44 protein-coding genes and 12 pseudogenes (2 of these 56 running past the window's edge) are annotated in these 57,671 nt (G+C 67.9%); 29 read left to right on the top strand and 27 right to left on the bottom strand.

The features are described 5' to 3' along the window. Together OG568_RS50315 and cyaB are read left to right on the top strand one after the other, a co-directional pair. Positions 1-354 carry the 3' portion of an XRE family transcriptional regulator gene (locus OG568_RS50315; protein ID WP_329536833.1) on the top strand. 252 nt of this gene lie to the left of the window's left edge, so only the last 354 of its 606 coding nucleotides appear in the window; the start codon falls outside the window, past its left edge; its stop codon occupies positions 352-354. Positions 355-373: 19 nt separating this feature from the next. Then, a complete protein-coding gene (cyaB, locus tag OG568_RS50310; RefSeq protein WP_329536832.1) occupies positions 374-928 on the top strand; it encodes a class IV adenylate cyclase in 555 nt (184 codons plus the stop codon). Between the two features lie 56 nt (positions 929-984). Here cyaB and OG568_RS50305 read toward each other — a convergent pair whose 3' ends face one another. Next, a complete protein-coding gene (locus OG568_RS50305) occupies positions 985-1,794 on the bottom strand; it encodes an NUDIX hydrolase (RefSeq protein WP_329536831.1) in 810 nt (269 codons plus the stop codon). A gap of 1,446 nt (positions 1,795-3,240) precedes the next feature. Between OG568_RS50305 and OG568_RS50300 the strand changes: the two genes are divergently transcribed. Further along, entirely contained in the window at positions 3,241-3,801 is a 561-nt protein-coding gene (locus OG568_RS50300; protein WP_329536830.1) for a hypothetical protein, read from the top strand. Between the two features lie 437 nt (positions 3,802-4,238). On the opposite strand, the gene OG568_RS50295 is transcribed toward OG568_RS50300, so the two are convergent. Continuing rightward, on the bottom strand, positions 4,239-8,480 hold the full coding sequence (locus OG568_RS50295) for a CHAT domain-containing tetratricopeptide repeat protein (RefSeq protein WP_329536829.1): 4,242 nt from the start codon (positions 8,478-8,480) through the stop codon (positions 4,239-4,241). Positions 8,481-8,844: 364 nt separating this feature from the next. Here OG568_RS50295 and OG568_RS50290 point away from each other — a divergent pair, with 364 nt between their 5' ends. From OG568_RS50290 to OG568_RS50260, 7 genes and pseudogenes are all read left to right on the top strand, one after another. Then, positions 8,845-9,801 carry a hypothetical protein gene (locus OG568_RS50290; RefSeq protein ID WP_329536828.1) on the top strand — a complete coding sequence of 319 codons (957 nt, stop codon included), beginning with the start codon at positions 8,845-8,847 and terminating at the stop codon, positions 9,799-9,801. Positions 9,802-10,228: 427 nt separating this feature from the next. After that, positions 10,229-10,570 (top strand): annotated as a pseudogene (locus OG568_RS50285) (transposase); the annotation flags it as partial. Positions 10,571-11,170: 600 nt separating this feature from the next. Continuing rightward, a pseudogene (ltrA, locus tag OG568_RS50280) lies at positions 11,171-12,607 on the top strand (group II intron reverse transcriptase/maturase). A 135-nt stretch (positions 12,608-12,742) separates the two neighbouring features. Beyond that, positions 12,743-13,396 (top strand): annotated as a pseudogene (locus tag OG568_RS50275) (IS3 family transposase); the annotation flags it as partial. Further along, a pseudogene (locus OG568_RS50270) lies at positions 13,395-13,847 on the top strand (IS30 family transposase); the annotation flags it as partial. The pseudogenes OG568_RS50275 and OG568_RS50270, both read left to right, overlap by 2 nt. Positions 13,848-14,110: 263 nt before the next feature. Continuing rightward, the gene (locus OG568_RS50265; protein ID WP_443077922.1) at positions 14,111-15,253 is read left to right on the top strand and encodes an IS701 family transposase; all 1,143 of its coding nucleotides are present in this window, start codon (positions 14,111-14,113) and stop codon (positions 15,251-15,253) included. A gap of 454 nt (positions 15,254-15,707) precedes the next feature. Continuing rightward, entirely contained in the window at positions 15,708-17,000 is a 1,293-nt protein-coding gene (locus OG568_RS50260; protein ID WP_329536827.1) for an MFS transporter, read from the top strand. Between the two features lie 76 nt (positions 17,001-17,076). Here OG568_RS50260 and OG568_RS61775 read toward each other — a convergent pair whose 3' ends face one another. From OG568_RS61775 to OG568_RS50230, 8 genes and pseudogenes are all read right to left on the bottom strand, one after another. Further along, positions 17,077-17,694, bottom strand: coding sequence for a TniQ family protein (locus tag OG568_RS61775; RefSeq protein WP_443077921.1), 618 nt, complete (start codon positions 17,692-17,694; stop codon positions 17,077-17,079). Positions 17,695-17,704: 10 nt separating this feature from the next. Further along, a complete protein-coding gene (locus tag OG568_RS50255; protein ID WP_329536825.1) occupies positions 17,705-18,715 on the bottom strand; it encodes an ATP-binding protein in 1,011 nt (336 codons plus the stop codon). Further along, positions 18,712-20,772, bottom strand: a complete 2,061-nt coding sequence (locus tag OG568_RS50250; protein ID WP_443077967.1) for an integrase — start codon at positions 20,770-20,772, stop codon at positions 18,712-18,714. Before OG568_RS50250 ends, OG568_RS50255 begins: the two co-directional genes overlap by 4 nt. A gap of 114 nt (positions 20,773-20,886) precedes the next feature. Further along, positions 20,887-21,363, bottom strand: a pseudogene (locus OG568_RS61770) (TnsA-like heteromeric transposase endonuclease subunit); the annotation flags it as partial. A 172-nt stretch (positions 21,364-21,535) separates the two neighbouring features. Further along, positions 21,536-22,699, bottom strand: coding sequence for an epoxide hydrolase family protein (locus OG568_RS50245; RefSeq protein WP_329536824.1), 1,164 nt, complete (start codon positions 22,697-22,699; stop codon positions 21,536-21,538). Then, positions 22,696-23,133 (bottom strand): hypothetical protein, encoded by a 438-nt coding sequence (locus tag OG568_RS50240; RefSeq protein WP_329536823.1) that lies wholly within the window; start codon positions 23,131-23,133, stop codon positions 22,696-22,698. Before OG568_RS50240 ends, OG568_RS50245 begins: the two co-directional genes overlap by 4 nt. 70 nt (positions 23,134-23,203) lie before the next feature. Further along, positions 23,204-25,603 (bottom strand): site-specific integrase, encoded by a 2,400-nt coding sequence (locus OG568_RS50235; protein ID WP_329536822.1) that lies wholly within the window; start codon positions 25,601-25,603, stop codon positions 23,204-23,206. Continuing rightward, positions 25,600-26,817, bottom strand: a complete 1,218-nt coding sequence (locus tag OG568_RS50230; protein ID WP_329536821.1) for a tyrosine-type recombinase/integrase — start codon at positions 26,815-26,817, stop codon at positions 25,600-25,602. The genes OG568_RS50235 and OG568_RS50230 overlap by 4 nt, the downstream gene beginning before the upstream one ends. A gap of 972 nt (positions 26,818-27,789) precedes the next feature. Here OG568_RS50230 and OG568_RS50220 point away from each other — a divergent pair. The 4 genes from OG568_RS50220 (at position 27,790) to OG568_RS50205 (ending at position 32,874) form a co-directional block, all read left to right on the top strand. After that, complete coding sequence (locus tag OG568_RS50220; protein ID WP_329536820.1) at positions 27,790-28,182, top strand: hypothetical protein; 393 nt, start codon at positions 27,790-27,792, stop codon at positions 28,180-28,182. Next, entirely contained in the window at positions 28,154-31,381 is a 3,228-nt protein-coding gene (locus OG568_RS50215) for a tetratricopeptide repeat protein (RefSeq protein ID WP_329536819.1), read from the top strand. Before OG568_RS50220 ends, OG568_RS50215 begins: the two co-directional genes overlap by 29 nt. A 432-nt stretch (positions 31,382-31,813) precedes the next feature. After that, positions 31,814-32,470 (top strand): DUF6000 family protein, encoded by a 657-nt coding sequence (locus OG568_RS50210; protein WP_329536818.1) that lies wholly within the window; start codon positions 31,814-31,816, stop codon positions 32,468-32,470. Positions 32,471-32,472: 2 nt separating this feature from the next. Then, entirely contained in the window at positions 32,473-32,874 is a 402-nt protein-coding gene (locus OG568_RS50205) for a DUF5958 family protein (RefSeq protein ID WP_329536817.1), read from the top strand. A gap of 55 nt (positions 32,875-32,929) precedes the next feature. On the opposite strand, the gene OG568_RS50200 is transcribed toward OG568_RS50205, so the two are convergent. From OG568_RS50200 to OG568_RS50190, 3 genes are read right to left on the bottom strand one after another with little or no spacing between them, the layout of a single operon-like run. Next, entirely contained in the window at positions 32,930-33,391 is a 462-nt protein-coding gene (locus OG568_RS50200) for a hypothetical protein (RefSeq protein ID WP_329536815.1), read from the bottom strand. Then, positions 33,378-33,950 carry an integrase gene (locus OG568_RS50195; RefSeq protein WP_329536814.1) on the bottom strand — a complete coding sequence of 191 codons (573 nt, stop codon included), beginning with the start codon at positions 33,948-33,950 and terminating at the stop codon, positions 33,378-33,380. Before OG568_RS50195 ends, OG568_RS50200 begins: the two co-directional genes overlap by 14 nt. Then, positions 33,856-35,004 (bottom strand): hypothetical protein, encoded by a 1,149-nt coding sequence (locus tag OG568_RS50190; protein WP_329536813.1) that lies wholly within the window; start codon positions 35,002-35,004, stop codon positions 33,856-33,858. Before OG568_RS50190 ends, OG568_RS50195 begins: the two co-directional genes overlap by 95 nt. A 25-nt stretch (positions 35,005-35,029) precedes the next feature. On the opposite strand from OG568_RS50190, the pseudogene OG568_RS50185 reads away from it, so the two are divergent. From OG568_RS50185 to OG568_RS50175, 3 genes and pseudogenes are all read left to right on the top strand, one after another. Continuing rightward, positions 35,030-35,161: pseudogene (locus OG568_RS50185) on the top strand (excisionase family DNA-binding protein); the annotation flags it as partial. 2 nt (positions 35,162-35,163) lie between these two features. Beyond that, positions 35,164-36,180: a tyrosine-type recombinase/integrase gene (locus OG568_RS50180; RefSeq protein WP_329536812.1), complete on the top strand. Its 1,017-nt coding sequence runs from the start codon at positions 35,164-35,166 to the stop codon at positions 36,178-36,180. A gap of 387 nt (positions 36,181-36,567) precedes the next feature. Further along, a protein-coding gene (locus tag OG568_RS50175; protein ID WP_266421100.1) for an IS3 family transposase occupies positions 36,568-37,742 on the top strand; the annotation gives its coding sequence in 2 pieces (ribosomal slippage) (positions 36,568-36,835 and positions 36,835-37,742; 1,176 coding nt in all). Here the strand turns inward: OG568_RS50175 and OG568_RS50170 are convergent. The 6 genes from OG568_RS50170 to OG568_RS50145 all read right to left on the bottom strand — a co-directional run bounded on the left by OG568_RS50170 (position 37,703) and on the right by OG568_RS50145 (position 43,147). Further along, positions 37,703-38,386 carry a hypothetical protein gene (locus OG568_RS50170; RefSeq protein WP_329536811.1) on the bottom strand — a complete coding sequence of 228 codons (684 nt, stop codon included), beginning with the start codon at positions 38,384-38,386 and terminating at the stop codon, positions 37,703-37,705. The two genes, OG568_RS50175 and OG568_RS50170, sit on opposite strands and share 40 nt — an antisense overlap. Before the next feature lie 208 nt (positions 38,387-38,594). Continuing rightward, entirely contained in the window at positions 38,595-38,771 is a 177-nt protein-coding gene (locus tag OG568_RS50165) for a hypothetical protein (RefSeq protein ID WP_329536810.1), read from the bottom strand. 167 nt (positions 38,772-38,938) lie between these two features. Further along, positions 38,939-40,048, bottom strand: coding sequence for a hypothetical protein (locus tag OG568_RS50160; protein ID WP_329538242.1), 1,110 nt, complete (start codon positions 40,046-40,048; stop codon positions 38,939-38,941). A gap of 828 nt (positions 40,049-40,876) precedes the next feature. Further along, a protein-coding gene (locus OG568_RS50155; protein ID WP_266421100.1) for an IS3 family transposase occupies positions 40,877-42,051 on the bottom strand; the annotation gives its coding sequence in 2 pieces (ribosomal slippage) (positions 40,877-41,784 and positions 41,784-42,051; 1,176 coding nt in all). A gap of 236 nt (positions 42,052-42,287) precedes the next feature. Then, complete coding sequence (locus OG568_RS50150; protein ID WP_329536809.1) at positions 42,288-42,542, bottom strand: hypothetical protein; 255 nt, start codon at positions 42,540-42,542, stop codon at positions 42,288-42,290. Between the two features lie 227 nt (positions 42,543-42,769). Next, positions 42,770-43,147, bottom strand: coding sequence for a hypothetical protein (locus OG568_RS50145; RefSeq protein ID WP_329536808.1), 378 nt, complete (start codon positions 43,145-43,147; stop codon positions 42,770-42,772). A 418-nt stretch (positions 43,148-43,565) separates the two neighbouring features. Here OG568_RS50145 and OG568_RS50140 point away from each other — a divergent pair, with 418 nt between their 5' ends. Both OG568_RS50140 and OG568_RS50135 read left to right on the top strand, forming a co-directional pair. Next, entirely contained in the window at positions 43,566-44,966 is a 1,401-nt protein-coding gene (locus OG568_RS50140) for a DUF2637 domain-containing protein (protein WP_329536807.1), read from the top strand. Then, a complete protein-coding gene (locus OG568_RS50135) occupies positions 44,963-45,409 on the top strand; it encodes a hypothetical protein (protein WP_329536806.1) in 447 nt (148 codons plus the stop codon). The genes OG568_RS50140 and OG568_RS50135 overlap by 4 nt, the downstream gene beginning before the upstream one ends. A 195-nt stretch (positions 45,410-45,604) precedes the next feature. Here the strand turns inward: OG568_RS50135 and OG568_RS50130 are convergent, their stop codons facing one another. Beyond that, positions 45,605-46,579: a hypothetical protein gene (locus OG568_RS50130; protein ID WP_329536805.1), complete on the bottom strand. Its 975-nt coding sequence runs from the start codon at positions 46,577-46,579 to the stop codon at positions 45,605-45,607. A gap of 59 nt (positions 46,580-46,638) precedes the next feature. Here OG568_RS50130 and OG568_RS50125 point away from each other — a divergent pair, with 59 nt between their 5' ends. From OG568_RS50125 to OG568_RS50110, 4 genes and pseudogenes are all read left to right on the top strand, one after another. After that, positions 46,639-47,310: a TetR/AcrR family transcriptional regulator gene (locus OG568_RS50125; RefSeq protein WP_329536804.1), complete on the top strand. Its 672-nt coding sequence runs from the start codon at positions 46,639-46,641 to the stop codon at positions 47,308-47,310. Between the two features lie 535 nt (positions 47,311-47,845). Further along, positions 47,846-48,163 (top strand): annotated as a pseudogene (locus OG568_RS61765) (helix-turn-helix domain-containing protein); the annotation flags it as partial. Between the two features lie 2 nt (positions 48,164-48,165). Then, a pseudogene (locus OG568_RS50115) lies at positions 48,166-48,318 on the top strand (IS110 family transposase); the annotation flags it as partial. 17 nt (positions 48,319-48,335) lie between these two features. Further along, a pseudogene (locus OG568_RS50110) lies at positions 48,336-48,606 on the top strand (transposase); the annotation flags it as partial. 56 nt (positions 48,607-48,662) lie between these two features. Here the strand turns inward: OG568_RS50110 and OG568_RS50105 are convergent. Together OG568_RS50105 and OG568_RS50100 are read right to left on the bottom strand one after the other, a co-directional pair. Beyond that, positions 48,663-49,256: a short chain dehydrogenase gene (locus OG568_RS50105; RefSeq protein WP_329536801.1), complete on the bottom strand. Its 594-nt coding sequence runs from the start codon at positions 49,254-49,256 to the stop codon at positions 48,663-48,665. A gap of 14 nt (positions 49,257-49,270) precedes the next feature. Next, a complete protein-coding gene (locus tag OG568_RS50100; RefSeq protein ID WP_329536799.1) occupies positions 49,271-49,714 on the bottom strand; it encodes a nuclear transport factor 2 family protein in 444 nt (147 codons plus the stop codon). A gap of 106 nt (positions 49,715-49,820) precedes the next feature. Here OG568_RS50100 and OG568_RS50095 point away from each other — a divergent pair, with 106 nt between their 5' ends. Both OG568_RS50095 and OG568_RS50090 read left to right on the top strand, forming a co-directional pair. Beyond that, complete coding sequence (locus OG568_RS50095) at positions 49,821-50,735, top strand: LysR family transcriptional regulator (protein ID WP_329536796.1); 915 nt, start codon at positions 49,821-49,823, stop codon at positions 50,733-50,735. A 270-nt stretch (positions 50,736-51,005) separates the two neighbouring features. After that, positions 51,006-52,217: an IS110 family transposase gene (locus tag OG568_RS50090; protein ID WP_329536795.1), complete on the top strand. Its 1,212-nt coding sequence runs from the start codon at positions 51,006-51,008 to the stop codon at positions 52,215-52,217. Positions 52,218-52,290: 73 nt separating this feature from the next. Here the strand turns inward: OG568_RS50090 and OG568_RS50085 are convergent, their stop codons facing one another. Together OG568_RS50085 and OG568_RS50080 are read right to left on the bottom strand one after the other, a co-directional pair. Continuing rightward, the gene (locus OG568_RS50085) at positions 52,291-52,485 is read right to left on the bottom strand and encodes a hypothetical protein (RefSeq protein ID WP_329536794.1); all 195 of its coding nucleotides are present in this window, start codon (positions 52,483-52,485) and stop codon (positions 52,291-52,293) included. A 55-nt stretch (positions 52,486-52,540) separates the two neighbouring features. Continuing rightward, on the bottom strand, positions 52,541-53,203 hold the full coding sequence (locus tag OG568_RS50080) for an FkbM family methyltransferase (protein ID WP_329536793.1): 663 nt from the start codon (positions 53,201-53,203) through the stop codon (positions 52,541-52,543). A gap of 105 nt (positions 53,204-53,308) precedes the next feature. Here OG568_RS50080 and OG568_RS50075 point away from each other — a divergent pair, with 105 nt between their 5' ends. The 3 genes and pseudogenes from OG568_RS50075 to OG568_RS50065 form a co-directional block, all read left to right on the top strand. After that, positions 53,309-53,836, top strand: coding sequence for an AAA family ATPase (locus tag OG568_RS50075; RefSeq protein WP_329536772.1), 528 nt, complete (start codon positions 53,309-53,311; stop codon positions 53,834-53,836). 166 nt (positions 53,837-54,002) lie between these two features. Beyond that, positions 54,003-54,447 (top strand): annotated as a pseudogene (locus OG568_RS50070) (ISAzo13 family transposase); the annotation flags it as partial. A 13-nt stretch (positions 54,448-54,460) separates the two neighbouring features. Further along, positions 54,461-54,919: pseudogene (locus tag OG568_RS50065) on the top strand (transposase); the annotation flags it as partial. Between the two features lie 48 nt (positions 54,920-54,967). Here the strand turns inward: OG568_RS50065 and OG568_RS50060 are convergent. Continuing rightward, positions 54,968-56,065 carry a WD40 repeat domain-containing protein gene (locus OG568_RS50060; RefSeq protein ID WP_329536790.1) on the bottom strand — a complete coding sequence of 366 codons (1,098 nt, stop codon included), beginning with the start codon at positions 56,063-56,065 and terminating at the stop codon, positions 54,968-54,970. Between the two features lie 366 nt (positions 56,066-56,431). Between OG568_RS50060 and OG568_RS50055 the strand changes: the two genes are divergently transcribed. Further along, positions 56,432-56,719: a hypothetical protein gene (locus tag OG568_RS50055; protein ID WP_329536789.1), complete on the top strand. Its 288-nt coding sequence runs from the start codon at positions 56,432-56,434 to the stop codon at positions 56,717-56,719. Between the two features lie 167 nt (positions 56,720-56,886). Here OG568_RS50055 and OG568_RS50050 read toward each other — a convergent pair. Both OG568_RS50050 and OG568_RS50045 read right to left on the bottom strand, forming a co-directional pair. Continuing rightward, positions 56,887-57,204 (bottom strand): annotated as a pseudogene (locus OG568_RS50050) (transposase); the annotation flags it as partial. 111 nt (positions 57,205-57,315) lie between these two features. Beyond that, on the bottom strand, positions 57,316-57,671 hold the 3' portion of the coding sequence (locus OG568_RS50045; RefSeq protein ID WP_329536788.1) for a hypothetical protein. 442 nt of this gene lie beyond the right edge of the window; the window shows 356 of its 798 coding nt (coding positions 443-798); the start codon falls outside the window, past its right edge; it ends in the stop codon at positions 57,316-57,318.

Raw genomic sequence — 57,671 nt, 5'->3', positions numbered from 1 at the left:
AAGGGGCTCCGCATCCGCGTCCTGCTGCTCGACCCGGACTCCGACGTCCTGGACCGTCGCGCAGCCGAGATCGGGGAGTCTGCCGAATCCCTCGCCAGCGGTGTGCGCCTGGCCGAGGCGCGGCTGCGGGAACTGGCCGACTCCTCCGAGATCAAGGTGTACCGATATCGCATGCTGCCCACTTGGCGGCTCATCCGCACGGACTCCACCATGTTCGTCAGCGCCTTCGACGCGGGGTGGGAAGGCCACGAGAGCGCCACGTACAAGGTTATGGAGACACCGCACGGGCCCCTCTTCCGGGGGTTCCGCCGGATGTTCGATGCGATCGTGGACGGCGCGCAGCGGACAGTGTGAACTGAGAGGGGAACCGCACGTGATTGAGGCGGAGTTGAAGGCCCGGGTCCACTCGCCCGAGGCGGTCATGCGGCAGCTCGACGAGCGCACCGAGGCCCGCGTCGAGGTGTACCAGGACACCTACTACGACCGGCCGGACGGCTCGTTGGAGAAGCAGGACCAGGAGCTGCGGGTGCGCACCGTCCGCGGCCCGAGCAGTCCCCGGACTGCCCTTACTTTCAAGGGCGCAACGGTCGACGAGGCCTCCGGTTCGAAGCCCGAGCACGAGACGCGCGTCGAGGACTCCGAGGCCGCGCACGCCATCCTGCAGGGGCTCGGGTACGTCCCGTCGATCGCCTTCGAGAAGTGGTGCCGTAACTACGACTTCGAGGCCCGCGGCCGGCAGATGCTCGCCACCCTGGTGCGGGTGCCGGAGATCGACGGGACGTTCCTCGAGGTCGAGACGATTGTCGTCGAGGAGGACGTTACGGCCGCGCTGGACGACATCCGTGCCGTGCTCGCCGACCTCGGCATCGGCCCCGAGGACCTGACACGGGAGCTGTACACGGACGCGGTCGCCGCCCGCCGTCGCTGACCCCGGACATGAATGCCCCCTGTACGGTCACGAGGGCCAAGCAGGGGGCTTTTGGGCTACCGGCCGTCGAGGTAGGCCTGCACGGGCGGGAACAGTCCGCGCGGCACGTACCGGTGGATCTCGCCGGGTGCGGCCCAGGCGATGGCGGATACCTCGCGCGACGATGCGGCGCGCGCCCTGCCCCCGCGAACCGTGCACGCCACGTAGGCGATGAGCCGGCCGGTGTCGGGATGCACGCGTTCGCCGAGCAGCCTGACCGCCTCCACACCGAGGCCGGTCTCCTCGAGCGTCTCCCGGACGGCCGCCTGCTCGGCCGTTTCGCCCGGCTCGACGGTGCCACCAGGCAGTGCCCAGACGAGATCGGCCTCGGGGGCGGCGCGACAGATCAGCAGGAGCCGGCCGTGGTCAACAACTACGCTCATCGCCAAGACTGGTTGCTCGCCCACCGGTCGCCCCTCCACGTGCTCACGAGAGTTCCGCGCGTCCTCGCGGCCTACCCAATTTCTAACCCCTCCATGGAGAGCTCGCGGTGGCAGGGTTCTCGGCGTCGCCGAGGGAGTCGCCTGCCAACTGCCCACGTGGACCCGCTCCACCGAGCGCATCGGCCGTCCACGCCGGGTGGGGTGCGCCTTCGAGACCGGCAGGATGCGCCGCACGTGGTAAAGCGCCCACGGGCAGGTGAGCTCCTCCTCGAAGGCGGCGAGCACGGGCCGGTCCTCGCCGCGGCCGGGGTCGAACTGGTCCAGCAGGCTTCGGCGGCCGAACAGCTTCGCCTGCGGGTTGAGGCTGACCGACGTGTACTCCAGGCGCAGCACCCGTCCGGCGATGTCCGGGTGGGCTCGCATCCGGTCCAGGTGTGCGTCCATGGCGCCCATCGAGACAGGGAAACGGCAAGTTATTGAGAATTGAGACAGGGGTGTGACCTTTCTGGGGGCAGGAGGTTGCCGAGGTGCAGGTGGTGGCGCCGCAGCGCTCGGGGCGTTGTCACAGCCGGGTGGTATCTATGCCGCTGCACAGAACCGCAGGTGGTCCTCGACGGCCCGCCCGTACGCGTCGACCGTGTTGGGTGCTCGCCCGATGTTGGCTGTGAACTGCAGCCACCGGTGCGCTTGTTGATGCTCTGCGACAGTGGGGAACTTGCCCCACGGGATAGGGGCCATTTCCGCAGGTTAGCGCTGTGACTCCCAAGATGGTCGGCTTGGGCAGGTCAGTCATCACTGCAAAATTTGAACGTGTTCAATATACTGTGGAGCAAGCGACGGGCCCTGGCTCTGGTCGCAGCCCGGGTGCCTGGCGAGAGGGGTGCGTGTGGGGCGAAGAACGGGGCGTTGGGCTGCTTTGGTAGCTGCGACGACAGTGCTGACCGTGTCCTGCGGCTTGGCGCCAGCGGTCTATGCGGCGGACATCTCCGTGAATAAGTTGGCGGGCCGATGGACGAGCGAGGCGGGTACATCCCTGACATTTCAAAAGGACCACACCTTCACCAGCGAGCACTTCACTGCGTCAGACTGTGGCGACCTCAGGACGCCGGAATCCGGTACCTGGGCGTTCTATGCGCCTACCGGGAACGATGGGTTCGATGCTCCTGATGAAGCAGCTACACGTGGTTCCGTTCTGTCCCTGGAGTCGGTTGCCAGCAAGTGCACGGTGACCGTCTACCTGTTCGGCGATCAAGATGACCCTGTCATGTGTCCAACGGGCGACGCGGATGCTGGCTGCCCCTCCGGCGAGTATCTCCGCCGCTCAGACTGATCCGTCGGGTCGATGAGATCGCCCACTGGAATCACTCGATTCCACATAAAGCAGAAGCTGCAGTAGCTCTTCTCCCACCGCACGCCGAACCGCTCGACAGAGACGCTTCGCACCGCTCTCGCCGCACGGGGACCATCTGGATGTCGAGGCGCTGGACGGCCTGGACCCCCAGGTCGGGACGGGCGGCTGCCCGTGGATCGGGGATCGTGGTGCGGTGGCCTCGTCTGCGGTACAGGCCGGCGAGTCCGGCCTGCCGCATCAGCCGGGCCCGGCATGCCCGCGGCGACCTTCGAGCGTCTCACCTGCGCACCTGCCAGTGCTATGAACGCGGTTGCAGTTGGCACCGCCCCCACCACGGGTGCGCCGGACCCATCCGCCTGCTCCTGGCCTGCGAACGCGGTGGCCGCATCTGGCGCCTCGCCGACACCTGTGGTGCCTGTGCCGCGGCAACTGCGCAGGCCGCCATCGTGCCCGACACCGTGCTGGCCGCACCGCTCCATCCGCCTTCCGCGAGGCCGCGCCGCAGCCGGCGCTCCAGAGGCCCAGGAGAGCGCGTCCGGGTGGGCGAGATCCTCGGCTACCTGGCCGTGGCCCTGCCCAAGGACATTTCTGCCAGGGCGAGGCTTCTCGCCCTGCAGTGCGCGCTGCGCATGAACGCATCCATGCAGGTCGAGCTTCCCGCGGGTCTGCTGCGCGGTCTTCGCATCAAGGCGGTGGAGGCCTGCCGCGAGCTTGAGCGGGCACGGTGGCTGACCACGGCGGACAGTCCCCGAGCGGACGGAATCACCGCACAGCTTCGCGATGCCACGCTGTTGGCACAGTCACCTGCCCGCCCCGACCGGCGGCGCGCTGCCGACTGGGCACTGCACACCGGATGCCCCGCGCGGATAGGGGCGACAGAGCCTCGACTGCGGCTGCCGGGCCTCTATCTCGCGGCGCACAGCGATCCGTCCTCGGGAGAGGGGCGGAGCGAATGCGACCGGATCATCCGTGACTGCCGCATGCATCATCAGGGGTTCCACGGTGCGCTCAGCCACCTGATGGCGACCGGCATTCTGGAGGGGTGGCGGATCTGCCCTGGCTCAGGGGACGTGCACTGGACGCTTGCGCCAGGACGATGACGGGCGTCCCGACGGGCCGGCGCGGAACGAGGCCGTGAAAGATCACAGGGCGTGCTCGGGGTGATGGCGCTATTCGAGAACGGCTCTGGCCGCAGTTCGGAATCCCCATCAGCGGTTCGGAGTACCTCAGCGACGGCCGCCGGCCGGCTCCTGCCGGCTCCATCGACCTACCACCGACGCCGCCGACAAGCCTCGCTCGGCCGGCTGGCCCCCATCGAATTCGAGACTGTCATGACCACAGCGGCCCTCCAGGCCGCGTGATCGAACCTGACCTGTCACCCGATCCTGCAGCAGACCCATTCGCTTCTGAGCGGACCGCGATGGCGAGACCTTCTCCACCTCGTGCAGTGCCTTGCTCCCGTCGGAGGGTTACCGCACTCGATGAGACGCCGGGTAACTGACCGGCCGTGGCTGTCGCCAGGAGATGGCTCGGCAGGTCACGCACCCGCGTGGACGTGCGCGGCCCAGAGCGACGGGGTGTGGGGATACGCGTCGCGCTCGGCGAGGATGGACGCACGCAGCGCGGTTGCGGAGCGGCTGCAGTCCAGGCCGCCGATCTCTGTCAGGGACGCGTAGAACGTTTTCGCGATCCGGGCGGAGATCACGTCGTCGGCCTCCCACAGTGTGCCCACCACATGTCGGAATCCGGCCAGTTGGAACGCACTCGTCAGATGGATGGCCTCGTCCCGCAGGTCGGTCGCGGCGGTGTATGTCGTCCGGCAAGCAGAGAGGTACGCCAGTTCAGCCCTGTCGAGGGTCACTGAGGCAACACCCGCGACGGTCAACGGGCTTGTTGCGTGGTCCCACAGCACCAGTCGGCTGTGCGAGGGGTCGACGGAGTCTGTGACCGCGTGGCAGGCCAGGTGGATCACGTGCGCCTCGGTTAGCTGAGCCAGAACCGCCTCTCTGGTCGGCACGGAAGCATTTACAGGCGGGGTGCTTCCAACTGGCCCGGCGAGCACCGTCGGGCAGGGGAGCGCGGCCGCCACGACCTCCGCTTCCGCGGAGGCACCGGCAAGTGGTGGGGCCCCCGGGGTGAACGGCATGGCGACGACGAGCGACCGCTCCGCCCTGCCAGCGTCGACTCGTGGGCGCCGGGCGTACTGCAGCGCGCGGATCGTGGGCGTGTATGAGGGGGCGACACGGTCGAGGACCGTACGGTCGCCGCCCTGCTCGACGGACTCAGCATGGTGACCGGCGGCGTGCAGCGGGAGAGCACCCAGCAGACCTCCGGGCGACCACCACACCCGAGGCGGCTCGCTGTCGTGGCCGGTGCCCGAGCCGATGCCCAGTGCCAGGAGGACGGGTTCGGCGGCCACGTCCCAGAGCCAGCCCAGGATGCCGTTCAGCGTCCGCTGCGCCTCACGCTGGGCGCGGAAGTCGGTGTGCGGATCGGCGACAACGGCGAGCGCACGGTGGAACAGGTCAGCCTGCCGGGTCACCTCCTCGTGTGTCAGGCCGGGCAGCGGCACGTGGCGTACGCCGCGCTGTGTGACCAGCAGAGCGTCGCAGCGCGTCCGGTCGCAGTTGAACACCACGATCGGCCCCACTGCCGCGGCGGCGATGATGGTCTCCAGCTCCGGTGGACGGGCGAACGAGGCGAAACCCTCCTGGTCGCGGATCTCGTCGATGGTGGCGGTGAGTTCGGCGGCGACCCGGGGGCGATCCTGGGAGCCGGTGTCCTTGGTGGCGTGTTCGGGTCCTGCGGTGTCGTCCGCCGTGGCGGCCGTCTCGCTGTCGAGCAGGCTCCGTAGGTGTATGAAACGCTCGGCAAGCTCGGGGTGGTGTCGGCGCAACTCCGAGATGTCACCGCGAGTGTCCATCATCTGGCTGTGGAGAACTGCCCGACCCTGCTCCAGTGCCTGCAGTGCACTGAGCGCGGCATCCGGAAGAAGAGGCATACCCGGGATGTGCGGGTGCGGCTCGGCACCCGCGGTCAGGGTGACGGCTGCGCTCAGGGTGACCAGGTCGGAGACGGGTTTCAGTGCGTGCTGCTGATCGGCCCGGTTGATGCGGCGCGGGGTGAGGAGGGGGATGATGCCGACGGCGTACTCCAGCAGGTACTGAGCCCAGAGCGCGTCCATCGGGGCGACCATGACGGCTGCCGCCCAGGCGGAACGGATCCGCTGGGAGGCCGCGACAGTCTCACTGCGGGCCGCCTCGGTGAGGCCGTCGACTGCCTGCATCACTGTGCCAGGAATCATGGTCTTGTCAGTCAACGTGGCAAACGCCTGCAAAAGCGGGTCCGGTCCGAGCGCGTCCGCCTGTTCCTTCCAGGCAATCCCCAGGTTGTGGCGGAACACCCCAAGAGCAGCATGATCGGGTGGAGCAAGATCGACGACATGCTGGCACAGGGCCACGAGCTCCTCCACGTCCACCCGCTCGGGATTCCTGCGCCGCAAGTCAAGCAGTGCGCCGGTCAAAGCGGTGAAAGCGTGCAACGATCCGGGATCACCCTCCGGGACCGCGTCGACGGCACGCTGTGCGGTCACCAAGGCCTCGTCAAGATCTGCTCGATCGTTACTCGCATTGTAGCGGCGCAGTAGAGCGCCACTGAGCCCAGACAGGACGACCGCCACCTCGTCGTTGCATGCTTCCGCCGCCTGCCGCAACAAGGTGATTGCCTCATCAAGTCCGGTCAGCTCACTCGTCCGCTCGGCCCTTCTCACGAGTGCGATGCCGAGTCCGTACATGTCTTGGCCTTCCGCATGCGTGCGGCAGGCGTGCAGACGTCGCAGTATCCGGACGGCGGCGTTCAGGTCGCCGAGGCTGCTGGTACGCTCGCCCCGTTCGGCCAGAGCAGTGCCCAGCAAATACAGAGGATGCACTCCGCGATAGTCGTCGAGGGCTCCCCCGCCGATGGCCTGGACGGCCTCGCGGCCACGGTCGATCGCTTCGTCCAGCGCGGCAAGCTCTCCCGTGTGATTGAAGAGGTAAATCAGCGACACACCGAGCTCTCCGAGCACAGCGGCGAGTCCGGGATGGTCCGGCGGAGTCTTCTCGATCGCGTTGCGAGCGACGGCTACCGACTCGTGCAGCGCGTCGAGGCCGAGGCCGGCCCGGTACCGGGAGCGGTGCACTTGGGTGGCGAGGCAGCCGAATATCACCGCGCCGTCGGGCGAGGAAGTCTCCTGGACAGCGGCCGAGTGCAACAACTCGGCTGTCTCGGCTAGGTCCTCGGCCCGGTGCTCGAGCACATACCGATGCCATAGCGCCCGGACCAGTGTCCGGGTGAGGACCGCGCGGATGCGAACGGGAGCCTGGTTGCCGCGCGCGCTGCCAAGTCCGATACGGGTCACCGTGATCACCCGCTCCACATCCCCTGGATCGTCTGCACCGAAAGGCTCGCCCGCGGGCCGACCTCGCTCGATGCGCTCGATGCGGGCGATGGCAAGCTTGCGCAGGACGTCCCAACGAATCGAAGTGTCGTCGTGCGGCACGCGGTCCAAAGCCTGCTCGTAGGTGTCGACGACTGCGTCCAAGTCTTCCAACCGCTTCGCATGCTGGTAGCGCAGCCAGTAAGCGTGAGCCAACCTGGTTAGTTCGTTGCTGAGTTGAAGATCAGTAAGTTCGTTGCCGTGTTCACCTACAAGCGAGGTCCGCAGCCGGATCGCCTCGTCCAGGTCAACGAGGTCCGATCCGCCGCCCTGGAAGCGTCGTTGCAATGCCTCCGCCACGAGGTCCTGAGCGAAGGCGAACAGCTCTGGGCACTCCATGGCTGCTCGGCCCGCATCGACCGCCTCGCTCCACTGGTGCTCCTCCAACGCACGGGACATCAGGTCGCCGAGCAGGGAAGCGAGCGTCCTAACCAGGCCGTCACGCTGCACATCGGGCAAGGAGAGGCGCAGCACGACGGTAGATGCCTCAAAGGCGGTGCGCAGATCGTTGAAGGATTTCGTGAGCGCGTAGCGACCAGCCAGGGCGAAGGCGAGGTGGGCCCTGACGCTCGGGCCGTTGGCGTGGTCGGCGGGCGTGGCGCGCACGGCCCGGCTCAGAAAGCTGATGGCCCACAGCAGATTGTCGACATCACCGAGGACGTCGTACCGCTGGAAGAGAACCCATCCAAGCGTGCACAGATGGCCGCCGTAGCGGTCGTTGTCCGGGTCGGCGTGTGCCAGCAGGAACGAGCACCACCAGGCGAGCGCCGACAGTTCCGTCCCGACGTCGTCGCCTGCGGCGAGGGCCTGGGCCAGTTGGGTCCCCACATGGGTGCCGTACGCGTCCGCGATCTCGCTCTTCAGACCGTCTGGGATGAGGTCCAACCGGTCCGGGAGGAAGAAAGGTGACAACGCGCGTACAGCGTCGTCCAGATCGACTTGCGCGCCGTGCATTTCGTGGCGGCGCCAATACAACCAGCCAAGAGCCACGGCGGCCTGGTCATCGGAGGAGTCGGTAGCCACCAGCCGAGTCAAGTCGTCCACCACAGCAGCGATGGCCGTATCCAGTGACTCCCCGTCCGGGCTTGCCGACTCCAGGGCACGCAGGGCTTGCATGGCCCGATTCAGCAACTCCTGCCGTGAGTCGGCGCGCCACTCAGGCGGTGTCTCCCCCGTCTCGTGCACCACTTCTCCCGAACTTCGCACTATTTCAGCTTGCTTCCTGCATGATGCCCTGAAAGTGAGTGTCTGCAACGGGGGTTCGCAATGACGGAGGGAAATACTCCAGCGCTGGTCCGACAAGGTCTCTCTTACGTCTGCGAGCACCTCGGGGCGTTGAACCAGCACCTGACCGAGCTGGGGCGGACTGACGCACTCGTCCGGCTGCAACGTGCAGTCGTCGATGGGACAGAGGATCCTCAGGCGCCCCTTGATGCCGTCGACGAGATTGTGCGACGGGACGGGGTTGCGCGTGGAGTCTATGGGCCGGGAGCCCGTGGGGTCCCCGAGCCAGCGCCCGTCGGTACGGGGACGGCAGCCGCAGTCGACGTCGCCTTTCTCTGCCCCCTGGGTACATGTGCACGCGTGGTGTGGGCGGAGCGCACGATGCAGGAAGCGCCATTGTGCCGGATGGCCTCCGTTCCGCTGCGCTGGGTCAAGCGCTGAGATGGGCGGCCTCCTGACAGAACTGGGCAAGCGCCTGGCAGAGCGGTGGCTGACCCTGCTGGTGCTCCCCGGCGCGCTATTCCTGGCGGCCGCCTTCACCGCCCGGACACTCGGGCATGCCCATGCCCTCGACCTCGACCTGCTGGTCCGCGAGGTACAAGCGTGGCGCCCAACTCCGGGCGCGGGAGCCGGAGTGCGGCTCACCGTGCTCCTGCTACTGCTGACGTTGCTGGCTGCCGCACTGGGCATCGTGGCGCAGACACTCGGCTCCTTCGTGGAGCGGCTGTGGTTCGCGGCGGACTGGCCTCTCTGGCCATGGCCTCTGCGGTCTCTGGCCGACTGGCGAGTCTCCAAGCGCCAACAGCGGCGCGCTGAAGCCGAGGCCGCGTATGAGCGTGAGCGACTGCGCGTCGGTGAGTCGCTGGCCGTCGGGAACGCCGAGCGTGGCGCGAACCTGCGGTCGGCACGGCTCGTCGTCGTGCGCGTCTCGCAGGAGGAACCGCATCGGCCCACATGGTCCGGCGACCGAATGCACGCGGTCACCCTCCGCCTCGCACGGGATCTCGACCTCGACCTCGCCACGGTTTGGCCGGCTCTGTGGCAACTACTGCCCGACGCTTCGCGCCAGCAGATCGAATCGACCAGAGAGTCGCTCAGCCGGGCAACTACGCTCGCGGCCTGGGCGATCCTGTACGCACTCCTGGCGGTGTGGTGGTGGCCCGGACTACCCCTAGCCGTTGCCACGTTCATCACCGCTCAGCTCCGGCTTCGCAGTGCTACCGACGCCTACGCCGCCCTGGTCGAGGCGTCGGTCCACCTGTACACCGGTGAGCTCGCCGAGCGCCTGGGCATCTCGGGGAACGGCATCCTCAGCAGGCGCACCGGCTGGGAAGTCACATGCCTGTTGCAGGGCAGGCGGCACCTGATCGACCTGACGGCACACGAGCCACAGCCGTAGCCCGTCCCGCAGCCAGCACCCGAGGCCAGCCGCTCGAACGGTCGTCAGCCCTCCACCCGCGCCCCACCACGTCGTCCGCTGACCCCGCTGGCGTCGGTACCGCCGCGGCAGCCGACCCGTTGGCTACGACCGGACGAATCGGGCTCTGCCAGCGATCACGCGGAGTAGTGACGGTCGGTACCGGAGCTGTTCGATTCCTCCTTCAGCGCCGAGGTAGGCTTCCCGATCCCGGCCATACCTGACGCTCCATCACCTCGCGTAGAATGAGGCTGTACACCCGGCGGAAGCGTGCCCGTACCGAGATCCCTCATCGAGTGATCCCTGCTGCCCGACGTTCCGGTCGGGTGCTTGTGCCAGGTCCAGGGGCTGGCTTCGATTGAAGTGCTCCGGGTCTGATGGAGGCTCGATTCCTTGAGAGGATCGAGTCATGGCGCGTCCGTCCCCATACCCTCCTGAGCTTCGTGAGCGTGCGGTGCGCATGGTTGCGGAGATCTGCCCCAACTACCCAACCGAGTGTGCCGCGATGAAGGCGGTCGCAGCCAAGCTGGGGATCGGCACGGCCGAGACCGTGCGGACCTGGGTCCGCAAGGCCGAGGTGGATGCCGGTCAGCGGCCCGGAGTCACGTCCGAGGAAGCCGCGGAGATCAAGCGGCTGCGGGCCGAGGTCGCCGAACTGCGACGGGCGAACGAGATCCTCAAGGCGGCCTCGGCTTTCTTCGCGGCCGAGCTGTGCGCCACGAGGCGCGATGTTGATCGAGAGGTGGTGAAAGGCCACTTCCGTCAGGTCGTCGCAGCGGCCTGATCGAAGCTTGGGGGCAGCCTGATCCGGGGAACGCCGGTGAGGGTGGCAAGCGGCCCCGACGAAGGCGGAACGTACCGGAACTACCAGACGGTGCGGGCCCGTTCAGCGAGGTCAGAAGGTGCAGCGAGAGCGAACCAGTGGTGGAAGCTCCGTAAACGCGAAGCCGGGTCAAATCTGGTGGATATGGGCCGGTGTGCAGTGCGTGGGACGTCCGATTCAAGGAGTCGGTGATCCCAACTCCGAAGCCGTGTAGCTGTAACGGTGGGGAGGCCACGTCGAAGGTCTGCGGCGTAAGCGTGGCGATGCTGCCGGAGTAGAGCTGGGCACCTCCCTGACCGATCGATCACATGGTGAACGTGGGAACCATCCGCGGTCGCCCTCCTGTTGGACAGCCCGTTCAGCGGTGGGCAGGTCCGTTGCCGATTGAGGGCCGTGAGATGGGGCGGAGGCCCCGTAGTAGTCGCGGGCGTGACGACCCGCCGTGGAGGCCGTGAGAGACGGCCGCAGGGCGAAGGGGGCCAGCAAGTCAGCAGTCGAGGCTGCTGGAATATCGGGAGGTTTTCGCTGGTGAATACCGACGAACTGGAGCACGCCGTATACACGGCGGAGCGACGGGTACTGAATATCCAGACCAAGCTGCACCGTTGGGCTCGTGATGACTCTCATCGCAGGTTCGACGACCTCTACAATCTCGTTGCCGATCCGGGCTTCCTTCTGGTGGCCTGGGATCGGGTGAGGGGTAACAAGGGTGCCCGCGCGGCTGGAGTGGACGGGCGCACGGCGCGTTCCGTCGAGGCCGGGCAGGGAGTCGGGGATTTTCTTGACGGACTGCGGTTGCAGTTGAAGGACCGTAGTTTCCGCCCGCTACCGGTGCGTGAACGCATGATCCCGAAGGCCGGTGGGAAGCTCCGCCGCCTGGGGATCGCGACAGTCACCGACCGGGTGGTCCAGGCATCCTTGAAACTGGTGCGGGAGCCAATTTTCGAGGCGGATTTCCTCCCGTGTTCCTACGGGTTCCGCCCGAACCGCCGGGCCCATGACGCGGTAGCCGAGGTGCGCTATCTCTCCTCGCGGCCACGCAATTATGAGTGGATCGTCGAGGGAGACATCACGGCCTGTTTCGATGAAATCTCGCATCCGGCCCTGATGGACCGGTTGCGGCACCGAGTCGGCGACAGACGCATCCTGGAACTGGTAAAGGCCTTCCTCAAGTCGGGCATCCTCGGAGAGGACCGCCTGCTGCGGGAAACCACCGCCGGAACCCCACAGGGGTCGATTCTCTCGCCTCTGCTCAGCAACGTGGCGCTGTCGGTCCTGGACGAGTACATCGCCCAGGCGCCGGGAGGCCCGACTGCTGGGAAGGTGGACCGCGCCAGACGGAACCGCCATGGTCTGCCCAACTACCGACTTATTAGGTACGCGGACGACTGGTGCCTGATGGTCTTCGGCTCGAAAGCCGATGCCGAGGTCCTGCGTGAGGAAATCGCTGGGGTCTTGTCCACGATGGGCCTGCGCCTGTCACCGGAGGAGACCTTGATCACCCATATCGATGAGGGCCGGGACTTTCTCGGATGGCACATCCAGCGCCACCGCAAGAGAGGGACCAGGCAGCACTACGTCTACACCTACCCCGCGAAGAAGGCTGTCCAGGCCGTGAAACGGAAGGTCAAGACGCTGTGACGAGAGGTCGAAGTGAACCAACCGTTGGATGACCTGCTGCGTCGACTGAATATGGCGTTGCGGGGCTGGTGCGCTTACTTCCGGCCAGGAGTGTCCTCCGCGACCTTCTCCTATCTGAGCCACTACACGTGGCAGACAGTTTGGCGATGGATCCGGCGCAAACACCGCCGGTCCACCTGGAAGGATCTCCGCCACCGCTATTGCGGCGGTGGATGGTGGCCCACCAGTGAGAACAGGGAGCTGTTCGATCCCGAGAAGGTAGGCACGACCCGCTACCGTTACCGAGGTTCGATTATCCCGGCTCCCTGGCCCATCGCGGGATGAGGATGTCCAACACACGGTCCATTTCGGGGCTTGTGGAGAGCCCGGTGCATTGAGAGGTGCCCGCCGGGTTCGGGAAGCGGTCCGGGGAAACGGGCCGGCCGAAAGGCCGGAACCACGCCCCGGGCCGACTTTCACCGACCGGCCGTCGAAGCGCTCGTAGCGTTTATCGACGCACACCGCCAGGTGTTCGGAGTCGAGCCGATCTGCCGAGTCCTGACCGGCCACGGACTGAAGATCGCGACGAGCACCTACTACGCCGCCAAGAACCGCACTCCCAGCGCCCGGTCGGTGCGCGACGCGGAGCGGAAGACGCAGATCAGCCGCGTCCACACGGCCAACTTCAGCGTCTACGGGGTCCGGAAGGTACGGCGGCAACTGCACCGCGAGGGCATACCGGTCGCCCGCTGCACGGTCGCCCGGCTGATGCGTGACCTGGGTCTGGAGGGCGCCCGGCGCGGGAAGAAGATCCGCACCACCATCCGGGACGACGGCCACGAGAGGGAGGGTGACCTGCTCCGGCGCGACTTCACCGCGTCACGTCCGAATGAGCGGTGGGTGGCCGACTTCACCTATGTCGCCACCTGGTCCGGGTTCGTCTACGTCGCGTTCCCCGTGGACGTGTTCTCCCGGGCGATCGTGGGCTGGTCCGCCGCCACCAGCAAGCGGGCCAAGCTCGTCCTCGACGTCCTCGACGTCCTCGACGCCCTCGACATGGCCTTGTGGCGCCGCGACCGCGCTGGAACTCCCGCTGGGCCGGGGCTGGTTCATCATTCGGACGCGGGCAGTCAAGGCATGGAGCCCGGAGCAGATCTCGAACCGGCTGAAGTTCGACTTCCCCGATGATGAGTCCATGCGTATCTCGCACGAGGCGATCTACCAGGCCCTCTACATCCAAGGGCGCGGGGCACTCAAGCGCGAGCTGGTCACCTGCCTGCGCACCGGGCGTGCTTTGCGTGTTCCGCGGGCACGCTCCCGACAGAATGCCAGTGGTCACGTCACATCCGACGTGATGATCAGCGAGCGGCCTGCCGAGGCGGAGGACCCCGCGGTCCCGGGCCACTGGGAGGGCGACCTCATCATCGGCACCGGCCGGTCCGCGATCGGCACACTCGTGGAGCGCACGACGCGGTTCACCATGCTCCTGCACCTGCCGCGGATGGACGGCTACGGTGTCGAGCCACGGGTCAAGAACGGCCCGCTGCTAAAACACTGGTCAAGTTCGAGCCTCGTTCGACCCCTGACCTTAAACGTCAAGCTTAGGGCGTGCTTCGAAAGTCCCGTCTGGTCCGCGACGCCTGGCACGGCGCCTCGCCGCGTTGTCGGGATCGTCCGCGTACGCCCAGTACGCGGACGACCCTCCGCCTTGCGATGCACCGCACCAGACGCCGCGGACCCCGCCCTTCGGGCGGACGACGCTACTTTCGAAACACGCCCTAGTACTGCAATCACAGTTACTGGTGCGGCAGTTGTGACTACTGCCGTGCTGTGTGGTTGTGTGCTGCGGTGTCGTTGGATCTTGGGGTGGGACAGGTTGAGGCCTGGCAGGAGATGTTGTCCGGGCTGCACGCGCGGTTCGCTGTGCGTTTCTCCAGGTCGGAGCCGCGTGCGCGTGCCCTGACCTATATGGCCGGGCTGATTGCTCCGCTGGAGAGGAAGAACGGGTGGACGCTCGCCGAGCGCGCGGGCGAGGGGCACCCGATTGGGATGCAGCGCCTGCTCGGCGAGGCGGACTGGGACGCGGACGGTGTTCGCGACGACGTGCGGGACTTCGTCGTGGAGACCATCGGCGCCAAGGACGGGATCCTGATCGGCGACGACACGGGCTTCCTGAAGAAGGGTTCGCGGTCGGCCGGGGTCCAACGCCAGTACACAGGGACGGCGGGCCGGACGGAGAACTCCCAGATCGGCACGTTCTTGGCCTACGCCTCCTCGAAGGGCCGCGCGCTGATCGACCGGGAGTTGTATCTGCCGGCTTCGTGGACGGACGACCGCGAGCGCTGCCGGGCGGCCGGCGTTCCCGACGAGGTGCCATTCGCGACGAAGAACGAGCACTTCCGCTGGATGCTGCAGCGTGCGATCGACGCCGGGGTGCCGTTCGCGTGGGTGACCGCGGACGAGGCGTACGGGCAGGTCAAGCACCTCCGGGTCTGGCTGGAGCAACGTGGCGTCGGCTATGTGCTGGCCACCAGGGTCAACGACACCGTGATCACGACCGGGTGGCGCGAGGTCCGGGTGGACGAACTGGTCGCCGCGCTGCCACGGCAGGCCTGGAAGCGCCTGTCCGGTGGCAAGGGCTCCCACGGCGAACGGGTTTACGACTGGGCTCGGGTGGCGATCCGCCCCGTGTGGGAGGACGGTGTCGGGCACTGGGTCCTGGCCCGCCGGTCGGTCAAGGACCCCACCGACATCGCCCACTACGTCTGCTACGGCCCCGTCGCCACCCGCCTGAAGGACCTGGTCAAGGTCGCCGCGGCCAGGTGGGCCATCGAGGAATCGTTCCAGGTCGCGAAGAACGAGTGCGGCCTGGACCACTACCAGGTCCGCCGCTACGACGCCTGGTACCGGCACATCACCCTGGCCATGGCCGCACTCGCCGCACTGACCGCGATCCGCGCCCAGGAGTTGGAAAAAGGGGCTGCAGATTAGGGCAAACCGACCTCATACCCCTGTCTGTCGCGGAGATCCGCCGCCTCATCGGCCTGGTCCTCCAGCCCCGATGCCTCACCCCGCAGCACCATCTGCGCTGGTCATGGTGGCGACGCCTCAGCCAGGCCAGAGCCCGCCTCAGCCACTACAAACGCCGAGGCCACACCCCATAACTGTGATTGCAGTACTAGCGCGGTGACGTCAGGCTGGGAACGTCGGGGCGGGCGTGGTGCAGGCGTGCGGGGTGGAGCCACCGGCCGGAGGCGTCGCGGGCGACGTCGACCACCACCAGCTCGGCCCTTTCAGCGTGACGGTTGGGCGGTCTGGTGATCTGTTGCAGCGAAGGTTGAGCGATTCTCATCGAAGTTTGAGTCGTGGTCGCGTCTCGGAGCGGCATGGCCGCTCTGCGAAAACCACTTGAGGCTTCCGGCGTGCGCTGGCACGGTGGCCGCTTGTGCCTGCAACAGACGCGTCAGAGAGCCGAGATCGTGAACCGCCTGGAAGGGACGCACTACCGGTATCTCGTACTGACCCCGCGCCCGGGCAGCCGCTCCGCTCACCCGCCTTCCGGTGGTTTCTGGGCGGCCAGTCGATCTCTCTGCTTGGCAGTGCCATGTCGCCTGTGGCTCTGGCCTTTGGCGTCCTGGAGGTCACCGACAGCGCGGCCTGGCTGTCCGCGGTCACCACGGCGGCCCTGGTTCCCATGCTCGCGACGCTCCTGCTCGGCGGCGGTATCGCCGACCGTTACCGGCGCGACACTGTCCTCCGTCTCACCAGCCTGGGCGCCGGCCTCACCCAGGCCGGCGTCGCGCTTCTCCTCCTAACTCACCAGAACCCGGCGTTCCTGCTGCCGCTGTCGGGCCTCAACGGCGTCTTCCAGGGACTGACCAGGCCCGCGCTGCGCGGCATCGTCGCGAATCTGGCGGTGGGACGCGGCATCCAGCGGGCCAGCTCCCTGCTGGCGTCCGTCAGGAACGCCACGCAGATCCTCGGTCCGACGGTAGCTGGCCTGTTGACCGCTTCCGTGGGCGGAGGCTGGGCGATTGCTGCGGACGCGGTCTCTTTCCTTCTGGCGGCGGCATGCTTCGCCCGGATGTCGTTGCCGGACCTGCTGCCGCGCACCAAGGGCGGCCCGACGATGCTCGGCGAACTGCGGGAGGGCTGGAGCTACTTCAGCTCACAGTCGTGGATCTGGGCGGTGACGTTGGCCTTCGCTGTCTTCAACGCCCTCAACAGGGGCGTCTGGCAGATCCTGGGCCCGGTGATTGCCAACGACACGATCGGTGCTGCGGGCTGGGGACTGGTGCTGAGCGCCCGCGGTGTCGGGGCGCTGCTGGCCAGCGCGGTGATGGTGAAGCTGACGGTGCGACGGCCGATGGGGCCGGCACTGGCCTCGATGTCGCTGGGCGCGCTGCCGCTGATCCTACTCGGCGTCGGCGCGAGCACCCTTTGGTTGGCTGCCGCGGCCTTCGTGGCGGGAGTGGTCGCCGAGTTCTTCACCGTCGTGTGGGAGACCGTCAACAACACCCACATCCCGGAACGGCTGCTCTCCCGGGTCGGTGCCCACGACGAGTTCTGGTCCTCCGTGCCCATCCCTATCGGCCAGCTGTCCACTCCCTTCCTCGTCGCGTTCTTCGGAACAGCGGCGGTCGCCGTCACCGGCGGCGGGGTGGCCGCGGTGGCGATGCTGGTGCCGTTGCTGGTTCCGTCGCTTCGGAAGATCGAAATAAACCGGAACGGTGATTAGACGCCAGCGGTGGAAGGGCGGCAGCTCAGTGAAGGTTGAGCATTCTCACCCAGGTCTTGAGTGGGGAGGCCGGCTGTCAAAGTTGAGTTCTCTGCCGTTGCTCGACCCGGCGTTGTTCGTAGGCCGCCCGGCGGCAGTGGGTCGAGCACCATTTTGGTGGACGTCCGTTGGAAGCCACAGGTAGTGGAGCACCGCAGATCCCGCAGTCTTGTCGGCGGAAGCCTCTGAAGAAGGCGTTCCGGCAGATGCTTGAGCACCATCGAAGGTCGTTGTGCGAGCCGAGGTGTTCACCGCATTGCTGGCAGTTGGACGTTCTGGGCGGCCAGAGTTCGGGTGCCCGCCTGGGATCGCGTCGCAGGCGGGCTGCCTCTCGGCAGCGTTGGGAACACCAGCGAGCCGAACGCCCGGTCACCTGGGCTGTGATCTGGGAGACGATCAGATGTCCGTCGCATCCGATGCAGCGGCCTCGGCCGAGAATCCGTCGGAGCAAAGAGGCGTCGCGACCAGAGGCTGCTGCCAGTCGCTCCAGGCTGAGTCGGCCTGTGTGACGTGGAGGTGGCCTCAGGTGAGTGCGCAGGTCGGCGGGCTTGAGGTGGTTTGCGAGGGCGAGGCGGTCGACGTATGAGTCGATGCTCTCGCCGTGGTGGGGGCGGACGTCGATGGGCAGGCGAGAGGGAAGACGCTGGTCGATCATCGTGAGCCGGTCAGGAATCGGAGCTGTGGTCGAGCGGGATCGCCTTCAGACTCTGCCTGGTGATCTTCTCGCTGCCCGTGAGGATTGCGTCCAGGGCGGCGCCGCGGATCAGGTGGGAGAGCGAGCCGATCATGCCACCGGTGCGGTCATGGAGGTATCGGTCCAGGTCGGTGAGGCTGCCGGGCTTGTGGTCGTGAAGGCGGAGGGAGTCCTCCAGGGTGGCGACCAGGCCCTGCCACTCGGTGTTGTAGGGCAGTGGGGCGGTGGGGATCAGGGTGAAGCGTCCGGCGATCTGCTGCCCGCGGGTGCCGTCGAACAAGCCCTCGCGTTCGACGTTGATCCCCGCATAGACGAACGTCGCGGGGATGCGCTCGGAGAAGTACTTCAGCGTGTCGGCGACCTCGGCTCCGGACCTGGTCGCCAGCGAGATGTTGTGCAGCTCGTCGACCAGGACCAGGCCCGCCCGGGCGTCCGTCAACACGCCGCAGACCGATTCCAGGACGTCGGTGATATTGGAACGCGGGCGAACCGGCAGGCCCAGGAACCGGGCGAACTCCACCGCCACCATCCGGGCGGTCGCGGCTGGCGGGACGGTGATGTAGACGACCGGGATGCGGTCGCTCACCCCGGGATGGCGGGCCCGGTCGAGGAGTTCATGCGACCGGCCGAGTTGGGTGATCGCGGTGGTCTTGCCGGTGCCGGCCGGGCCGGAGACGATCAGTCCGCGGCGGGCGCTGACCGCATGCCGGTTCAACAGCACCAGCCGTCTCCCGCAGGTGACGGTGTGCTGGACGGTCGAGGTCGCCACCACCAGCAACCTGGTGTGGTGGTCGATCCGGCCCTCGTCGTAGCGGGCCCGCGCGGCGGGAGTGAGCGCGTCGCGTTCGGCGTCGCTCAGCAGCTCGGGTATGACGGGCTCGTCCGCGATGAAGGCCCGCCAGCCGGGCAGGGTCGTCAGATGGCGGTCTGGCTCCTGCGGGCCGTCGGCGGACGGGCTGAGCAGGTCATGCGGTTGAGTCATCGGGTCTTCCAGGGGTCGGCGAGCGGATCGAACAGGCCCAGCGGGATCACCTTGGCCAGCGGTTCTTCCTCCTCCGGCTGCGGTGGTTCGTCGTCCGGTGCCGGGCGAGGGGGCGACGGTGGTGTCGGGACGGGCGGGGCGGCCTTGGTGCGGGCGGTCACCCGCTTGTCCCGGCGGGTGGGCTTCTTCGGCTTGGCCTCCCCGTCCTGCGGCCCGGCGTGGGCGCGGGTCAGCAGGACGGCGGCAGCCTCCGCGATCTCCGCCTCGGTGCCCTCGGGCAGCCCCCGGGCGGCGTGGTCCCAGGCCAGCTCACCGAACGGGACCGGTGTGTGACGCAGGTGCTTCCAGGTGGCTTCGAGGCATTCGCCGTCGCCATGATGGTTGCGTACCCAGATCCGGGAGATGTCGTAGGGGTCGTGGTGGACCGCCCACAAGCCCTTCTTCTCCGTGACGCCGGAGTGCTGGCGCCGGATCAGGCCCGGACCGTCGTAGGTGCGGCGCTTGATCCTGATGCCGTAGTGGTTCACCGCCCGCCAGACGGACGGCAGCAGCTCGATGTAGTCCTCGGCGCCGAGCGCGACCGGGACGTAGCCGCATGCCTCGACCAGGGCGGCGTACTTCTCGTTCGGGGTAAAGGACCGGGCCGGCTGCAACGGGTCGCGGAGCCCGTCGTGTTCGCGATTTTGCCACCGGGCGACGAGCCATTCGTCGAGAAGTTCCTGCAACTCCGGCAGGGACCACAGCGGCTGCTTGTCCAGGTTGCGACCGCGGTGGTCGGTGCTGCGGCCGGTGTATCCGGAGACGAACTGCGCGAAGAGCGTGCCGACGGAGTCCAGCATCTTCTCCACGTGCCCCTTCTGGAACGGGGACGCCTTGTGCGTGGGCTGGAAGTCGATCTCCAAGAAGCGGCAGGAGGCGCGGAAGTTGCGGGAGACGAACGCCTTGCCGTGATCGCAGACGATCATCTCCGGCACGATCACCGGCTTCGCGGCCGCGTGCTCCAGGCGTTCGTCGATGTCCAGCAGGCGGCGATGCGGCAGCACCGACCGCGACATCCGCAGGGCGTCCACCCAGCCCGGGCGCATCAGTTCGGGGGTGACCGTGCGGGCCAGCAGAACGCTCGCGTCAACCGCTTTCGTGGTAGGCCGCAGCACTGCCGCGGTCACCGTCCTGGTCGCGACATCGATCATGCCGGTGAGTTCGACCTTGCCAACCACCCCGTCGTCCAGGCGGACGAGCACGTCCAGCGGGGTGGAGTCGATCTGCACCACCTCGCCCGGCGCGAACACCGTCCACTGGCCGAACGGTGCCTTCGCCCCGTGGGCTCGCGAGCGGCGGTTGCGAGCCGTTGCCGAGACGGGATTGCCCTGCGACAGCTTCGCCAGCAGCCGGTAGAGCGTCGCCTGCGACGGCAGCTCGACCGTCTCGCCCGCCTCCTTCATGATTTCGCCGGTCCGCCAGATGATGTAGGTCCCGGTCCGGGTGGAGTCGTCCTCGCCCTCCTTGATCGCCTGCCGCATGGCCTCGACCACCGCGCCGTCCACCGTCCCGAACCGCGGCCTCTTGCGCACCGGGCGGCGGTCGGCCAGCCCCAGCAGCCCCTCCGCCTGGTAGCGGCGGCGGAAGTTGCCGACCGTGCTCACGCTGACCCGGTAGCCGGCGGCAGTCAGCTCGGTCGCCTTGGTCCGCTCGCGCGCGGTCAACGAATGGCGGGCCGGATCGTATTCGGACCGCGGCCGGGCATCCTCCCCCGCGGTCGGATCGACACCGTGGAGGACTTCCAGGATGTGCCCTGCCCACCACAGGGCCTTCTCCCGCGCGTGTTCCGGAAGCGCCTCCAGCAGCGACACCGGCGGCAGCGGCATCCGTTCCGGACTGTTGATCACCTCGAAGTTCTCATCCCCCAGCAGCACCGCCAGTGGAACTTCCCGCGGTGAGCCGCCCTCGTCGGTCAGCAGCACCGCCTGGGCGGACACCGCGAGCACCGCCCGCACCTGCCCGGCGAACCGCACGCGTTCGCCCACTCCGATCGCGTCCGGCCTCCACAGCCTGCGCATATGGTTCCCCTCGCTGCGTGTGCGCGGCCTCGGTCGGGGCAGTAGACCGCGGACCGTCCGGCTCTCTTGCTCAAGCCCGTCGGTGGTCCCATCGGACGTGTGCACCACGGTGCCACTGCCCAACAGGGCCCCGCCAAGGTCAGCGCGAAGTGCCCCCGTCCAGAGGAGATGGAACAGCACCGGCAGGACCCGCAGCACGTCCCCGGCCTCCTCGGCTCCCGCCCGCAGCCGACGTGGCTGCCGGAAGACATCCACCAGGCGCTCGGCGACGTCAGCCTCACGGCCGCACCGCCAGTGCCGGTAGCGGGCCAGCCACCGCAGGTTCGCCATGAACACCGGATCGGCGGTACCGACGTGCACAAACTCCCAGCCGACCGCCGAACAGACTCGCTGGGTCGAGGCGAACGCCTCCGCGGTTCGCTCGTCGACCTGCTCCTCGGCGCGGACGTCGACCACCCGGGCACGGCCGTCGGCCAGCCGTACGAAGTAGTCAGGTGCGTGCCGCCGCTTCTCTTCGCCATCGCGCCAGTGCAGCCAGAACGGCTGGGAGGCGATCCCCACCACGTCCGGGGCGAAATCCAGCAGGATCAGCCGGTCCCTTAACCGAACTGATCTTGGCGGCGCCCTGTGCGGCCTGCATGCTCACGGAATGTGATTGGGAAGAATCTTGTGGCACCGTGATTTTGGGCGTGTCGTCCCGGCGGGGTGCTGTGGATGGGCGCCGTTGCGAAGGGGCGGGGGCCAGGTCGGTCCCGGAGGCAGTTCAGCGGAACTGGCGGAAGAACGTCCGGAGGTCGTCGACGAACAGGTCGGGTTCTTCCATCGCGGCGAAGTGGCCGCCGCGGTCGAACTCCGACCAGTGGACGATGTTGTGGTCCCGTTCGGCGAGTCGTCGGACGGGACGGGCCAGGTCGGCGGCGAAGACGGCCACGCCGGTGGGTGTGGCCAGTGGATCGGTGCGTGGTGGGCGGGAGGGGTGGAATGCCTCCCAGTAGTGGCGGGCGGATGATCCTGCGGTCGCGGTGAGCCAGTAGAGCATCACGTTGGTCAGGAGCCGGTCGCGGGAGACCGCTTCCTCGGGTGCCTCGGTGCTGTCCGTCCACTCCTTGAACTTCTCCACGATCCAGGCGAGTTGTCCGACCGGCGAGTCGGTGAGGGCGTAGGCCAGCGTCTGGGGGCGGGTGCCTTGGATCTTTGCGTAGCCCGACATCTCGGGTTCGGCGCTGGTCAGCCGGTCGAGCCGGGCGTGGTCGTCGTCGGTGAGTTCGGCTGCCTCGGCCGAGTCAGTGGGGGGTGGCGTCAGCAGGGTGTTGAGGTGGATCGCGATGACATGGTCGGTGTCGATGGCGGCCAGTTCCCGGGTGATCGCGTGTCCCCAGTCGCCGCCTTGGGCGCCGTAGCGGGGGTATCCCAGGCGTCGCATCAGCTCGGCCCATGCCTTGGCGACGCGGTGGATGTCCCAGCCGGGGTCGGGGGTCGGCCCGGACAGTCCGTATCCCGGGATGGAGGGGATCACCAGGTGGAAGGCGTCGGCCGGGTCGCCGCCGTGGGAGCCGGGGTCGGTCATCGGGCCGATGACGTCGAGGAATTCGATGATGGATCCGGGCCAGCCGTGGGTAATCAGGATGGGCAGGGCGTCGGGCTGGGCAGAGCGGATGTGTAGGAAGTGGATGTTGGCGTTGTCGATGGTGGTGGTGAACTGGGGCAGCCGGTTGAGATGTGCTTCGTGTTCCCGCCAGTCGTAGGTGGTGTGCCAGTAGGTGGTCAGCTCTTTGAGGTAGGCCATCGGCACGCCTTGGGACCAGCTGGCATCGCCTAACTCCTTGGGCCACCGGGTGGCGGCGAGGCGGACGGCCAGGTCGTCGAGATCTGTCTGGAGGATGTCGAGGGTGAAGGGGCGGACGACGGTCGCTGTGTGCTCGTTCATTCGGTGTCCTCGTCTTCGGGCTCGCCTGCGAGTGCGCGTGCGGCGGCCAGGTCGCTCTCGTCCCAGCCCCAGTGGCCGGGGTGCTGGGGCTGCTTGGCCTGTTCGTCGATCCAGCGGTTGTGGGCTTCCCAGGCCGCCTGCTTGCTGGTGCCCAGGGCCGCACCGATCTGCGACCACGAGGCGCCGGCCGTGCGGGCGGAGCGCACCGAGAGCTGACGTCCATAGCTCGCCTTGCGTGCGATCACCTCGCCCAGTGCGAGAAGCTCCAGCGCCTCGCCCCGCGTAAGAGGTTCCGCGCCGGGAGCGGGCGGCTCGAGCGCTGAATCGTCCTCATCGGCCGACGGCGCCAGAGCCTCGCGAGCCCGTAGTGCGTCATAGCGCGCGACTGCGGTCACCAGCGTGAACTGGTGTTCAAGTTCGTTGGGGGTAGGCACGGCCCGAGTATTTCGTCAGGGCACCTTGACGACAAGGTGCCCTGACGCTGTTGGGGGTGGTGTCCTGGGGTCAGCTGCTTGGGGGCAAGCCGGGCATGCCGAGGTGGGTGGGTTCGGCCCGTGTGCTGAGCTTGTGCATGGTCTGGAGTTTCTGCTCGGCGGCCTCAAGGGTGGCTTCCAGGCCGGCGATCTCGCCGAGCCAGCCCTCGCGGCGGGCCTCGGTGATCCGGGCCCGCAGGTTGTCGCGGATCTCCAGGAGCCGGGGCTCCTGGGCGGGGTCGGGGCGGAGCAGCGGGCATCGGACGCAGCTGTGCTCATGGACGCATGGGGTGCCGAAGTCCCTGGTGCAGACGCCGAGTGCGACCTTGCGGAGCTCGAAGTGGTGAAGGAACTGGTCCCACTCTTCCGCGGTGAGGTCGCGGTATTCCTCGCCAGGGCGGAGAGTGCGACGGCGGGCGATGAAGGCCCGGTGGTGGGTGACGACGTCCTCTGAATAGATGGCGGCGTATCCCATCGTGGTTCCGAGATCGAGATGGCCGAGGATTTTGGCGGCGATGTGGGGCGGGAGTCCCGAGCGCAGGGCGTCTGTCGCGAATAGCCTGCGGAAGTCGTGCGGGGTGAACTGCAGCGGGCGGTTCGTGGCGTCTGTCAGGCCGGAGACGGCGAGGGTGTGGCTGAGGAACCGGCGGATGGTGTTGTAGGAGAGTGCCCGGTGTTCGGGGCCGCGAGGCCGCTGGAACAGGAAGGGCATCGGCGGACTCCAGCTACGGTCGTAGGGATCGTAGGCGGCCACCAGGGGCAGAGTGGCTCGGCCGCCGCGGACACGGTGGATGATCTCGGCGAGGACTTCGCCGAGTTCGGGTGAGACCAGCAGCAGCCGCTCGGCGTCGGTCTTGGACGGGACGATCTGCAGCATCGGGACGACCTCGCCGGTGCTGGGCAGCTTGTAGGCGATGAAGCTGTGGTGGGACAGCTCGGTGAGTTCCTCGATGCGGACGCCGGTATGGCGGAGCACTTCGATGGTGGCCCAGCCCCAGAAGGCGCGTTCCTCTTCGAAGGTCAGGTCGCGGCGCTGGTGGGTCGCAAGGTCGGTGACGTAGATCCTTCCCGCTGCGGCCCGTCGGCGGAGGAACTTGTCGCCGTGGGCGGCAAACACCTCCCCGAGGGAGGCGGCGAGCGCGGCATCCAGACGGGCGCGGGTCTCCTTGCGTTCGCGTTCGGCTGTACGGATCAGTGCCGGAAGCACGGGGAGGCGGGCACGGGTGCGTTGGTCCATGGCGGCCTTGCGGTGCTTGCGCTCCTTGTGCAAGGAGCATTCGCTGGCCTTGATGGGGCATGGCGCAGCCCAGGTCGCCCATCGGGACGGCTCTTCGGCGGCCCAGCGGGCGATGTCGAGATAGAACGCCCGGATGATCAGCAGCTGGCTGCGGGCCGTGACCCGGTCACCGGTGGGTCGTCCGTCCTGGTCGCGGACGTGCTTGAGGCGTTCCTTCCAGGCTGTGGTGACCGAAGTCTCCAGGTGCAGGGAGTCGATTCCGGGGTGGTGCTGTTCCAGGTCCCGCCAGAACAGGCCGCAGAGGGCGTGAGCCATGTGCACGAGGGAGGCGTAGTCGAGCTCGGCGGCCCGTTCGGACAAGTACGACACGAACAGCTCCCGCATCGATGGGTTCTGCAGTGCGTACTTGTCGACGAGTTCGGCGGGAGTGCGCTGCCCGGGCATCTGGGCGGCTCGGAGACGGGGCGGCGAGCTGGCGGGCAGGACCCCGGTCTCGGCCAGCAGGGCATAGAAGAGCGGCCGGTTGTTGGATCCGCTGCACTGGTATTCGCGCAACGCGGTGTTGAGCTCGACGCAGTCGCCGACGGTGATGTCGCTGATCCGCCCGCCCTTGTTCAGCAAGATCCAGGTGATCCGGTTGAGGGCCTCCTTGCGGTCGAGGGGGTTGTGGCGGCCGGTCGCTTCGCAGTGGGCGAGCAGCCGGGCGAAGCCGGTGGAGTCGAGCCGGCTGCGGGCTTCTTCGAGGAGCACGCTGGGCCGGTAACGCAGCAGCCACCGATAGCCGGGACGCAGGACCTTACCGGTGAGCATCAGCCGCATCGCCGCGAGCAGATCGGCGCGGACGTGCGTGGGCGGACGGTCGGCGAGAGCCGGGACGCTTTGCACGACGAGATCTGTCCAGGCCGCCCCTGCCGTCTCGGCGCCACTGGCCAGCCAGCGGTCCTGCCAGGTCTGTCCGGGGTCTTCACCAAGCCAGTGCAGCAGCGCGGTGAGCCCGCGGCGCATGGCCCGCCGGATGTCGGCGCTGTCCGGCCGGAGCGGTGGCTTCGTCAGGCGTTCGAGGAGCTCGACACGGGACTGCTCGGTCTCTGCCCAGGTCTGTGACTGAGGCCGGGGAGGGTACTCCTGCGGGAAGCGGGCGGCCGCGTCGTTCCGGGCTGAGGGAAGGACCGTAGGCGCGACGTTCGTAGTCACGAGGTGGTCTCCTCACTCGACGGCAGGGTGCCGAAGAGGGCCTGCAGCACTTCGGGGCGGTATCCCGGTGCCGGCCGTGGAGGGGCCGCTGCTGCTTCGCTCTGCCGTGCGTGGTGAGCGAGGAGACGTTCGACCACGTGGTCGGGGTTGGGCGTCAGATATAGCTCCGTAGTGGACAAATGAGCGTGTCCGAGGACCCATTGGACATCGACCAAGGTCATGTGCGGGTCGTTGACCATGCGATATGCCGCGCTGTGGCGAAGGTCGTGAAGGGACCAGTTGGAGCCGAGGGCCTGCTGGGCCCGAGTGAACATCATCCGGGCGGCGTCATAGGACAAGGGACGGCGCGGGCGCCGTTGCGTCCACCACAGCGGACCGTCCGGCCCTTCGGGAACCTCGCCCGGGAGGCTGTGCTGGTAGAGCCGCAGCCAGACGAACGCATCGGCGGAGGCGGGCAGCATCTGAAGAGCCCGGCTTCCTTTGCGGATCACGCCAATGAGTTGGTCAGCCGGGTCGACTCTGCTGCGGACCGTGCCAAGGAGCTCCTCGGCCCGGGCACCGGTGGAGATCCAGAAGGCCAGCAGGGCCCGGTCGCGGTGGCATGACAGCGCGGCGAACAGCTGGTTGAAGCACTCATCCGGGATCGCGCGGGGAACCCGCTTGGGTGCCTTGGGCTGGTAGGGCGCCGGCCGCCCGGGCCGCCGCCAGGGCTGCAACGGGTTGTGATGCGCGTTGACATACGCGTCCGAGGCACCACGGCCAGCCGGGAACGGGTTGACCAGCGGGTGTCCGTGTTCCGCGCGGTGGTACTCGTAGAAGCCGTGGATCACCGCGCGGGCATGCCGACGGGTCGCCACCGCGTAGGACTCCGCGGGATGCCTCTTGCCGGTGACCGGGTTGACCGCCCCGGGCGGGGGACTGTCCTGGCGCCGGGGCCGGGGCGTCTTGGACACGCGGGCCAGCCAGAGCGCGTAATCGCGTGCCTCGGCTCGCGATGCCCGATCCCACGAAACCGCCAGGGCCTGCAAGAACCGGAACCAGCCGAGGAGTTCGTAGGCGTACGACCGCAGGGTCGCCGGCGAACAGTCGGACGCCGTGAGATCTCGCAGGAACTCGGTCACCGCCAGTACTTCACCCCCGCAGGCGTCGAACAGCCGGTACGGGATCGGGTCGCCCAGGATCTGCTTGACCTTGCCAACCCGCGGTACGACCAACGTTTCAACATTCCGGACCGGCCCGTCCACCTCTGCCTCCAGGTACGTCGCGAACGCTGACGACCCGGGATCTCAGCACAAGCCGGAACTTGATCGGGGACGCTCTACAGACGGGTGCCCGAGAGAGTGGCTACCGTCTGCTACTTCACGGCACGGTGAGCAGAGGGCCGTGACCTCGGTTAGTTCGGTCAACAGGACGCTCCAGCCACGACTCGTAACCCACATGGCCGCCGGTTGTCACCGCGTAGTACCAGCCGGGGAAACTGCGATCACCCTTGTTCCAGCGGAACCCGCGCACAGGCGGTACGTCCTCGAACCGGACGCTCCACCCGGCGCCTAACGCGGTACGACGACGCACAGCGCCGTCGAAGAAGTCCAGGTCGAAGGCACTGAGCACGGGATCGCCGTACGCGTGTAACGCTTCCCCCACCATCTCCCCAGACAGCCAGCCCTACCCCACCATCTCCCCAGACAGCCAGCCCTAAACGATCACTCAACCTTCGGTGAGAAACCTAGCGGTCACCAACCTTCGATGACAACGCTCAACCTTCACTGCGAGAGGTCATCTGGTCCGTGGCGGGCCCCCACCACAGGGCGGGCAGGAATGGGGCCACCGACGGAATTCTCTGACCTGCGATGTTGCCGGGGCGAGCGTGATCGTTTCCCGGTGGGAAGCAGGCGGCTTCCCGGTGTGAGTTGTGTCAGTGCGGTGCACCCAGGCCTTCATCGTCCCGTTCCTGCCAGTGGGCGAGTTGACCACGACGGTGAAGGATCTGCGGCTTCAGGGCGGCAAGCCGCTGGACCCTGACAGACCGGCCGGTGGGGCGGGTTGCCGAACTCGCCCCACCGGCCGGTGCCGTCCCATACGCTGAGGGAAGGGACAGGCGGTCCGCGGGGGCGCTGGGGGAGGACTACATGCTGGAGTGGGTTGCTGCGTTAGCACTTGTGGGGGCCACGACCTTCACAGAGTCGATGGCCGGACAGGCGTGGCAAAGTACCAGGGACACGCTGGCCCGGATCCTCGGGCGGGGCAGCGAAGAGCGCGAGCAGCGTGCGCTGGCACGGCTCGACGAGACCGCCGCCGAGGTCGTACGGGCCTTCGAGGCAGACGGGTCGGACGGAGCCGACGAGGCGGCCGTGCTCGCGCGGGTGGCCGGGCAGTGGGAGACCCGGCTCCAGGACTTCCTGGACGAACACCCCGAAGCTCGGGGTGAGTTGGAGGCGCTGGTCTCGCAGGCTCGGGCTGCGCTGCCGGAGGAGCGGGCGACCCGGGTGACTCAGACCATCTCCCGCAACACGATCAAGGGCGACGCGATCGTGATCGGTTCGGCCGGCCGTGACATCACCATCGGCCGCAAGCCCTGAGGCGGAAGGCGCGGCCCCTGGTACTGAGGAGGCCGCGCCTGGGCCTGCGCCCGCCCCCGCCTTCCGCGACCTCTACCAGGACACCTCCCACAATCTGGTCTCAGGCGACCTCATCACCGTCGGCAACGTCGGCCGTGACTTCGTCCTCCAGGTCCCGGAGCGGATCACCACCGCCCTGGACGGACTCCCGTCCCCCACACGGCTGTTCAGCGGCCGACACGCGTATCTCAACGACTTCGCACAGGCGTTGGACCCGGACCAGTCGGACGGCTGCGTCGCCCGCGTCGTCACCGGCATGCCCGGCGTCGGCAAGACCGAACTCGTCCTCCAGGTCGCCGACCGCGCGCTGCGCCGCGAGGGCTGGTTCCCCGGCGGCGTCCTATTCGTGGATCTCTTCGGCTACGACCCCGAGCGCCGCCTGCCGCCCGAGCAGGCGCTGGCCAGCTTCCTGCGCGCACTTGGCGTACCAGCCGAGCATGTACCCGCCGACGTGCAGGAACGCGCCCGGCTGTACGCGACGATCCTGCGCACGTACGCCGACGCTGGCCGCAGACTGCTGGTGGTCCTCGACAACGTGGCCGCCGCCGAGGACGTACGGCTCCTCCTGCCGTCCGACGGTGCCACCTCCGTACTGATCACCTCTCGGCACGCCCTCGGCGTCCCCGGCGCGCGGACGCATCGGCTGATGGAACTTCAGCCGGAGGAGGCCATCGCGCTGTTGGGGGACGGTCTGACCGCCGCGAACGGCGCGTCCGACACCCGCGTCATGGACGCGCCCGAGTCGGCCGCAGAGATCGCCCGGTTGTGCGGATTGCTGCCGCTCGCCCTGCAAATCGTCACCGCGCTGCTCGCCGATCAGCCCGACAAGCCGCTGGCGGTGATGGCCCGCGATCTCACGGAGGCGCGCGAGGAGCGGCTGGACGAGCTGGAGCGGGAGGAGGCGGCGGTACGGGCAGCCTTCCACCTCTCCTACCGGCGGCTGGACGCCCACCAGGCCCTGCTCTTTCGTCTGTTGCCGCTCAACCCGGGTCCGGACGTCGCGGTGCCGGCCGCGGCGGCACTGTTGGACGTCCGCGAGCCGGTGGCCCGCCGCACTCTGGAGGCCCTGCACCGGGCGCACTTGGTGGAACGCGGCGCGGCGTACGGCAGATGGCGGATGCACGATCTGCTGCGGCTCTACGCGAGCGAGCGCGGCTGGGAAGACAGGGAGGGAGACGGACGCGGGCGCGCGGCCGGGCGGCTGCTCAGGTTCTACGCCATCAATGTGCGGGACGCCGAAGCGCACATCGCCGGGCAGGAGTCGAGGGACAGGCTTTTCCCCGACCGTGCGCAGGCGATCGACTGGCTGGAGGCCGAGCTGCCGAATCTGGTGGCCTCGACGGTCTGGGCCGCTGGCAGCGAGCAGTGGGATTTCGTGCTGCCGCTCGCTCTGCGTCTGTCAGGCTTCTTCGAACTGCACCGGCACCACGACGAGTGGATTCTCACGGCGCTGGCCGGGTGGCGAGCCGCGAAGGCGCTTGGTGAGGAGGAACTAGCGTACGCGACCCTCAACCTGGGGCAGGCGTTCACCGCCGCTGGCCGCAACGGCGAGGCATTGCCGACGCTGGAGATCGCCGCCGGACTGCACCGGGCGGTGGACAATCTCGTCGGTGAGGCAAACGCCGCCAATGCCAGCGGCCTGATCATGATGGACGAAGGCCGACTGGGCGAGGCGTACGAGCAGTTCTCGGCAGCCGCAGCGCTCTTCGCCCGCCGGGCCGACGGCAGCTCTGTGGCGGAGGTCGATGTCAACCGGGCGTCCTGCCTGGCGCGGATGGGGCGGGAGAACGAGGGCCGGGAGATGCTGCGCCGGGCGATCGCGGTCTTCCGAAGCGAAGGGGACGTCCGGCATGAGGCAGGGGCACTGGTGAATCTGGCCGCCATGTCATTCGGTCAGGAGGAAGAGGACCGTCAGGACGGTCGCGTCGAGGCGAACGCCCAAGACGACGAGATCGGGACCTGCCGACGCGCCATCGCGGTGTTCGAAGAGGCTGGAGATGTGTACGGTGCGGCGATCGCGACCGTGCAGCTCGGCAAGCTGCTCAGTCGGGCGGGCGAGCACAAGGCCGCAGCCGACGTGCTGGAGAAGGCGGTTGCGGCCTTCCACCGTACCGGCGATCGCTCGCTGGAGGCGGAGTCCTTGGGGGAGCTGGGTCTGTGCTTCGACGCCAGGGACAAGCACCGCCGGGCGGTGGAGTTGTACCGGCAGGCCGAAACGATGTTCGCCGAGCTGGACAACCAGGGCGGTCGCGGGCGGATGCTGTCCCGAATCGCCGTCGCGTACAGCGAGATGCGCCGGCCCAAGGACGCCCTCAACGCTTACCGCGAGTCTGCGGACGCGCACGCGGCGGCCGGGGATACCCGGCGGGAGGCCATCGTGCAACTCGGGTTGGCAGAGCAGTTGAGTACCGCGGGACGGCCGCGCGAGTCGGTACGGGCCGCCCACCGGGCCGCGCTGCTCCTCGCCGGAGCCGAGAACGACCACGCGCAGGCCGCGGTGAGCAACTACGCCGGGACGTTGAAGAAGGCCCGTGCGGCTCTCGACGGACCCTCGATCCACGCGGAGGCGCTGGCGCTGTTCGCGGCACCGGAAGCCGCTGAGCCACCGGATTCGGCAGCGCTGCCGGGCCCCGGCACGCAGCCGGACCTTGCCGCGTACCGCGCCCGTACGCTGCTCAGCTTCGGCATGCTGCGGCACATGCGGCGCGAGTGGGCGCAGGCCGAGGCGTACTACGAGGAGGCGGGGCTGCTCTTCGAGACTCTGGGCCACGACCACTTCGTTGCGGTGGTCGCGAACAATCTGGGCGGGTGCCTGGCCAGTCAGGGCAAGCACGGACAGGCCCTCACGGCTTGCGAGTCGGCGCTGCACCGCTACCGGGAACTCGCCGAGCGCGATGGCGAAGCGCAGGCGCTCATGCAACTCGCCACCCCGCTCGGCGGGACCGGCCGCTTCCAGGAGGCCGAGGCCGCACTACGGGAGGCGATCGAGATATTCGACGGCCTCGGCCACCCGCAGGGCTTCCTCGCCATGAACAACCTGGGCACCCTGTACGAAGATCAGGGACGGATGGAGGAAGCTGCGCTCTGGTACGGCCGCTCCGCGCGGGGCAAGTGCCTCCCGGCGGCGGAGAATCTACGCCGGATCACGGAGGCGGGATAACGCGGCCGGTCCTCGTCAACAGCCTAATCTTCCGCTCCTCCGGCCAGGACCTCACCACCGCCAGCACCTACACCGAAATGGCATCCCGCTTCACCGAACCCGTCCTCATCGGCGTTGCCGCCCCCGCCGTCCGCAGCCGCATCAAACGCTGACCACCCGACACGAACAGCCCGACCGGTCTACAGCACGCCCAGCACGCGGGCCCCCGTGCATTTCGTCACCGCCCCTAGCTCATTTCGTCGGTGACCCGAATGGGCCGTGGGGTGTCGTCGTGCCGGTGGGCGTGGCGGTTCGTAGGCTGGTGGCGCTCGGGGCTGTCGCGGAGGTCTGTCATGCCCCACACCGTGTGGTCGGGTGCCATCTCCTTCGGTCTTGTGACTTCTCTGAACCAGTAACTACGGTCCGTTGGGGCAGTCGGCAAACCTGTGGCACATGCGTGCTGTCCCGAGCCAGGATGCGGCTATGCGTGATGTCCAGAGCGATCCCGAGTTGCAGGGTCTGGTTCGGCGGTTCGTCACGCCTGGTCGGCGATACCTTCGGTTAGGAGGGAGCGTTTTTCGGTTGAGCCCGGTCGAGCGCTCAGCGTTTGTGCGGGATCTGGCTCAGGCTGCGTACGAAATCACTCCGGCGGAGCTCGGCGTCCTCTTCGAGGGCGGATGGCGCGAGCGCAAGACTGCCGCCTGGCTGGTTGCTGTGGCCCACAGGTCCGAGTTCCGCGAGCTCATAGGCCAGCTCCTCCTTGCCAGCGAGGGGCCGTATGCGGGCGCGGCATACTGCGTCGCCCTTGCGAAGTTCGGTACTGCAGCAGATGCCGAACTGCTCAGCGCATACCTCGATCACTACTTGTCGCGTCCCGACCTCGACTACGACCAGGCAGTCGTCCTTGGGAGCCTTCTGTACCTCGATGAGATTCTCGGCTCCGAGTACACGACACGGTTCCTTGCCCCGGCCGGTCCCTGGGACCGATGGCTCGAAGTCCGGGCCGTGGCGGCCCTCGACCCGCATGACTGCCAGCAGGCCGTAAAGCAACTGTGCGCCTTTGTCGACGAGACCGCCGAGGTCTTCGCCTCGCTCGCCTGCGGGAGCTGATCATGACCGAGCGAGACATCATCCTCAACGAACTCGCCCAAGGGCTGCGCCCGATGTCACAGGGCATCGAGTGGTTCGACACCCACGGCCCGGAGGAGCAGGCCGAGATACTCCTGTTCCTGCGCCACCACTGCGTGCAGGCGCGCGCCGTCACCGAAGACGGACCGGAGAGCATCCGACGCGCTGGGCTGCGCCCTACGCACACCCCTGCGGTCTTGATCACCTGCGGCCCGATCGACCAGCAACTGGGGAAGATCGCCGGCCTCACCCCTGTCGACGAACGACGCAAGGCGTTTCGGCTACTGGTCGCGGTCCTCGCGGTTGCAGACGAACGGCGCCGCGAACGCTGCTGCTCTGGCGGATGCGGTCACTGGTGGCACAACCTGTCCGTCGCCGATGGGTGAGGACGAGTCCCCCGCCACTGAAGTCCATCTGCGGCAAGACGACTGCCGGCAGTGTTCATGCGCCCGTGTCGTCGGCGGCGGAGCCGATCACCGCGCTCAGGGCCTGCAAGGCGTCATCGTATTGGTGGCGGTCGAAGCGGAACGGACCGAATGTCACGTAGTCGCGGGTTTTGCGGTGGGGTTGCTCGAAGGCGCCCCAGGTTACGAGATCCGCTGTCGCGGTGATGCGAGCCATGAGTGGCCAGCATCCCCACTCGCCGCATTCACAGCCGAGGACGGGGGTCTTCGGTCCCATCGCGCTAGTGGACAGTCCGAAGAAGTGGTCCTGCATCGGGCCGAACCGGAAGAACTCCGGGATCAGACCGCCGTAGGCATCCCCTGCAGGCTGCATCCCGGCCGCGATCTCGTACTCATCGATCAGCTCGGTGAGGGGTGCTCCGTCGATGTGGGGGACGACCACGAGCGGACCGCCGTCGCCACGGTGCTGGCAGTCGAACCGGATCTCATTGCTGATCATCCCGCGATTGTCTCAGTGACCCTGCTCCCTCCCTCTGGGCGGGTTGAGCCGCCTTGCGCGGCATGCCGAGGTCGATCGTTACGCCGGGCGCGGAGTCGATCTGGTCGATTTTGGATTCGGCGCCGGCGAGGCTGATGCGCAGGCCTTCAATCTCACCAAGCCAGCCTTCCAGCTCTGCTTCTGCGATGCGGTCGAGGAGGTTGTCGCGGATCTCCACCAGCCGGCTCCGCTGCGCCGGGTCTGGGCGCAGCAGAGAACAGCGGACACAGGCGTGCTCGTGGATACAGGCGGTGCCGTAGGCGCGGGCGCAGGTGCCGACGGAGAGTTTGCGGCGTTCGAAGTGGCCGAGGAAGTCCTCCCACTCGGCGTCGGTCGGGGTGCGGTACTCCTCGGCGGGGCGCAGGCTGCGGCGGCGGGAGATGAAGGCCCGGTGGGCCTCGATCGTCTCGGTGGGATAGACCGCGTTATAGCCCATCGTGGTGTTGATGTTGGCGTGTCCGGCAATGACCTGGGCGATGTGAGGTGGCAGGCCGGTGCGGATGGCGTCGGTGATGAACATCCGGCGGAAGTCCTGCGGGGTGAAGGTCAGCGGCGTCGGTCAGCCGCATGAAGGCGACGGCCTCCTTGAGGATCTCGCGGACGGTCTGGGAGTTGAGGGTGGAGGGCTCGCCGCCGCGGTCGTACTGGAAGAGCACCGGCGCGGGCGCATTCCACTGGCGCTCTTCGCAGTCGTAGCGGGTGACCAGGGGGATCAGGCCGGTCTTGGAGTCACGGACGCGGCGGATGATCGTGGCCAGGACATCGGCGAGTTCGGGGCTGATCAGCAAGACGCGCTCGACGTCGGTCTTGGACGGGGCGATCTGCAGCAGGGGGACGATCTCGCCGGTGGTGGGCAGCCGGTACTGGATCATCGCGTGGTGCGTGGTCTCCAGCATCTCCTCCACGCGGACGCCGGTGTGGCGCAGGAACTCGACGGTCGCCCAGGCCCAGAAGGCGCGGTGCTCGGCGCGGTCGAGGTGCACGAGGCGGCCCTGCGCATCGCGTGCGGCGGCGCCAGCCGGGTTTGTGCCGCGGGTGTACGGGGCGCCGTCGAGTGTGAAATGGCCGCCGGGCGGGACGCTGCGGGCGGTCTCCAGGTGGGCGGAGGCAATCCGGTGGTGCTCGGCAGCCGCCTGGGCGAAGGTCTCCAGCAACAGCAGACGTTCGCGGGTGCGCTGGTCCATGCGTGCCTTGGTCCGGGTGAGCCGTTTGCGATCGGCGGTCTCGGCCACCTTGATCGGGCAGGGCGCCACCCATGGGCCCCAGCGGCCTGGTTCCTCCCCCGCCCAGCGGGCGATGTCCAGGTAGAAGGCCCGCACAGCGATGAAGATCATCACTCGGTCGGCGCGTTCGACGACCGTCTCCTCGATGGAGCCGTCCGCGCGCCGCCGCCTCTGGATGCGGGTGCGCAGTCGTTCCTTCCAGGCCGCCGCGACGTCGGCTGGTAGATAGAGGGTGTCGACTTCAGGGTGGTGACGTTCGATGTCGGCCCAGAAGTTTCTGGTTAGGTGCCGGGCCAGGTTGTCCAGGGTGGAGTAGTCCAGGCGGGGGCGGCGTTCCTCCAGGTAGTCCATTCCGATCCGAGTGGCGGCCGCTACCGAGGAGCGGCGCATCCGGTACGTGAAGGTCGGCCGGCATGTCCGCATCCCCGAGAGCGCGGTCGAGGAGTTCATCGCAGCGTGCACCGTGGAGCCGATCCGGCTCTGTCGCGTCGGCCTGCGGAGGGCCGCCTGTTGGCCGACAAGAAGGGCAGGCGTCGCCGCTTCGGCGCGGTGCGGCAGTACCGATCGGGGAGTTGGACGGCGCCCTACCTGGCGCCCGACGGTGAACGTGTCCGGGCGGACGAGGCTTTCGAGACCAAGAAGGACGCGGAGATCTGGCTCTCCCAGGCTGACGCAGATCCCAGCCGAGGGGACTGGCGCGCTCCCGACGCCGGGGCGGTCAACTTCCGTGTCTACGCCGAGAAGTGGGTCGACGAGCGGGAGTTGGCCGTTCGCGCCGAGGATCTGTACAAACACCTTCTCCGGCTGAACCTCCTTCCGACCTTCGGCGCGCTCGATTCGGACGAGATCACCGCTCCTCGCGTCCGTGAATGGCGGTCTGAGCGGCTCCGCACCACCGGAGCCAAGACCACCGTCGCCAAGGCATACCGTCTCCTCAAGGGCATCTTCGAGACGGCCGTAGATGATGATCTGGTGAGTCGCAACCCGTGCCGGATCAAGGGCGCGGGCAAGGAGTCCGCCGCTGAACGCCGGGTCGCCACCGTCGCCCAGGTCGACGCCCTCGCCGATGCGATCGGTATCCGCTGGCGCCTCATGGTCCATCTCGGCGCGTACGGTCCGATGCGGCCCGAGGAACTGGCCGGCCTGCGCCGTCGTGACGTCGACCCCGACAACCTGGTGATCCGTGTCCGCGTCGCCGAGCCGGAGCGGACGAACGGCAAGCGTGCTCCCGGTGAGACCAAGTCGGACGCGGGCGTCCGTGCCGTCGTGCTTCCGGCTTTCCTGCGCAAGGAGGTGAGGCAGCACCTCGCCTGGTTCGCCGAGAAGGGCCAGGACGGCCTGCTTTTCGTCGGTGAGACTCCGACGAGGAGCGGCAGCGCGACGCAGCCGCAGGGATCGACGACATGGTTCGTGCCGAGCGGGCGAAGCACCACGACGACGACCCTGCGCACCACAAAGAGAAGCCCACCGGCACCTGGTCGAGTCCTTATGGTGCGGATGTGGTGCGCGCCCCGCCTACAGGTCTAGACAACAAAGAACCCCGAGTCATCGACCTGGGGGTTTCTCCTGGAGCGGGTGACGAGAATCGAACTCGCACTCTCAGCTTGGGAAGCTGCGACTCCCTGCGGTCGGTTGGGGCGCTGCCCTGGGCGAACGGTGAGGGAGCGGCTCCGTCGGGCGTGGCTGCTTGCATCGTGATTCCCCGCTGTTCCCCGCTCGATCTGGTGCGGTTGTGGTGCGGCGTAGGGCGTGGGGCGTGGGCCAACGGGAGGCAGGCGATCATTCGTACCAAAGCCCGGGAAGCGGTCCACGCTTGGTCGTTGCCGGAACGCCGGGCACGGTGCTGGGCGTTACCCCTTGACCGTGGACACCCTGATCATTGGATCGTGAAGATCCGAAGGACAGGAGTTCCCGTTGGGGACGTCGAAGTACTCGCCTGAGTTCCGGGCCGATGCCGTCGCGTTGTACCGCTCCAGCCCGGGCCGGACGTACGCGTCGGTGGCCAAGGATCTTGGGGTGAACCACGAGACGCTCCGCACCTGGGTGCGGGATGCCGAGCAGGCCGCCGTGCCCGGCGCGGTGGAGGCCAGCGAGTTGGAGAAGGAGAACAAGCGGCTGCGGGCCCAGGTGAAGGAGCTCGAGCTGGAACGCGAGATCCTGCGGAGGGCCGCGAAGTATTTTGCGGGCGAGACCAGCTGGTGAGCCGTTTCCAGTTCGTTGCCGACCACCATGACGCCTTCGGCGTGAAGCGGCTGTGCCGGATCCTGGGGCTCTCCCGTTCCGGGTTTTACCGGCACCTGGCCGGCTTGGATGCGCGGGCCGGGCGGGCGCGTGCGGACGCCGAGCTTGCCGGGCGGATCACGTCGATCCACACCGAGTCCGACGGCACCTACGGGGCTCCGCGCGTCACCGCCGAGCTCCAGGGCGCCGGGCTGCGGATCAATCACAAGCGGGTGGAACGCGTCATGCGGAAGTTCGGCATCGTCGGGCTGCACCTGCGCAAGAAGGTCCGCACCACGGTCCCCGCAGCCGACGCCATCCCGGTGCCGGACCTGATCCAGCGGGACTTCACCGCCTCTGGGCCGAACAAGAAGTACGTCGGCGACATAACCTACCTCCCGGTCGGCGACGGCCAATTTCTTTATCTGGCAACGGTGTTGGACCTGCACTCCAAGCGTCTGGTGGGCTGGTCGATCGCCGACCACATGCGGACCGAACTGGTCACCGACGCCCTCAAGGCCGCCGCCGGCGCGCGGGGAGGGAACCTGCGCGGAGCGATCTTCCACAGCGACAACGGAGCCCAGTACGCCTCCAAGGAGTTCGCCCAGGTCTGCAAGGACCTCGGCGTGATCCGATCACGCGGGGCCGTCGGCACCAGCGCGGACAACGCCGCCGCGGAGTCGTTCAACGCCAGCATGAAAAGGGAGACTCTCAAGGGCGCGAAACGCTGGCCCGGAGCTCGCGCCGCCCGCCTTGCGGTCTTCCGCTGGGTCACCCGCTACAACACCTGGCGACGGCACTCAGCCCTCGGTCAGCAGAGCCCGATCAACTACGAACAGCGATCAACTACGCTGACCACCGCCGCATAACAACCGGTGTCCACGATCAAGGGTGAAGGCCCGCTGCCCCTCTCGAGGTCGCCCCGGATGTGCAGATAGAGGGAGGGTGTCGGCAGGCCGATGGTCTGGATCCAGCCCTTGCCGTGCACGTGGCCGGCGGCTTTCAGCTCCGCGGCTTGGCCGTGTGGGGCCATGCTCTCCGCGTAGCTTTGGCAGATCGTCTCGCCGCTGTCGGCGAACGCGTAGCGGGCAGCGTAGGCGTAGCCGTCGTGGAGCCAGACGTACAACACGATCGGCTTGTCCAGGACCGCACGGAACCACTCGGCGGCAAGCTCGGCGAGCCGTTCCGTGGAGCCCGTGGCATCAAGTGCCCAGAGACTGGGACGATCTGGGAGTAGATACAGCTGATTGTGTAGACGATCACCCCGGACGTGGTCATCGACCAGGTGCACGCCCAGATCGATCAGGTGTCGGCGGGGCTCCGTACGGTCGGACAGGCTGACATGGGCGAGGAGCGCTTCCCAGTCGTCCGGGCGGCCGACCTCCCCGACAACATCAGCCGGCGCCCAAGCCATGCACCGCCCGCTCAGCGCAGATACGAAGGCTCTCTCAGTCTCGTCGAACTCGAAGTCGTCGTCCGGATCATCGATCTCGAACCAAGCACACGTCGTCATGGGACGGACCTTACGGCGAGAGCCAGGTGCGCCCGGAACTCGGGAAGCTCACCAAGGCCCCGGACCATGATCGGTCCCGAGGCCTTTCGACTGGTGCCCGGCGGGATTCGAACCTGCGACACCGGCTTTACAGTAGGTCCTCATCACTCCCGGAGGGGTCGCAACAGTGCACGGGGCGCCAGATGCCGGACATCTCCGCAGCTCGTCCTCATCGCCCCTGAAGGGGTCGCAACCCGAGCGTGTTCATGGTGGGCGGCCTGGTGGTCATCGTCCTCATCAACTCCTGGTGGTCCAGCAGGTGCGACTCGTCGATCACGACCGCGGTGCGTCCGCGTTCGTCGACCTCCGCGGCCAGCGGCGGACGCCTGAACTGACGGGCATTCACCTCGCGCGGTTCCTACTGGACCCGTGCGAGGTACCGGTGGAGGTCACGGAGTACCTGGCGGGTCGGCTGGAGATCGCCGACGCCGGAGCATCACCTGCTGGAACTGGAGCCGGCGGCCGCCGCCGAAGTCCGGCAGACGGCGGCGCAGCCGCTGACTGGGGAACGGCTCACTGGATCAGCTCGATGTGCGGATGGTCCGGGGATACCGGGCAGACGTGCAGCTGCAGATCGTAGCCTCGGGCGAGGTCGAGCATGGTCGGGTTGTGCGGTTCGGGATGGGTGGTGGATGACAGAGAGCGGGCTCGGTCCTCGTCGGGAATCCAGTCGGGATAGTTGGAGTTCCATTCGCCCGAGGCGATGGTCAGCAGCGGATCCATCTCGGTGCCGCATGAGGGGCAGAGCCGGGGTAGGGGATCGGTGAGGCCCCAACGGGTCCATCCACCGACCTTCCAGCCGGGAGCGACGGACATCCTGCCCGTGTAGAGCTCGTTGTAGAAATCCTTCGAGTAGGGCGTGTCAGAGCTGTCCAGCGGGTACGGCGTGTTGTCAAAGCTGTCCAGAGCGGCGCCGGCCGCCTGCCACCTGCGCCAGTCCTCCAGCTGCCGCTGGAGCTCCTTGCCCAGTTCCATGATGTTGGGGTATTCGGTGATCTGCTCCGGCGCGAGCAGGCACGGCTCCGGCAGGTAGCCGGGGAACTGGATCGCGGGCGGCTCGGGGGGTGTGTCGAGGATGTCGGTGACTGTGGCGGCGGACCGCCAGAACAGCGCGGTCTCGGGCTGCGCGGGGTGGTCGAAGGGGCACCACAGCACTTGGAGCAGATCTGCCTCGGCCTGCTTGGGCGGGCGCAGCAAGGGGACGTCGCGTACGTACAACTGGGCCACGGGCAGCATGGCGATCGGGCCCTCGGGCCACGGGCGGCCGGCCTTGATCGGCTCCTCGATCGCCAGCTCCTCGGGCGTGTACCGGGTCCCCGGGGGATCGCCGCCCGGCCGGTTCGCCACCGCTGCCCGGATGCGTCGCCGCTGCCGCACGTCCTCGGGCGAGAGGATCTCGTTCCACCCGTCCCACTCGTGCGGTCCCTCGCAGTGCGGCCACGGCTCGTCGGCGGGCCACAGCAGCGGCCCGCCGACGGAGCTGTCGTACGGCGTGGGCGACCCGGGGCGGGGATGCAGCCGGGTCGCCGTGCGTGCCAGCGGGGCCAGTTGCGGGGCGACCGCGGTGACGTCGACCAGCCGCGGCGGGGTGGTACGGATACGGAGTGCGGCGGCAATGCTCATTGCCCGCTCGGCGCACACCGACCGGATCTCGTCCAGCAGCTCGGGGTAGTGCTCGCCGTACGTGTTCAGCGCATGCCACACCGCGTCCAGTGCTGCTATGAGCGGGGCGGGCTTGGCGGCGGCGAGCACGGCGGGAAGAGCGAAGTGCGGCTGTGAGATCCGTCCCGGGGTGCGCGGCGTAACGGCAAGGGGCACCACGACGACCTTGCGCCCTGTGTCCGCGAACGGCGGCGGGACGTACGGCGGCCACTCCGGAGGTATCGCTTCGAGCACCGTCCTGTCCGGTACACGAGGGTCGGAGCGCAGGGCCTCCCACATCCGGGCCGGGTCGTCGAACGGCGGCGGCAGAGGGCGTCCCTCTGCCGACTCCGAGAGCGCCTGGGCGACCCACGGCACATCGGTCAGGCCCGCAGCCTCGCAGGCCCGCCGCGCGGCCAGCAATGCCACTGCACGTTGGACCTCGGGACCCACGACATCGAGGGCGTGCACCAGGTCGCTGTCGAAGCGGAGCAGACCGAGGACGTTGCTCTCGCGGGCACCGCGCAGCCTCTCGCTCGGCAGCCGCCCGCCCCACTCCCACTCCTCGTGGTGCAGGCGGCGCCCCTCGGCGGCTTGTTCGGCCCGCTCCTCGGCGGCCCGTTGGAACACCTGGCGAGTCAGGCGTTCGGCCTCGGCGAGCTGCTCGGGCGTACGCGCCGTCCGGCGCACGTTCCAGTGCAGGTCCCCGGCCATCCGCGAGGTGTGGCGGATCACCTCGTCCGGGCGGGGTGGGGCAGGCCAGAACTGCAGGAGGTAGGGGCCTTCACCCTTGATCGTGGACACCGGTTGTTATGCGGCGGTGGTCAGCGTAGTTGATCGCTGTTCGTAGTTGATCGGGCTCTGCTGACCGAGGGCTGAGTGCCGTCGCCAGGTGTTGTAGCGGGTGACCCAGCGGAAGACCGCAAGGCGGGCGGCGCGAGCTCCGGGCCAGCGTTTCGCGCCCTTGAGAGTCTCCCTTTTCATGCTGGCGTTGAACGACTCCGCGGCGGCGTTGTCCGCGCTGGTGCCGACGGCCCCGCGTGATCGGATCACGCCGAGGTCCTTGCAGACCTGGGCGAACTCCTTGGAGGCGTACTGGGCTCCGTTGTCGCTGTGGAAGATCGCTCCGCGCAGGTTCCCTCCCCGCGCGCCGGCGGCGGCCTTGAGGGCGTCGGTGACCAGTTCGGTCCGCATGTGGTCGGCGATCGACCAGCCCACCAGACGCTTGGAGTGCAGGTCCAACACCGTTGCCAGATAAAGAAATTGGCCGTCGCCGACCGGGAGGTAGGTTATGTCGCCGACGTACTTCTTGTTCGGCCCAGAGGCGGTGAAGTCCCGCTGGATCAGGTCCGGCACCGGGATGGCGTCGGCTGCGGGGACCGTGGTGCGGACCTTCTTGCGCAGGTGCAGCCCGACGATGCCGAACTTCCGCATGACGCGTTCCACCCGCTTGTGATTGATCCGCAGCCCGGCGCCCTGGAGCTCGGCGGTGACGCGCGGAGCCCCGTAGGTGCCGTCGGACTCGGTGTGGATCGACGTGATCCGCCCGGCAAGTTCGGCGTCCGCACGCGCCCGCCCGGCCCGCGCATCCAAGCCGGCCAGGTGCCGGTAAAACCCGGAACGGGAGAGCCCCAGGATCCGGCACAGCCGCTTCACGCCGAAGGCGTCATGGTGGTCGGCAACGAACTGGAAACGGCTCACCAGCTGGTCTCGCCCGCAAAATACTTCGCGGCCCTCCGCAGGATCTCGCGTTCCAGCTCGAGCTCCTTCACCTGGGCCCGCAGCCGCTTGTTCTCCTTCTCCAACTCGCTGGCCTCCACCGCGCCGGGCACGGCGGCCTGCTCGGCATCCCGCACCCAGGTGCGGAGCGTCTCGTGGTTCACCCCAAGATCCTTGGCCACCGACGCGTACGTCCGGCCCGGGCTGGAGCGGTACAACGCGACGGCATCGGCCCGGAACTCAGGCGAGTACTTCGACGTCCCCAACGGGAACTCCTGTCCTTCGGATCTTCACGATCCAATGATCAGGGTGTCCACGGTCAAGGGGTAACGCCCCCTATCTGCGCGAGTTCTAAATCCGCTGGACCTGACTTGCGTAGACCGTCTGGCCCGAGGCCTCGACGCACGCCACAGCGACGGCATATCCGTACAGCTCAAGGCCCTGGTGACCTCGAGCGGCGCCACGGCATCCTGGACATGCACGGTGCCGTGACGCCGTCTGCTCAGCAGTGCGGTACGTCGCCGCTGGGCCGGAAGAACACCCAACTCGACCAACCGGTGACGCCGGTGGCGTTGTTGCGGTGATAGAACCAGCTGACGGTCTCGTTTGGGTTCGTTGAGGGGCCGTCCTGCCAGCAGTAGACCGTGGCTCCCTGCCCGGCGTACCCCAGCCCCTTTACGGCCGAGCTGCCGTTCGCCGCGGCTCGGATGCGTACCCCTGTCCCGAGGTAGTCACCGCCGACGGCCGCAACGTGCACTCCCGCACGTGGTGCAGCAGAGGGCTCTGCCGCACCAGCGGATGACGCTGCAGTGACGATGCCAGCCGTCAGCCCGAGGGCCATGACTCCGTAGACCAGACGACGGCGTGTGCGTTCATACATGGTTTTCCCCGTTTCACTCGCAAATCGGATGTCTCTCAGCTGGACCCCGGGCCTGGTACGCCCAGGACCTTGAGAGGGTTTTCGCCCCTCTGCCTGGGCGCGGTTCAGCAGTCGCCGACCGCGTAGAACGGCACGAGCACGTCGTACCGGGACCAGCCGGTCACGTTGGTCGTCGTGTCGGTGTGGTAGAACCACTCCACCCCGCCCACGACCCGCCGGCAGTAGACCGTCGCGTTGTGCGATGTGTAGCCGTAACCGACCGTGGTGGACCCGGTGCTCGGGTTCGTGCGGATCCGGGCGCCATTCACGAGGTAGTGGCCCGCCTGCGACAGCGTATGGACGGGGGTGGCCTTTCCGCCCGTGGACGCTGCCGTGATCGTTGTGGCCGGTGACTGGGCCGTGCTGACGCCGGCGGCGCCGGCGAGGAGTCCGGCTGCAGCGAGCAGTCCGACGAGCCCTCGGCGCATGGTCTGGTGCTTCACGTGGTTCCCCGTTCTTTGCACGGGTGGTCGTCCCGTGGCGGTGAGGCTGGATCCGTGCAAGCTATGACGTGACGGGATCAACCGGCCATACTCTTCGAGGCTGTTCGAAGCGTGAGCGCCGAGACCGACCTCGTCCCCCCGCTGCGGGACAGGGGCCCGAACGGCCTTGAGCTGCAGGTGTTCGGCCGGTGAGCGTTTCCAGCCGGCTGCGGATCTGTGTTGCAACGGTCCGGGGAGCATGGGTGCGCCGACGTGTCTGGGGGCGAGGTAAGAGTTGATGCAAGAGTTGGTTTGCGTGAGTGCTGTGTTCCGCCGGGAGGTTTGGGTTTAGAGGAGCTGTTGTGGGGGATGGTGCCGACTTGCGTGGTGTGCGGCTGGGAACGGGCTCGGCGGCAGGGCGGAGTCTTGGAGGCGAGGGATGGTGGGGGAGCATCATCGGTTAACGCGCGTGCAGAAGTTCTTGGTTGGGGTGGTTGTTGGTGGTGCGCTCGTCATCGCGGGGATCGGCTTCGCCGGTTCCTACGCGGCCGTGCGCGAGCTGGCTCTCAAGAAGGGCTTCGGGAACTTCGCGTACGTCTTCCCGATCGGTATCGACGCGGGCATCTGTGTGCTGCTCGCCCTCGACCTGCTGCTGACGTGGATCCGCATCCCCTTCCCGCTGCTGCGCCAGACGGCGTGGCTGCTGACGGTCGCGACGATCGCGTTCAACGGCGCGGCGGCCTGGCCGGACCTGCTGGGCGTCGGCATGCACGCCGTCATCCCGATCCTGTTCGTGGTCTTGGTCGAGGCGGCCCGGCACGCGATCGGCCGGATCGCGGACATCACCGCCGACAAGCACATGGAGGGCGTCCGCCTCACCCGCTGGATGCTCTCCCCGCTCCCCACCTTCCTCCTGTGGCGCCGTATGAAGCTGTGGGAGCTGCGCTCCTACGAGCAGGTCATCAAGCTGGAGCAGGAACGTCTCGTCTACCAGGCCCGCCTGCGCTCCCGCTTCGGCCGCGCCTGGCGCCGCAAGGCCCCGGTGGAGTCGTTGATGCCGCTGCGCCTGGCCCGCTACGGCGTCCCGCTCGCCGAGACCGCCCCCTCCGGCCTGGCGGCGGCGGGCATCGAGCCGGCCGTGCTGCCCCCGGCGCCGGTACAGGTGACGGCGCCCGCCCCGGTCCCGGCGGCCCCCGCGGCCCCCGAGCACCGGGAGCTGGAGTTTCCCGCGGCCCCCGAAGGACAGTTCCAGCCTCAGAATGAGGCCGTTGAGGAAGGAGCGGGGCACTTCGCCGAGGCCTACCAGAGGTGGATCGCTCAGGCCCGGGCAGAGCCCACGGCTTCCCAGTTCGCTGCCTTCCTCCGGGACGAGTACGCCATGACCACCGCGGCCGGCAGGCCGCTCTCTGACGAACAACTACAGCCGCTGCTCCGAGTCCTCCGGCAGCGCCACGCACCACCGGCCGATCCCGTGCTCGCCCCGGACGATACGGAAGGTGTTCCGGAAGAAGAGCCGTCGTGGGAAGAGTTCTTCTACAGCGCCTGGCTCGCCTACGCGGGAGAGCATGATCAGTACCCCGGTGCCGCCGCTCTCGCCGCGTATGTCTTCCAGCGGGACGGCATCACCGGCGCTACCGGCCGGCCCCTCATGGGCGAGGACCTGGAGGACTTCGTCGCCGCCTTCCAGGAGCGGGAGTTCGGTGACGCTGCCGTCAAAGAAGCAGCTGCTGGCTTTGGCGAGCAGTTGCCTCCCGTGCCGTCTCCGAGCGATTCCGATGCTCAGGCCGAGCTCGTTGGCGCGGGGCGCACGCTGCAGAGGAGAAGCGCGGCCCGAAGGTGAATGCCGCCATCGACGAGCACGCGGACGAGCAGATACCGCCCCAGACTCCGGCCGAGAAAAGCGGCCTCACCACCGTCGATCGCTACTACCTCGCATGGGCGGAGTACCAGCAGCAGCGCGGTGCCGAGCCCAACGGTGATGACCTGTCGAAGTATTTGGGCGAGAAGGGCGTGGCCGGCCGCAACGGACGGGCCGCCGCTGCGAGCACGCTACGCCGCTACCTTCTCCCCTTCCGGATCTACAGTGTCTGGGCCGAGCACCGGGCGCGCAGTGAACAGCCCTCGTTGAAAGCCGTCGCCGAGGCCTGCGCAGCGCGGGGAATCACCCTCCAGTACAACGAGCCCGTCACGGCGGCGACCATCGCAGAGCACACCGCAGACTTCGAGCGCCGCTGGCACGCCGTCATCCGCCACCGCCCCGACGCCGCTGCGCAATCACGCTGAACGGATGCGCCGTGCGCGGCCAACCGCGATCAGCGAGCATCCGCCAACTTGAAGTTGCAGGTCAAAGAGCTGGTGTACCGGTCTGTCGGGGCACTCGCGCTGGTCGTGGACAGCAGTCCGCGGAGTAGGTCGTTCGTCAGCGTGGCTTTGTTCACCTGAGAATTGGCAGAACCGCGTCTCCTGGTGGCCGCAGCGTCACCGAGCCGAGGTGGCCGGCGGGCTGCCCAGTTCCTTGATCAGCTGCCGGTAGGTCGCGAAGGCCGGCTTGGGGGTGTAGTCGTCGCGCAGCAGGCCGAAGTGGTGGAAGAGCCCTTCGGCGTTGCTGTCGGCGTCCCGCAGGGCGAAGAGCGAGTAGCCGTCGATGTTCAGGTCGGAGGCGAGGCCGGCGACGGTCCGGATGACGGTGTCGAGAGTGGCGGCCTGTCGCTGCTCGGCGCGGCCGGGGCCGGTGGGCCAGCCGTTCTCGCACACGCGGATCGGGATGGTGTCCGGGATGCCGGCCTGCGGCAGGCTGGCGCGGCGGAACGCTGTGAGGACCGCGGTGACCGCGCCTGCCAACTGGTCGGCGGCGACGGGCCGGAACACGTCCGGGAAGAAGTCCAGGCCGACGTAGTCCAGGCTCTGCCGGAAGCGTGTGTCGGCCAGGGTGCCGAGGTCGGACCAGAAGGTGTCGGACGGGTCGAAGGTCGGTACGGCGTTGAAGCCGACTGCGACATGGTGGCCGAGGGAGCGTGCCTCCTCTTTGGCGGCGATGACACCTTGGGCGAGCGCGTTCAGGACGTTGGGGGTGCTGCCGTCGACGGAGGGGAGGCTGAGGTTGGGCTCCTCGCAGATCTGGACGGATGCCAGCTCGGGTCCGCCGGTCCGGACGGCCTCGCGGACGAACTCCGGCCAGCCGTCCAGATCGCCGGAAGGCTCGCGGAACTGCAGCACGAGGTCCAGGGTGCGTCCGCGCTGGAGGCAGGCACGCGGATCGGCGGGCGTTGGCGGCGGCGGTGTCACGGTGGCGGTGAACGAGCGGTAGGCGCGCACCGCCAGCGTGTCCGCGTCGCCCTGGAGTTCGTCGAGGGCCTCGTTGATGCGGTCCGGCTCGTCCGGTCGGACCGGATGGATGATGCCCTGGTCGTCACCCAGGATGCCGCCGGGATAGATGCCGAAGGCCATGGTCATGAGCTCCCCCAAAAATTTTGATGTCACACCAAATTTGTGGTGACACTACCATCTGGGGCATGGGCCTTCGAGAAATCAAGAAACAGCAGACCCGCACGGCGATCGCCGACGCGGCCCTGCCGCTGTTCCTGGAGCACGGCTTCGACCAGGTCACGGTCGCCGAAGTGGCGCGGCACGCGGGCGTATCCACCAACACTGTGTTCAACTACTTCCCCGCCAAGGAAGACCTGATCTTTGACCGCCAGGCCGAGGTCGAGAACCACCTCGCCGCCCTGGTACGCGACCGAACCCCGGGAACCTGCCCCATCGAGGCCGTCCGCGACGACCTGCTCTCCGCCCTGCGGCAGGACCACCCCATGCTCGGACTCCAGCCCGGAGCGCCCGCGTTCTGGCAGGTCATCGAGGACAGCCCGGCCCTGCGCGCCCGCGAACGCGAGATCGGCGAACGCATCGAGGCCGCTCTGGCGACCGCTCTGACCGAACATCCGCCGAACGCCGCAGACACAGCCGGCGATGCCGGCTACGCGTTGCCCGTACTCGTCGCGGGAGCCATCGCCGGAGCGCACCGCGCCGCTCTGCGCGAGCTCCGACGACGCATCATGTCCGGCAAACCGCCCGTGCCCGCCCGCGATGCCGTCGCCTCGGCGGCCCTCCAGGCATTCAACCTGCTCTGCTCCGGATTTCACGCAGGTGGAGGACGGGCGTCCCAGGAGCCGCAGTTCCCGCAGTGAGAGCCCGAGGCTCCTGACGGCGGAATGACAGGCCTGCACGGCACCCCGCCGCCACGGGATCTCATCCCCGATTCCCGCATGGACACCCGGGACGAGTCTCGTCAGGTCCGTCGCCTCAGGCCGCCGGGAACTCTGCGGACCTGCATCCGGGCCCCCGCGCTCGGGGTTGCGGGGGCCCGGAAGTCGGGTGAGGTGGCACCGGCGCGGCCGGGGATGCGCGACCCCTGCCGTCGGGACGCTGTAACGGCATGACAGCCGGTGCCTCTCCCGGCCCGCGCTCCGCTCAAAGACGCGCGGGGCGCGGACTGTAGCAGAACGGGCGATTCGCGCGCTTGTGGTTGAAGTGGGCGGCGCTATCGGCCCGACCCCCCTCCCGCCTTGGTGCGCGGGCCAGGCGCAGGAGGATCAACGGGAGTCGTACCCCGTGGACGAGTACCGGATTTTGACGCGCTGACGGGCCCGACTACTCAACTTGATTGGGTGATGTCGAGCTGTTCGCCTAACAGTGTCTTCGGCGGTTCGGTAGTTGTGGGTCGTGAGATACGCGCAGGGTGGTGGTTTGACCGACGCCAAGAGGGCTGCGAGGGAGCGGGTGCGGCTGGAGGCAGTCGGTCGCTTCGAGTGTGGTGCGAGGAGCAGGGATGTCGCGGCCGCGCTGAGAGTGAGTGAGCGGTCGGTGGAACGCTGGCGTCGGCAGTGGCAGGAGCAGGGCAAGGGGGGTGTCCGGTCGAAGGGTTCACCCGGGCGTCTGAGGCTGTCGGGTGTGCAGATCGCCAGACTGGAAGGGGAGTTGAAGCGTGTTCCGCTCGCCCATGGCTGGAATGACCAGCGGTGGACCCTGGCGCGGGCGAAGATGAGGAACGAACCCAGCGCTACCTCGAACGACGCAGCGCTGAGGGCAAGACCAAACGCGAGATCATCCGGTGTCTCAAGCGCTACGTGGCACGAGAGATCTACCAATACGTTCGAGGCGTCTCACTGCCACAACCGGCACCTGGCACCGGTTGACAGCACATAGGGGCATCAACCTGTGCACTCACCTCATGCCGCAGATGAAGGAGTTCATCGCCGCGAACGAGGAGTGGCTGACCGTCTTCCACTTTCCCGTCTACGCACCCGATCTCAACCCGCAGGAGGGCATCTGGTCACTGGTGAAACGGACCATCGGCAATCTCGCCGCCGCGAACCTCGACCATCTCGCCACCGCAGTGAGGCGCAGCCTCAAGGAGACCCAGTACTGTCCGCACCTCTTCGACGGCTGCCTTGCGGGCACCGGCCCTGACCATGGACGGCTGACGCCAACCAAGCCGGTTCAGTAGCGGCGTCCCGCTCGTTTGCCGACGCTCCGGCTGTCAGCGGAGGAGAGGGGTCAAGGTCTGTCCCTGCATCTCTCCTGTGACAACTTCGATGTAAGTATGGGCGACGTCGCTCAACGGCGTGCCTCCACCGTTGTCCATACCGAGCTTTTCGAGCGTCTCCTTCACCCACCCTGGGCTGACGACGTTCACCCTTACCCCGCGGGGCATTTCGATGGCTGCCGCCCGGACGAACGCCTCCAGTCCGGCATTGACCAGAGCGCCGAACGAGCTGCCTGGCGTGGGCTCTTGAAAGAAGCCGCTGGTGAGCGTGATGGACCCGCCGTCCTGCACGTGGTCCAGGGCCCGGCGTAGGAGCTTCACCTGTCCCAGCAGCTTGCCTTTCAGACCGAGAGTGAACTCGTCGTCGGAAGGGGATGTGAGCGGAGTCAGCTGACCGCTGGCCGCGCAGCAGATGACCGCGTCCACCTTGCCGACGGTGTCGAAAAGGGCGTCGATGGAGGCCGGTATCTCCAGGTCGACCCGTGGGCTGCTGTCGCGTGAAGCCCGTATCACCTCATGCTCGGTCTCCAGCGCGTCTGCGACCGCACGGCCGATGGTGCCGGTTGCTCCGATCACAATGATTTTCATGCTGTTTCCTTCTGTCATCGGGCGAGGCGGGCTGGAAGGGGGGCCAGCGGGAAGTTGGCCCAGACGTAGTTGTCCATCTGGTGCTGGTCGCCGCTGAGGTTGACCACTCGATCGACCTGGCCGTTGGCGTCGAAGTGCCATACCAGTGCCCACATCGTGTCGACCTGGCCCACGCCCTGAGTCGTCCAGCCTCGATGGATGTCGACGACGTACTCGCCGTTGCTGCCGAGAAACACGGGTTCGGCCTGGAAGCCCGCCTTGCCGAGCTGGTCGAAGAAGCTGACCACTTCGTCGAGTCCGTGCTTGGTGCCCGACAGAGGGTGGTGGCCCGGGATGGTCCACTCGATGTCCGGAGCCAGGACCACGCTCATCGCTTTGACGTCGTTGGCGGCGTAGGCGGAGAAGAAGTGGTTGATGGCCTCGACCTTGGGGTCGGACACGGCTTCACTCGTCGTCATCTGGATGCTCCCCGGTGGGTTCGGTACCGGGCTGTCCCGGTCGCGTGATCAACGATCTCGCCGGGCCGCTGTAGTCGTCCAATACCTGCTTCCATAACCTGGCGGCATGGATATCGACACCCGTCAGTTGAGGTACTTCGCCGCGGTGGTCGAGGAAGGCAACCTCACGCGGGCTGCCGAGCGTCTGTACATCTCGCAGCCCGCGCTGACGAAGCAGATCCGGCAGTTGGAAGCCCAGCTGGGAGTGGGCCTGTTCGTCCGTTCCCGCGCCGGGATGGCCCCCACCGAGGCCGGCGAGGCTCTGGCCGCCCATGCCGACGCCGTACTGACCGCTTGGGAGCGCGCGCTGCGCGTCACCCGGGGCGCCACGGCCCGGGCCGCACGCACGCTACGGGTCGGCTTCGTGGCCAGCGCCGCCAATGAGCGCACCCAGCTGATCATCGCCGACTTCGCCCGGCGGCGGCCCGGCTGGCGGGTGCAGATGCGGCAGACCGAATGGACCGACCCCACCGCCGGGTTGGCCACCGGCGAGGTCGACGTGGCGCTGCTGCGCCTGCCCGTGCCCGCGCAGAGCGACTTCGACGTCGAGGTACTGCTGACCGAGCCACGCTGGGTCGCCCTGCCTGCGGGGCATCGCCTCGCAGGGGAGGACCGGATCCGGTTCCGGGATCTGTACGACGAACCGTTCGTGGCGACCCCCGCCGAGTCAGGGGAGTGGCGCGACTACTGGCTCGCGGCCGATGAGCGCGAGGGTCACCCGGTGCGTATCGGCGCGGTCGCGAACCACCCCGACGAATGGCTCAACGCGATCGCCCACGGCCAGGGCATCAGCCTCACCCCCGAGGCGACCGCCCGCTTCTACCAGCGCCCGGCCGTCGTCTACCGGTCCGTGACGGGCGTCAGTCCCAGCCAAATCGGTGTCGCCCGACCGTACACCCAACTGGTTGACGACGCCGTCGACGCCTTCATCCTTAGCTGCCGTGCCGTATGCAGCGACACTGCCTCGCAGGCACCGGCCTGACCATGGACAGATGACCGCGACCAAGCCGACATCACGCATTCAAGTTCCTTACGTTGTTGGTGGGTTGATTCCGGTCACTCGTAGGATCGGGAGGCTCAGGGGCGCTGGGTGTGGCTGTCAAGTTCATGCCGTAAGAGTGGCTTCTACTGATTGGCCGCCCGGTGCCCCGCGACGACTCGGCCACTGATTGGGACGCGCGCGGCTAGATCGCTTAGTAAGGACACGCTGGCGAGGTCGTCTGCTGGGATTCGAACAGGAACGACTCCGGAGGTGGCCGTGCCTGAACTGTGGGCCGGTACGGATGCGGGCAAGGCCGAACATCACTGCGTGGTGATCGATGCCGAGGGCAAGCGCAGACTGTCGCGTCGGGTGGCCAACGACGAGACCGTGTTGCTGGAACTGATCGCGGATGTGCTCTCGCTGAGCGAGGAGCAGCCGGTGACCTGGGCGATCGATCTCAATGCCGGCGGGGCCGCGTTGATGATCGCGTTACTGACGGACAACGGGCAGCAAGTCCTCTACATCCCCGGCCGCACCGTCCACCATGCCTCCGGCTCCTACCGGGGCGACGGAAAGAGCGACGCGAAGGACGCCTTCATCATCGCGGACCAGGCCCGCATGCGCCGCGACATCCAAGCGATGCACCACGGCGACGACATCGCGGTCGACCTGCGCATTTTCACGTCTCGCCGCCTGGACCTGGCCGCGGACCGCACGAGGACGATCAATCGGATGCGGGCCCAACTGCTGGGATACTTCCCGGCCCTGGAGCGAGCCTTCGACTACAGCACTTCGAAGGCATCGTTGGTTCTGCTGACCGGCTACCAGACACCGGCCGAACTGCGTCGGACCGGCAGGAACCGACTGGCCGGCTGGTTGAAGAACCGAAAGGTCCGCAACTATAGGCTCGTCGCAGCCACCGCCATCGAGGCCGCCGAGGCTCAGCACACCGTCGTTCCCGGAGAGAAGCTGGCTGCGGCCGTCGTGGCCAGGCTGGCGAAGACGGTGGTGGCCCTCGACGAGGAGATCGCCGAAACCGACGCCCTGATCGAGGGCCGGTTTCGCGACCACCCGCACGCCGAGGTCATCCTGAGTATGCCCGGCATTGGAGCAGTTCTAGGTGCCGAGTTCATAGCCCACACCGGCGGCGACATAAGCGTATTCGGTACCCCCTACCGCCTCGCTGGTGTCGCCGGCCTTGCGCCCGTCTTGAAGGACTCGGGGCGGATCAGCGGCAATATGCGCCGTCCTCGCCGCTACTGCCGCCGCCTGCTCCGGGTCTTCTACATGTCCGCCCAGGTTGCCGCCCGATCCTGCCCCGTCTCCAAAGCTTTCTACGAACGCAAGCGAGCCGAGAAGAAAACCCACAAGCAGGCCGTCATCGCCCTTGCACGCCGCCGCCTCAACGTCCTGTGGGCACTCCTACGCGACGGCCGCCTCTTCGAGAGCAGCCCACCACCCCGCGCTGCCAGCCTCGGCTGAGGCCGGCTACACCCAGTCACGAGCAGGCGTTGACAACCACATTGGGAATCAGTAGCGCCTGACCGCCCGGCCCTCACCGGATCGACGGCGGGACCTCGGCCTTCGTGCGGGACAGAACGAGGTCGGTCATCTCGGTGATCGGCTCCCTCCAGCGCACGGCCGGCACAGGCCGGCGCAGCGCCCCCGGGTAGGAGGCCGCTGCGTAGTCGTTGGCGATCCGGTACACATAGAATCCGTGCTCGCCCAGAGGCCCCAGGACGTCGTCCACGGTCTGGCCCTGCTTGGCCAGGAGGCGTGGAGTGACCTCGACGAGGATCTCAGCGTCATTCCGGAGCCGGGGAGTGCCGGGAGCAGCCCGCGTACCGCCCCGGCCTCACCGCCCTCGACGTCGATTTTGAGCAGGCGGGCGGTGCCAGTTCCTCCTCGCGTACGAGCTGGGGAAACGGCGCCGCGTCGGCTTCGAATGACGACTCCACGGTGCGAGGGCGGACGGCGGTGGTGCCTCCGAGGTTCGTGGAGCGCTCCAGGTAGAACGTCATCCGCCCAGGGCTGTCGGAGACGGCGGCGTTGACCGTACGGACGTTGCCACAGCCGTTGTCCTGCGCGTTCGCGACCAGCGTTTGGTGGAAGTCGGGGGAGGGTTCGACAGCGACTACGTGGCCGGCCGGGCCGACGAGCTGGGAGGCGAGCACGCTGTAGTAGCCGATGTTCGCGCCGACGTCGACGAAGGTGTCCCCGGGCGTGAGTCGGCCGGAGATGAACGCGGTCAGGTGTGGTTCCCACACGCCGAAGAGGTACAGGTAGCGCTGAATGATGTCACTGGTCACCACCGGGAAGACCATGCCGGAGCCGGTGCGGGCGGTCGTTGTGAGCGGGGGCTCCTTGAGCAGGGTGTTCAGGTGACCGGCCAGCCACGGCTTCCCGAGATGGCCAGGAGCGTGCCGGACGTACGCGCGCAGTACGCGGAGCGCGAGCGGAGGGATCACGATGGTTCCCCATGGGTGAGGTGCGGCCGTTGCGCCGCGCGGGCTGCATGAAAGGTGGCAGGCTGGGTCGCAGGAGCATCTCCGCGGCGAAGGAGGACAGTGCAGGTGAAGGCCGCGCCGAGCCTGACAACCGGCCAGGAGACAGAGCCCGTGGTGTATCTGCTGGTCGGGCTGACCGGGTCGGGCAAGACGACATACGCGAAGCGGCGGCTGGAGCCGGCCGGGGCGGTTCGGCTGTCCGTCGATGAGCTGGTGTACGAGCGGCACGGCCGGTACGGCGTCGACTACCCGGAACGCCAGTACTTCGAGCTGGAGGCCCAGGTGGTCGCCGAGGTCCACGAGCGCCTGGCCGAGCTCGTGGCGGCCGGCCGGGATGTGGTCCTCGATCACGGCCTGTGGTTGCGCTCCGACCGCGAGGAGTGGAAGAAGCTCGTGCAGTCCGCTGGCGGCCGGTGGCGGCTGCTGTACTTCCCCGTCGAGCGGGCCGAGTTGCTGCGCCGCCTCGACGAGCGGAACGGACGCGAGGATGCCAACGCTCTTGCCGTGACGCAGGCGGCGCTGAACGATTTCTACGCCCGGTTCGAGCCGCCTCGGGATGAGGGGGAGGAGATCATCGAGCCTGGCTCGTTCTGACCCGCCCCTGTTGCTGGGGGCCGCCACGTGTCGATCAGCCGGGTGGCCTCCTGCGCCCACCAGTCGGGGGCCGTATCGAGCGTCACCGGCCGGAAGAGCAGGTCCGCCGAGTCGACGCCGATCTCTGACCGGGAAGGTTCGCCGGGTTGTGGCAGGCGGTGCAGGAGCCTTCCTCGACACCGACAAGAGCCCGCCGCGCACCCGGATCATGGAGAGCCTGTCCCATCCGCGGCTTACCGGCATGTCCCGCACGGAGCTGGATGCACTCACTTGCCGCCTCGCCCCACGCCAGGTTGCCCAGGTCGAACGTGCCTCCTACCAGCGCCGGGGCGCCGATCGCCAGCTGGGCAGCCGCGGCGGCGTCTTCCCTCAGAAGCTCGGCGACAGAGAACGCGTCGTCGTCGCCATCCTCTGCCTGCGGAAACTGTGCACCCTGGACGTCCTCGCCGACGTGCTGGGGAACGTGAGCAGGTCCTCGATCGGGAACGTCGTCCGCGAGATCCGGCCCCTGCTTGCCGAAGGCGGACCCACCTTCGGCCACCACCCGCTACCGCACCGCCACCGAACTCCTTGCCGCCGCAGATGAAGAAACCGACACACCGACAAGTTGATTCTTTACGGCTTCATAAGGCTCGCAACGTCTCGAACGCCCTGCGGAAGTCCGCGCAACCGGGTGCGACGAAGGCGATGCGGGAGATCTACAACGCGGAGGACCGCGCGCACGCCGAGAAGGCGATCGAGGTGTTCGCGAAGACCTACGGCACCAAGTGGCCCAAGGCCGTCGCGAAGATCATCGACGACCGGGAGGACCTGCTGGCGTTCTACGACTTCCCAGCCGAGCACTGGATCCACCTGCGGACCACGAACCCGATCGAGTCGACGTTCTCCACGGTCAGGCTCCGCACCAAGGTCACCCGCGGCGCTGGCAGCCCGGCTGCCGCACTCGCCATGGTGTTCAAGCTCGTCGAGTCCGCCCAGGACCGCTGGCGCGCGATCACCGGGGCCCACCTGGTGGCCCTGGTCCGCACGAGAGCACGCTTCGAACGCGGCCAGCTCGTGGAACGAAAGGAGCTGGCGGCCTGATGAACACCCCGGAGCCTCCCTCATCGGCCGCGTCGAGGTAAAAGATGTTCAGCACCAGTTCGCCGCCCCTGGAGAGTTTGAAGCACCTGCCCAGGCATGCGGGTGCGGTGCCAGAACCGCTAGGTCGCTCCCGAACCCGACCACCAGCCGCCCGTCGGACGCCATGGTCACGGCGGTCACCTCCGAGGGGAACACCAGATCCAAGCCCACCTGACGGTGGGCGGCCATGTCCCACACCCGTACCGTCTGGTCATCACCGCCGGTAACGACGAGGGGACGGCGGTCAATCACGGTCGTGGCGAGGGCCCACACCGGACCGGTATGGCCGGTCAGTGGCTCACGCCCCGTCGCTTCCGTGCACGCGGCCACGTCCCACACCTGAACCTGCCCGTCCCAGCTGCCGGTGACGGCGACCAAGCGGCCGCCGACGACGGCGGCGGTCAGCGACACCCGCTGCCTGTCGCCCCCGGTCGGGGGTGCGACCTGGCCCTGATGCAGACGCTCAGTCAGATTCCATGCCCCGACGGTGCTGTCGTCGTGCAGAGTGACGGCCTTGGTGTGGCCGTCCACCACTGCCGTCGCCACCGCCACCACTGCGCCGACGCGCCGCGCCGGTGGGTCGCTCACGAGATCGCCCACAACCTCGCCCGTGGCCGGGTCCCACATCAACAGCCTGGGAACGTTTTGCCTGCCCATGAGGACCACAGGCCGACCGTTCACCACGCCTGTCGCCGCAGCCGCCGCCCCACCAGCGAGACTCGCCAGGGGACGGCCCTCTGCCAGGTCCCACGATTGCACCAGCGCAGACGGGTCGGCAATGAGGACAACAGTACGGCCGTCCACCAGCTCCGTCACCGCAGTCCACACCGAGCCACGCGCAGGCAGCGCGGCACCGATCCGCTTACCTGTCGCCAGGTCCCACACCAGCACGGCTTCGTCGTCAGCTCCGGTGATGGCGACCGCGCGCCCGTCAACCACGGTTGTCGCCGCCGAACGCACCCAGTCGGCGTGGCCAGTCGTCCCCGTGATGAACCCGGAGATCAGGCCGCCGGAGGCCCATTCCACCTGCCACCCCGTCCCCGGACCCGCCACCGATGTCGCCGCCGGCTCGCCGCAGGTTCCGTCGTCATGAACCAGGTCCGTCATGACCCGGAGGTTAACCGCCCCTCTCCCCAGAGGAGAAACGAAAATCCCGTACTCCCTACCGGACTGCGGCGGAGCACAGGAGTGCTGTCCGGGCAAGAACCCCGGTGCTGTCAAGACTTTGGGAGTCACCGCAGCCGCTGTCGAGCTAGCCCGGAACGCAATCCGCCGTTCGTAGTGATCGTATGGAGATGTGCGGAACTCCTCCGACGAACCTGGCTTGGGGCTGCACGCACCGTGAGACTTGCAGCCAGCCGTGGCCACGGTTCCGTTCATCGAACGTCGAGCAGGTTCGCACCCTGTACTCGTTACCGCCCTGCGCACCGTGGTCGTCGTCGCCTACATCGAGCAGAGCCTGAGGGGGTAGTCATGAGATCGCGACTGCAGTGGATCCGCGGCCGCGGAGAGCATGTCATCGTCGAACGCAAACAGACGTACAGGGCCGAACTCTTCGTCAAACTACTTGTCCTGGTCGGCCTGCTGTATATGCCGGTGCTCATCTTCCACTGGGGTGAGTGGATCCCATTCGCCGGAGCCAGCATCTACCTGCTCTGGGAACTCGGCCGCACCAACAGCGCACTCGGCGAGCTCACCGACCTCTGGAACGAGCAGCACCAGCAGCGGCAGGAGTCGGCTCGAAACCACTCCCTCCAGTGACACAACCGGTCGGCGACTGCATGACGATTCCGCCGGCGACCCAGAACGCTCGCCTCTAGAGGGCTGCCGGGCCACGGGACGGCCCTGCCTGTCCCGTCCGCCGAGGAGCCAGCTCTCTCACCAACTCCCCGGTGATACGTGCGGCGGGGACGCTCAGGTGCAACGTTAGGCACCGTGATCTCCACCGGCCCCACATCGGTCAGCACGGTCTTGGACCGGACCCCGTTGCGGCTGTTGCCACTGCCGGCGCCAGCCGGATCATGCTTCTCGTAGCCGAGGTGGTCGGTGATCTCGCCCTCCAGGGCGGACTCCAGCACGCGCTTGGTCAGCTGCTGCAGCAACCCGCCCTCGCCGGTCAACTGCAGCCCGCTCGCGCGGGCCCGGTCGACCAACTGCCCGATCAACTGCTCGTCCAGCACGTCCGCCGACAACTCGACCGGCCGGACCTCTTCAACCGCCTCGGCAGAGACAGTCATGTCGCTCATCAGGTGCTACTTCCATGATCGGGAGTTACACCGAAGACCGTACAGACCCACTTTCCGTGAAGCGCATACATTGAGTGACGGCTAACGCGTAGAGAACTGGGCCTCTCTGCGTCAGAACAGCGGCTCTTCGGCGCAGTACCCTGTCCTGTTGCTCGCCCACCACAGATCGTGATCCGCCCGAAGTTCACGGGCGGCGATGTCGTTCGCGTTTTCCAGGGTGCTGGTGTCGTGGCCCCAGGCGTTCAGCGCGTCCAGGGCGCTGTCGCGTTTGTATCGGTCTGTGCTGGTGCTGAGCAGGCGGTGTGCGTGGTCAGCCAGCTCATTCCGGTGCCCGGTGAGGGAGTGGTGCTCTGCGAGGGGGATGGCGGCGACGAGGGCCGCGTTGCGCACCTTCGCGTTGTCATTGGTGAAGAACGGTTGAACAGCGGAGTAGATCACCGGGCGCAGGTCCCGGAAAGCCCGCATGT

The organism is Streptomyces sp. NBC_01450 (assembly GCF_036227505.1).
Lineage (GTDB): Bacteria > Actinomycetota > Actinomycetes > Streptomycetales > Streptomycetaceae > Streptomyces.
This window is presented reverse-complemented; position numbering and strand designations above follow the sequence as displayed.

Bases quoted from the DNA above. Each gene is read 5' to 3' on its own strand.
- OG568_RS50305 (WP_329536831.1), bottom strand. From the start codon at position 1,794: ATGGACGCACACCTGGACCGGATGCGAGCCCACCCGGACATCGCCGGA.
- OG568_RS50060 (WP_329536790.1), bottom strand. From the start codon at position 56,065: ATGACGGACCTGGTTCATGACGACGGAACCTGCGGCGAGCCGGCGGCG.
- OG568_RS50290 (WP_329536828.1), top strand. From the start codon at position 8,845: ATGGGCGGCCTCCTGACAGAACTGGGCAAGCGCCTGGCAGAGCGGTGG.
- OG568_RS50210 (WP_329536818.1), top strand. From the start codon at position 31,814: ATGCGTGCTGTCCCGAGCCAGGATGCGGCTATGCGTGATGTCCAGAGC.
- OG568_RS50125 (WP_329536804.1), top strand. From the start codon at position 46,639: ATGGGCCTTCGAGAAATCAAGAAACAGCAGACCCGCACGGCGATCGCC.
- OG568_RS50055 (WP_329536789.1), top strand. From the start codon at position 56,432: ATGAGATCGCGACTGCAGTGGATCCGCGGCCGCGGAGAGCATGTCATC.
- OG568_RS50140 (WP_329536807.1), top strand. From the start codon at position 43,566: ATGGTGGGGGAGCATCATCGGTTAACGCGCGTGCAGAAGTTCTTGGTT.
- OG568_RS50100 (WP_329536799.1), bottom strand. From the start codon at position 49,714: ATGACGACGAGTGAAGCCGTGTCCGACCCCAAGGTCGAGGCCATCAAC.
- OG568_RS50255 (WP_329536825.1), bottom strand. From the start codon at position 18,715: ATGACTCAACCGCATGACCTGCTCAGCCCGTCCGCCGACGGCCCGCAG.
- OG568_RS50245 (WP_329536824.1), bottom strand. From the start codon at position 22,699: ATGAACGAGCACACAGCGACCGTCGTCCGCCCCTTCACCCTCGACATC.
- OG568_RS50160 (WP_329538242.1), bottom strand. From the start codon at position 40,048: ATGAGCATTGCCGCCGCACTCCGTATCCGTACCACCCCGCCGCGGCTG.
- OG568_RS50170 (WP_329536811.1), bottom strand. From the start codon at position 38,386: ATGACGACGTGTGCTTGGTTCGAGATCGATGATCCGGACGACGACTTC.
- OG568_RS50105 (WP_329536801.1), bottom strand. From the start codon at position 49,256: ATGAAAATCATTGTGATCGGAGCAACCGGCACCATCGGCCGTGCGGTC.
- OG568_RS50130 (WP_329536805.1), bottom strand. From the start codon at position 46,579: ATGACCATGGCCTTCGGCATCTATCCCGGCGGCATCCTGGGTGACGAC.
- OG568_RS50200 (WP_329536815.1), bottom strand. From the start codon at position 33,391: ATGATCAGCAATGAGATCCGGTTCGACTGCCAGCACCGTGGCGACGGC.
- OG568_RS50095 (WP_329536796.1), top strand. From the start codon at position 49,821: ATGGATATCGACACCCGTCAGTTGAGGTACTTCGCCGCGGTGGTCGAG.
- OG568_RS50195 (WP_329536814.1), bottom strand. From the start codon at position 33,950: ATGTTCATCACCGACGCCATCCGCACCGGCCTGCCACCTCACATCGCC.
- OG568_RS50220 (WP_329536820.1), top strand. From the start codon at position 27,790: ATGGCCGGACAGGCGTGGCAAAGTACCAGGGACACGCTGGCCCGGATC.
- OG568_RS50190 (WP_329536813.1), bottom strand. From the start codon at position 35,004: ATGGACTACCTGGAGGAACGCCGCCCCCGCCTGGACTACTCCACCCTG.
- OG568_RS50205 (WP_329536817.1), top strand. From the start codon at position 32,473: ATGACCGAGCGAGACATCATCCTCAACGAACTCGCCCAAGGGCTGCGC.
- OG568_RS61775 (WP_443077921.1), bottom strand. From the start codon at position 17,694: ATGATCGACCAGCGTCTTCCCTCTCGCCTGCCCATCGACGTCCGCCCC.
- OG568_RS50250 (WP_443077967.1), bottom strand. From the start codon at position 20,772: ATGCGCAGGCTGTGGAGGCCGGACGCGATCGGAGTGGGCGAACGCGTG.